The organism is Chryseobacterium ginsengisoli (genome assembly GCF_039542325.1).
GTDB lineage: Bacteria > Bacteroidota > Bacteroidia > Flavobacteriales > Weeksellaceae > Chryseobacterium > Chryseobacterium ginsengisoli.
On record NZ_BAABHX010000001.1, the window covers coordinates 403,701 to 461,371 of the forward strand.

Below are 57,671 nucleotides of genomic sequence, written 5' to 3' on the forward strand. Positions count from 1 at the left end.
CGAATGCCCCAAAAGGGTTCTTAGCTCCTCGTGTTGCGCTTACAGCCACTACAGACAATACTACGATCAGCAATCCGAAAGAAGGACTTCTGGTATACAATCTGACTTCTAATGCATCGCTTGTTCCTGGCTACTATTATTGGGACATCACCGCTTCTTTATGGAAGCCTTTTTATAACAGTTCCAGTTCCACAGTGAATACGGACACGCCTAAAATGTATGCTTCGGTCTTGGGATACAATCCTTATGGTCTGGCAACGCAGTCACCTGCTTCTTTCAGCTATAACGGCGTGAATGCAACTAAACAGGGATGCTATTCTTTCACGGATACTTATTCCGGGGCTCCCAAACACACGTATTGCTCCTACAATTTAAGTGCTTCGGTAGACTGGAGTTCTGCATTTAATATGGGAAAATTCTTAAACGGATATATGACGGTAATTACTTCCCAAAATGAATGGAACTTCATAAAATCCAGTATTTTAACGGGTGCAGGTAATTCCAACAGCAATGTATGGATAGGCTATAACACCATACAATATCCCGGAAACAGTACTGAATATACGTGGATAACAGGAGAAAAATCGGACATCAACTGGTCCAATTCATCCACTCTGCAAACCAACTATCCGACCGGTGTACCTAACGGAACATCAGGCTGTGTAAGGATCTCCCCTTCTTCCAATGCAACGAGAGGATGGTATAATGATCCCTGCAATTCAACAACCCTGAGCGGAAGCTCTCTGAATTTCCTAATTGTAGAATTTAATAACTAAAAGAATGAAAAAGATATTTATTGGTCTTTGTCTAGCCGGAGGTATGCTGTTTTCACAAGCTTATGCACAGATATTTTTAAACGTCCCCGATGCAGAACACGAAAATTCCGCCTACTTTCAGGTAGGAAAAATGAATGCAAATAAAGGAGTGGCAATGCCTATTGTTTCCCTTACCTCGCTTACAGATTACAGCCCCATCGTTCAGACTCCGAAACCGGGATTGCTGGTTTATAACAATACAATCAGCGAGACACTGGAACAGGGCTACTATTATTGGTCTACCATCAATACACCGCACTGGGAAAAGATAGGCGGAGTAGAAAATAAATTCACGATCATCCAGAATGTAGATCCCAATATTTTAGGCTACTCTCCTACCGGTATCGGAAGCAATGCTCCGGCTACATTTTCCGTCGGTTCTTCTACTGCCTCGAAAACCACATGCTCCAAATGGGAGCTTAATGCGGGCGGAAACGGACATGTATACTGCGGATATAAAGTCTCTGATGCAAGCGGCAAAGATTTCGGAACAGTTTTCAATGCTCTGAAAAACCTCAACGGATATATCGTAACCATTACCTCTGCTCCCGAATGGGATTTCATTAAAACCAATATCCTGAATTATTCGGGAAACACCCTTACTACAGCCGCATGGATCGGATATACCTCCGTAAAAACTCCGGGAAACAGCGAGAGATACAGATGGATAACCAATGAAACCTGGAGAAGCAACTGGGGAAACAGTGCTTCCGTACAGTCTTTCTTTGCTGCCAATAATCCGGGAAATGCAGCCAACGGACAATGCAATATGATTTCTGGAGCTGCCAATAATGCCAACAGAGAATGGTATAGCTCCGCCTGTAGCAGCACGGCACTTTCCGGAGCCAATATCAGCAGTATCATTGTAGAATTTAATCAATAAAAAAATGAAAATATTCAGCCTTATTATATTATTTTTCAGCTTTTCTTCACTGCACTCGCAGGTGGGAATAGGTACAGCTAATCCTAATCCGTCTGCAGCACTGGACATTGTTTCTCAGAACAGGGGTTTTTTGGGACCCAGAATTGCTCTCACGGCGAGAACAGACAATACGATGATCGCCAATCCTGCCAACGGACTTCTGGTTTATAACACCGCCACTTTAGCAGGTACAGATACTACCGGTCTGGCTCCGGGATATTATTTCTGGAATTCAGGAAGATGGTACCCTTCAAAAAAAGGAGAAATCATCAATATTACCACAAATGGTGTTCTGAAATCCTATTTAGGGTATGATGCCACAGGAATCCACGCCGCAGGGAATTTTTCTAACGGGGGCATAAATTTTACAGGATTAGGATGCAAGCAATGGACTTCCGCATCCGGAGGCAACAACCACTGGTACTGTGCTTATACAGGAGACAAAAGCACTCCGGCATGGGAAGAGATCTTTAATGCTGCCAAAAGCAAAGGAGGTTATCTGCCTACTTTTACCACTCTGGCAGAATGGACATGGTTCGAAAACAATATCCTTAAATCCGGCACCGGCTTTAATGTAACAAGCTCTGTCTGGATCGGATATAACAAGGTGAACTTCTCGGGAAATCCTACTGAATTTACATGGATTACAGGTGAAACCTCAAAAATACTGTGGACCAACAATTCCAGCACTGAAGATTATTTCAGAGCCGGTGAACCCAACAATACAGGAGGCAACGAAGGCTGTGTACACATCATCAATTCCACAGACGGAACTGCCGAAAATAAAAGAGGATGGAATGACATCACCTGTGCTAATCCCGGATGGTCCGGTCCATACAACCAGATCGTCATAGAATACGAACAGTAACCAACAAGATAAAATATAACCCTGAACATAAATGCAAATATAAAAACGAGGTCCGTCATTCCTCAATGACCGAAAGCAGGAATAGAAATATAGCTATTCCCTGAAAAGGAAATCATGACAACAGGGTAAAAATCCGTCTTTGCCAAAGGACGGATTTTTTGCTATATCAACAATCAATACCTCAGTAATATTTTTTTCTTCCGGAAATAAACAATCCAAGATTTTACATAGCCAGACCTATCTGTTTATCTTAACAAAGTATTTTTTTCTTTCCAAAAACATTTTCTGCCCTTACTGTTATTGCAAATACAAAGAAATACAAGAAGTTATAAAGTACATTAGTTTCAGATTTAACCACAAAAGTCACAAAAGATAATCATAAAGCTTTACCAGAATATTTAAAGTTCTCAAAAGAATAAAAATCAGAGATTTTTAAAAACTATTGTGGTCTTTTTTTGTCTTAGTTAACTTTAAATAAAATCCGTTTAATCTTTTGTGACTTTTGTGGTTAGATAAAAGTTTAAACAAACTTGGTCAAAAAAAATCAGTTACAAAAATTAAAATCATCTCAAAGTTTTTTCGAAAATCCTTCGGGTGTCCTTCGACAATCCTTCGGAAAAAACCCCATTTTCCCGAAGCCGACCCGAAGAAGACCCGAACATGATCCGAAGAAATGGGTTTTAATACCGGTCAAAACCGGTCAAAAGACGTCAAAACCGGTCATAGTTTTCACGGGTGATTGAAAATGAAAAATTCCGTTATACCTTCGTTTCTGTTAACCAAAAAATGACACAAAAATGGCAAGAATAGTAAAAGGAATCCTTGGAGGATTTTCAGGAAAAGTAGGGACGGTTGTAGGCGCTAACTGGCGCGGACAGGACGTTATCCGAAGCATACCAAAGCCAAGCTCAAGACCGCCAAGCGATAAGCAGCTTATGCAGCAGGTAAAATTTAAACTGGTGATCGGTTTTCTGCAGCCCGTTAAAAATATTCAGAACAAATATTTCGGATCAGGAAGCGGATCAAAATCCAGGGTGAATATGGCAGTTTCCTATACGATTAATGAAGCAATACAAATGGTGGGTGATGTTCCCGAACTGATGTACAATAAAGTACTGATCACCAAAGGGGATTTAGCGGGTTTCCAAAATGTTACCGCTGTTTCACAAATCGGAAATATTGTAAAGCTTACATGGGAAGATAATTCTGTTCAGGGAAATGCAAATGCTGCGGACAAAGCCAATGCGGTCTGTTATTGTGAGGAGTTGGGGACGTTTGAGATCTTTCAATCGGTTGCTGAAAGAAGTGAGCTGACTGCAGAGGTGACCTTGCCGGGTTATTATGCAGGGAAAGAGATTCAGGTTTGGGTGTTTTTTAATAATGTGAAGGAGACGCTGGCTTGTAATAGTGCGTATCTGGGAGCTTATACTTTGATTTAATTGTAATCTCCATCCTTCGATGGAGATTTTGTAGTTATCATTAATGACAATATAAATACATAGTTAACAATAAGATTATTAAATAAAATCATACTTTTTTGTAAAAAATAAAAATAGGTATCAATTGTTAAATAAATTATTTAAATTTATTTAATACCATTTCTTAAAAATAAACAATTGAATAATAAATCATCAAATATATTTCAAACTGAATTCAATTTTGATATTGTAAAGTGGCCAGATCAATTATTATTTCCCATCAATATTAAGCATGAAAGGGCAGTAAAAACTATAGTATATAAGGATATAGAAAGCAGCTCCGAATATATTATTGTTACGGGATTTACCTCCTTGTCAAATTTAATAGATCTTTTTGGCAGTAAAGATTTCACAAACCTTCAAAAAGTTAAAGTAATAATTGGCTTTGAACCTAATATTAGAGGAAGAAAAAAATATATCAGATATAACCTCGACAAAGAAATTAAAGATTATTGGTTAAAAAAGGGACTATCAATTACGCAAGGAGGAGCTGTTATTCATCTTATTGATAAAATAGATAAAGGTTTTATCGATTTTAAATTTAAAGATAAACTTCATGCAAAAATTTATGTTGGTGACGACAATGCTATTTTAGGTTCATCTAATTTTAGCTATAACGGATTAAATTCTCAAGAGGAAGCGAATATTAGAATTACAAAAACTGTCGGTCAAACGGAGAATGATCTATATAATGGAATTCGACAAATCGCAGAAAACTTCTATGAAGAGGCCAGCTCCTACAACGAAAAAATGAAGGATCTGCTAAGTAAACTTATAAAAGATGTTGATTGGCAAGAAGCTCTAGCGAGAGCAATAGCTGAAATCCTTGAGGGAAATTGGCTTAATGATTATAAAGCGATCCTATTAAAATTAGAACAGACTAAACTTTGGCCAACACAATGGAAAGGAATTACACAAGCAGTATCTATACTTCAATCACAATCTAATGTCTTAATAGCCGATCCTACCGGTGCAGGAAAAACAAAACTTTGTACTTCTTTAATTCTATCTCTAAAACATTGGCTTTTTGAAATAGGAAAAAATTACAAAACCAATTCTTTAATTATTTGCCCACCATTAGTGGTTTCAAAATGGGAGGATGAATTTCGTGCTTTTAAAAAAGTAGATTATTCACAAACCTCAATGGGACTATTAAGCAACTCAAGTCCCAAGAAGAAAAAACAGATCTTAGAAGACCTACATAATGTAAATATTCTAACTATTGATGAGGCTCATAACTACTTATCTCCAGACTCTAACCGTACAAACCTTCTAAAATCAAATAGAGCCGATTACAAAATACTTGTAACTGCGACTCCTATAAGCAAAAAGGTTGAAGATCTTTTAAAACTTATTGAACTTTTAGATATTGACAATCTATCTGACAATGACTTCGAAACCTATAAAACGCTAGTCAATACACACTATTTAAAAGTACAAGATAAGGATATTCAACAGCTAAGAAATTTTATCAGCAAATTTACAGTACGTCGAACAAAAAAGAGCCTTAACAAAGAAATTGATAAAGCTCCTGAAAACTATACTAATAAACTTAATAAAACCTGTCGATTTCCTAAACAAAACGAACTTACATATGATACTAAGGAAACGCAGGAAGATAAAATAATTGTAAATAAGATTAATAAACTTGCTAAAAATCTAAAAGGCATCACATACCTTCCTCATTTTAAAAAACCAAAATTTGAAATTTCTAAACAAGAAAGTTTAAAAGGATATGTAGAAAAAAGGATGGCAGCTGCTAAAGCATTATCAATCTATATGATCAGATCAAGACTCAGATCATCTCATGTTGCTTTGGTTGAGCATATAGAAGGGTCTGAAGAAGCAATGAACTATTTTAAATTTAAAGGAAGGAGACATCAAAGCGGAAATAAAATTGAAGCAATCCAAAAGATTAAAAATGCTGAAAAATTACCTTATCGATACAAAATGTTTACTGATGAATTATTTCCAAACTGGCTTATAAACGAAGAACAATATTTTAAAGCCTGTGACGAAGAATTATATATTTATACACAAATTAGCTCATTAACAAAACAATTATCTGGTAAACGAGAGCTAGGCAAGGTAGAACAGTTAATAAAAATATTCCAAAATCATCAAAATATTCTAGCCTTTGATAGTGCTGTTATAACTTTGCATTATCTCGAACATATTTTTGCTACAAAATATCCTAAAAATAAAGTATTAGTAGCTACTGGAGAGGATAAAGATCAAAATACTACTAAAATATTAGACCAGTTCAATTTACAGTCAACATCAGACGAAAAATGTATTGCCTTATGTTCTGATAAAATGTCTGAAAGTGTTGATTTACAAAAAGCATCATCATTAATTTTATTAGATCTTCCCAGTGTATTAAGATTAGTAGAGCAACGAATTGGAAGAGTGGATAGAATGGATAGTCTTCACAAAGAAATAGATATCTTTTGGCCGAATGACTCAGAAGAATATTCATTAAAAACCGATGGAAAACTTATCCATACTAATGATATGGTTAATGAAATATTTGGATCAAACTTTGAAATACCTTTAACAATAAAGCAAAAGCATTTTTCACAAACTAGCTCTACTGATGCTATGATTAAAGAGTACAACGATTTTATTAACAAAGACGAGTCCTGGTCCGGAATACAAGATAGTTTCCAAGCTGTCACAGAGCTAAAAGAAGGAAAAAAATCTTTAATTTCTGAGGAAATCTACGATCAATTCCGAAATGTATCTTCAGAAGTTAAAACAAAAGTTAGTTTTATAGGAAGCCGGGAAAACTGGTGTTTTTTAGCTTTGAAAGGTGATAAAAATAAAAGTCCAAAATGGTATTTTATCGACCACAATAATAATGTACATACTGATTTTTCAGATATATGCTCTTTGTTAAGACAAAATGTTACTGAAAGTTCAGAAAAGCTTAAATGGGATAATAAATCATTACAAAAGTATATTAATCTATTCAAACAAAAAGAAAGAGATCTTCTTCCTCCTAAAAAGAAAAGAGCGCTAGAAGTTGCAGAACACATTCTTTTAAAAAAGACAGATAAAAGAAACAATCTTGATATAGCATTAAAATCATCGCTAAGAGAAATGCTTGCGGTAATAAAGCCTAATTCTAAAATCTCTGTAGACTATGAAAGACTTGCAGAAGAATGGATTGAAATATTACAACCTTATTTAGACGAAAAAAGGAATATAATGAAAGGAAAAAAATCAATTATAAATATATCATCTTTAAAGAATGATTATAAAGTGATAAATATTGAAACAGAACAGCTTGATAAAATGATAGAAAACTGTTCTTCAGATGAAGAAATAGATAAAAATATTGCTTCCTGTATTATCGGAATATCTTCTAATTAAACCCCTGCCGAAACTCCAACGGCGACTGATTTGTCTTACTCTTAAACAATTTACTAAAAGATTGCGAATGCTCAAAACCCAACTGATAGGCAATTTCGCTTACTGACAGATGAGTTGTGGAGAGTTGCTCTTTTGCTTTTTCGATGAGTTTATTATGAATATGCTGTTGAGTGCTTTGTCCTGTAAGAACTTTCAGCAAACCGCTTAGGTATTTTGGAGAAACGCCAAGTTCTTCTGCTACATATTTTACAGAAAGTAATCCTTTGGAGATAAGATTATCATTGCTAAAGTAGTTGGAAAGTAATTTTCCCAGCTGTCCCAGAATCTCGTGATTCGCTTTTTCCCTTGTAATAAACTGACGGTTATAGAAGCGCTCGGAATAATTCAGCAAGGTTTCAATCTGTGAAATGATGATCTGCTTGCTGAATTTATCTATATTGGAATGGTATTCCTGTTGGATATTCCGGATGATGATATTTAGTGTTTCTTCTTCTTTTTCCGATAGAAACAGCGCTTCGTTCACCGAATAATCAAAATATTGATACTGGCTGATTGTCTTTGCCAAAGAAGTATTCCATAAAAAATCGGGATGGATCAACAGCATCCAGCCCAAACGTTCTTTTGTAGCATTAACCTCAACTTCAATCTTAAAAACCTGATTGGGAGCCATAAAAAACATTACACCTTCATTAAAATCATATTCCTGCTGACCGTATTTGAATTTAGCCATCATTCCTCTTTTCAGGCAGATCTGATAAAAATCGAATACCCAGCTTACTTCTCCAATATCCTTAGAATGTACTATTTTAGAATAATCTACAATACTGATCAGCGGATGTTCAGGTTTCGGAAATCCTCTCAATGTATGAAATTCACTGATTGTTTTTACTCTTTGGATAGATCGCTGTTCCATATTGTAATGCAGGATTAATTTTTTAAGATATAAATTTTTATTGCTGATAAAAGATTAACAATTGATTGAGATAAGGTTTTTATTCCGTTTATTATCCGCCGAAATAATGTTGATCCATATCTTCCAGTAAACCGGGATGTGTTGGTTTCCAGTTTAGTTTTTCCTGTGTTTTATTTCCTGTTGCGGCGCCTTCAAAGGTAATGAAACGACCCATCCAGTCGAAATGCTTTACGATATCATCTCCTGACAGAGACTGAACGGGTAAGTTCAGCTTTTCACCGATGACTGTTGCTATTTTTTTAGTTTCAATAGCATTATCACCCACTACGTTGTAAACAGCACCCTTCTCCCCTCTTTCTAATGCTAATCTGAAAGCCTTTGCAGCATCAAGGCGGTGTACTGCAGACCAATGGTTCTTCCCTTCTTCGGGATATGCTGAAACTCCGTTTTTACGAGCCATCGCAATAATAAACGGAATAAATCCTTTATCCCCTCTATCATGAACAGATGGAGGCAAACGAACCACAGAAATAGTAACGCCTTTTTCTGCCAATGCCAATGCTGTAGCTTCTGAAGTTCTCGGAGAGTTTTCTGCCGAACTTTCTTCAGTAATAAATCCGTCGATCGGAGGAAGTCCTAACATTCCTGATGTCACAATGATTGCTTTATCTGTTCCCAAAACAGCTTCTCCCATTGTATTGATCGCCGTTCTATCAACTTCTCCCGCCTTTTGATATTGAGTAAAATCATGGATAAAAGCAGTATGGATAATTCCGTCTGCCTGTGAAGCTCCCTGTTTTAAAGCATCAAGATCTTCTAGGCTTCCCAATAAAACTTCTGCACCCGCATCACTCACCGCTTTAGCAGATTCTTCCGAACGAGCCAAGCCGAGAACCTGATGTCCTGCAGCAATTAATTCTTTAATAATGGCTGAACCTATGAAGCCTGAAGCTCCTGTTACAAATACTTTCATTTTAATTGTTTTTTGATGATGTAAAGTTCAGGGATTTTCAGTACAAAAATGTAGCCGATTTTCGCAATGTTGTAGCCAAAAAATCAGATTACAGAATACCTGAGAACTTCAGCAAAGAAATTCCAAGGTTTGCGTCTTTCTGATATTATTTGGAAGAAGGAATGATAAAGTTTTTTCCGGACTGTACGAAATGGCTGTCTCCACGGTATTGGATTGTTTTAGGATATTTTGGAGAAACAGCAACATGTGCTTTTACAATTTCAAAAATAAAAAAGTTATACTTATCAACCAATTTATCATCATACAGTTTACATTCGAAATTAGCAAAACAGTCAACTAGTAAGGGAGCTTTTACAACATTTCCATTTTCCGTCAGCATTTTAAATTTATCGAATTTATCAACCTCAGAACCGCTGCAGTTTCCTATAGAAACGACTGTTGCTGCAAGTTTCACGGCTGGAAGATTGATCACACATTCTTTGCTTTTTTTAATAAGCTCAAAACTGTGATTCGCTGAAGAAATCATACAACCAACGAGTGAAGGAACAAATTCCATAATAGTATACCAACCCATTGTCATGATGTTTCTTTCATCCTGATAAGATGATGTTACCAAAACTGTGGGTGTAGGCTCCAGAAAATGACGGGCATTTTCAACAGGGTAATCTTTTTTAGTCTTTTTTCTCATATTTAGATTAAGAACCATTTTGATACCAATCTCAATAAATCTTAAGTTGTTTCAGGGTAAGAAATGTTTAAAATATTCTGTGTTAAATTAGTTTTAATTAAAACTAATTTTTACTATATTTGAATAGTCATTAAATCGGCTCATCCGACATTATAAGTGACTCATTTTTTTGTATTCAACTTTTTAAACTGAAACAATGTCTGCAAAACAAGATAAAATTTCGGAACTGGCATTAGAATTAGGTCTTGCAATGGGCGAAATGAAAAGCCGCCTGCGGCAGAAAATCCAGTCCAGAATCAATGAATATGATCCTGATCTTTCTTTTGAGCTTATCGAAATTCTCGGACTTTTATCCCGTAATGACGGTATCAATCAACAGGAAATCGGCTGCAAAGTGAGTAAAGACAAATCGAGCATCACCTATCTTATCAATGCTCTTGTAAAACGCGAACTGGTAGAACGTACAGAAAATAAAAACGACAGGAGAAATAAACAGATCTTTCTGACCACAAAAGGAAAAGAAACTGTAGATACGATCTATCCATGGGCTTTGGAGCTGTATGGTAAAGCCGCTGATAACATTAGTGAAACCGACATCAGCAACGCTCTTCTTTTAGTAAAAAAAATGACTTCAAATCTGGAATAATTAAGCTTTAAATGAATTGCTATGAAAACAATACTTGTACCTGTAGACTTTACATCAACCACAGAAAATGCAGTAAAAGCAGCTGCAGAATGGGCAAAACAATATGAATATACTCACATTATTCTTTTAAAAACTTCCGAAGAAACTGAGTTTGACTACCTTCATATTGCGGAAGGACATTCATTTGCCAACGAAGAAAGCATCAATAATTTATTGGAAAAAACGAAGTCTCTTTTAAAAAACCTCAATTATATTATTCTTGAAAAAAATCCTGATGTACAAGTTTCACAGGAATTCAGCAGTTGGCCGATCGCAAGAAGTATCAATGAAATATTGAAAGAAAATCCATCCGTAGAACTGATTATTTTAGGCAGTGATGATCAGGCAAATTCAAGTGACAGTTTTGTTTCAGACAATATTATCACTATTGCAAGAACAAGCTCTGTAAAGACTTTGGTCATTCCAAACGGTTATCATTACAGCCCTGTAAAAGATATTCTTATTCCCTGCGACATCAACAGTATTGCGAAGCTGGACAGGTTATTTCATCATAAATCGCTTATTCAGAGACAGGATGTTCAGTTGAGTCTTTTAAACATTCATACCAAAGAAAATAACGATATCAGCTCCGAAAAAAGAAAAGAATTAGAAGAATATATTCATCAGAATTTAACAGAAATACCCAACAAAATCTATTATTCTTACGATAAAAACATTATCAATGGTATCCTGAATTTTGCAGCGTCCAACAAAACAGACCTTATCATTGCCTTACCAGGAAAACACAGTTTTTTATATTATCTTACAAGCAGAAGTATATCCGAAGGGATTTATCAAAATGTAAATCAACCTGTTATGATATTAAAATAAGATAATAATATACTAGTTAATACCAAATAATTAAACAACATCTTAAAACTTAGACAGCATCAATCTTTGATGCTGTTTTTTGTATCTGAAATCACTAAACAACAATTTGTAATTAATTGACAATCAAACTAAAAACAAGATAAAAATCATAAAAATTTGTTCATCAGCATTGTTCAGCCTCGATCTTTTTTATTAATTTTATATATAACTAATAAATATGAGATATCAAGGCATAATAAAAATTTTTAATCTTGGAATTTCTTCAGATAATTCTTCTATAACCAATATGATGGAATCATTGAATACAGAACAAAAATGCAGAGAATATCTTGAAGAATTGCTTTGGAATGGTGACCCAATATGTACTAATTGTGACAGTGAACGAGAAGATCATTACAAATTAAAAAAGGACGGTGAATTCAATGGTATTTATAAATGTAAAGATTGTAGAAGGAATTTCAATGTGAAAATTGGAACTATGTTTGAAAACTCTGCAATCTCACTTAGAAAATGGTTTTACGCAATCTATATTTTTACATCACACAAAAAAGGTATTAGTAGTCATCAACTTGCAAGAGATATTGGTGTAACTCAAAAAACTGCATGGTTCATGCTTTCAAGAATAAGACATTCTTTAAGTTCTGAAAAAATAAATAAATTTGATGGAGTTACACAGGTGGATGAAACATTCGTAGGAGGAAAAAATCATAAAAAATCATGGCAAAAAAGAGTAGAAAATACTCAGGGAAGAAGTACTAAAACAAAAGCTGTTGTATTTGGCTTACTTAGTAATGGAAAAGTATCCACAGAAATCATTCCTAATACAAAAGGAAAAACTCTTACAACGATTATTAAAAACATGGTCAAAAGAGGTTCTATTGTGGTTAGTGATGGTTGGAAAGGTTATTCACAAGTACACAAACATTACGAACATAAAAGTATACCTCATACTAAAGGTCAATATGTCAAAGATAATTATCATACTAATAGTATTGAAGGATTTTGGAGTTTACTAAAACGAGGAATTCTCGGTATTTATCATTCAGTAAGTCCAAAACATTTACAACTTTACTGTGATGAATTTTCCTTTAGATATAATACTAAAGATTTTGATGAAGGTAACCGATTTAATTTTGCGTTATATTGTGCATTTGAGGGACGACTTACTTATGAGGAGCTTACTTCTTAGAATTAAAATGTGGGATGACATTTTGTTATTGACATCCCACGTTATTCTCAATCTCGTGACTTATTTTTTTCAAAAAAATAAGCTCTACCTATAGTATCATTTAAAGGCAGGTTATATTCAGTTTTATCAACTACACCTTTTGCTATAAGTTTTTCATATCTTTCCGAAGAACGTTTAAGTTGATCCCTATTAATGTTTTCATTTTTTAAAACATTTTTTACTTTTTCTTCTAATTTTGCCATAATTATTTTATTTTAAAAATAAACTCTAGAGTGTAAAAACGCTGTTGCACCTATTCTTATTATGTGCTCACATATTAAATCATTGTATTCTCTTATTTTATTACGTAAATCAGGATTTGATGAAAAGTCTTCAATTTTTAATTTTAGCATATCTTTGAGTGTGCTAATTCCAATCGATCTACCATGTGAATGCCAAATACTATTATTACTTAATTTACTTGCTATATCTTTTGCTCTATCTTGCTTTTCTGTTAATGTTACAGCAAGACCAGTAGAAGAATGATTATTCCAATCTTTGAATTTATAATTTACTAACCAATCTTTCAATAAAGCGATTGTTAAATCTCTAGCCATTTCGTAACTTCTTAATTCTGCTAGATCAACACTTCGTAAAAAAACATATTCAGCATCAGACAAGTTACCCGTTAAAGATTTAGTCAATAAACTTTCAACTTTATCTAAATATCCCAATGCTGGAACCCAATTTTTCCCATTATATACTTGCGGATCAATTGGTCCTAAAGAGGATGAATAATCCATATAAATTTTATCTCCAGACATACATAATATTGTTCCAGCCGACATAGCCGCATCAGGTACTATAAAATAAATTTCTTGATAATTGTGTCTCATTATAGTTGCCAACTTTTCTGCTATTTCGGCACTACCTCCAGGAGTATTTAAAATCATTACAAGTCTATTTCTATCATATGTAGTATCATTTTTAAGTTCTTCGATAAAATCTCGAAAAACTTTTTCAAGACCAGGATGTATTTCACCGTAAAAGAATGCCACATCGGCATTGAATTCATTTTCTAATATTCTAATTTTCTCATTAAGTATATTCTTAATGGTTTGATCAAAGATTCGTATCATCGGTTATAGTTTTTAGTTTGTTAAATATAAAAAAATAATTAATATTTAATCATATTTATTAACCTTTGGTATTGTATAACAAATTTAGTGCTATTTATACTTTTATATCCCTAAAACTCCAGTAGAAGCACTTAAATAGTCAATAAATTCTGATGAAGATTTGTGGTAATTTTCTGTTGCATTCTGCAATTCTAATAATCCCCATAATTTATCTGTTAAATCAACTTCTTTTTTATTTAAAAGATTAGCAGATTTTGTTAGAGCTGTCCATGATGAAATGTCCGTCTTAGACATTCTATTTCGTTGCAGTCTATATAATCTTACATAGTGATCAAATTTTGGAATGGTTGCAATGATTTGTTTTCTTATAGCTTCTCGTTGTTCAAAACAACCATCAATTTTTTTCAAGTATTCTTTGTCTTTTTGTAAAACATCAACTGTTGATAGGTTACATAAAATTCGATAATATTTAGTTTTTACATATATGGCTCCATCTATTTGAGAGGTTTTATATCCCATTGATTGCATAAATCCATCTATCATTTTCAGTTCAGCGTTATCTTTTTGAAGTTTTTCTTTTGCTTCATTCATACTTTTAAGAAAATCTGCATACATCATGTAAAGTTTCTTAGTATTTTCGTTTTCTACCAATAATACATTGGTTTTGTCAAGTTCATAATATTTTATAACTTCTTCACATAATTCATTTTTAAGAAAATGTCCTGGAACGTCTTTATCATTAATACCCATTTTGTCTGAAATGACAATAAATGAACCTTTTAATTCATCTGAGGAAATAGGGATTTGATTATCATCAGAAATCATATAAGCATTTCTTGTTACAGAACCATCAGTTATTTGCTTATACTCAACTGGAAATAATTTCTGATAATAAAACTTTTTTAGTGTTTGGTCATCAAAAGAAAATTTAGTTTGCCCTGATAAAGAGAGATTTGTTAACATCAATATAGAACATGATGCTACTGTTTTGAATGTAGATAATTCAAATTTCATTGTGTGGTAGTTTTGGTTAATAAATGCTTAAAAAATAAAGCGTGGACATTGTACCACGTTAACCAAGGGCTACCACACCCTTAAAAGCAATGATACAAGCCACGCCAAAATGGCGTACCTTATATACATTATTTGCTTTTAAAGATGAAGTTCGAAAACTTCGTTGTGGTAGTTTAGGTTAGCAATAATGCAATTAGCACGATTTATTTTACATTCCTTTTTTAGGAATGGTTTTTATTTTTAATAATACAAATATAATAAAAATTATCTAAGCTAAAAAACGTAAAACCCTCTAAAATAGAGGGTTTTGGAAATATGTTTTAAATTATTTCTTTCTAAAATTCATACATTAAATGAGAATTATAAGCACCAGTCGCACCAGCATATGACATTTTATATGAACTAACTATTAATTTAGATTTTAGTTTACTATAACTATGTGTTATCATTGCAATTGCGAAAATTAATAATATAATTGGAATAACAATTGGAACAATTATATAAATCCATCCACCAGAATTAACTAGCAGAGATTTAACAGCTGCTCTAGTTATATCTTTATCAATTTTTCTCAATTCATCAAATTTAGAATTTTTTATTAATTCTGTATGTTTTGATATTTCACTTGATAATTTTTCATCACGTTTTACTTTAGATGCATAATATAGATTTGAAAAATTATATAATGGTAACATATTAATTGTTTTGGAAGCATATTCATCAAGTAAATCAAATGTCTCATTATCACATGCATCTATATTCTCTAATTTAAAATTTCTTAATTTATCTCTAGTTTCAAAAAGTTTATATCTAATTTCCATTCTAAACATTGGGGATAGAATAGATTCGTATATAAAATGAAACATTGCGAAAATAAATAGGATTATAAATAAATTTGCCATAATTATCTTCTTTTATTGTTATTATTGTTATTATTGTTTTTATTATTACTAGAACTAAGCCTTTTATTATTCAGTTTAGACTGTTGTAAATTTTTCTTTTCCTCCGAAATTCTATTAATTTCTTTTGTATGTAATGTTCTTAATCGTTTGGTTCCAAAAAACCATCCTGCAGTTGAAAAAATACCCAACATCCATCCTGCATAATGCCAATTACCTGCTGCTGCTAATAAACTGTCTAAGAAAATTTTTGTATCTGCTTGACTTAATTTAAAAATCATTATTATAAAACAAATACCAATAAGTCCTAATAAAAATTGCCCTTTGTTTAAAGATGCAATTAATACATTCTGAATCATCCCCCAAAGATTGGGTCTATTAAAAGTTCTCTTAGAATTAATTTGTGCCATTTAATTAGTTTTCTCAAATATAAAATTTTGTTATTTATAAATGGAACAAATAATATAACAAATATATACAAATTTTGTTCCCAAACAACAAAAACAAAATTTGTAATGAATTGATTATGTTTTTACTATTTAATATTCTGCTAAAATAAAAATAAAAAAAATATATTCATTACGGTTTTCCGTAATTACATCAATTAATTAAATTTGTCAAAACTATAATATGTTGACGTCAAATCTCGACGTATTATAATTGTTCAATAAGTTTTTTTTTAGTACAATATTTGTAATGTTGTGTCATAAAAAAATAGAAAACTAAACAATCTATAATTTCATTTGCTTATTTCGATTGGCAAAGGTAAGAGTAAAAACGATAAAACTTGACATGTATTCCCTTTTTAATCAGTCTTTTCATCATTTGGCTGACCTTTTAGAATATTTTCATTATTCTCATTAGTATTGTTGACATCAACCTTGTCTTTTGTATCTTGGGAATTTTGCCCATTTTCTTGAACTTCTATTGAAAGTTGTTCATTAATAAAGTCTTTTAAAGATTGCATTGTATGAATTTTAATTTATATATTTATTAAACAACTTGATGAGTAGGCAAATCTAATGTTGTAAAATGTAACAACAATAAAAAAACAGCACCAAGATGATACTGTCTTTTCAAGATATATTTTTATTTTTTACAACTAAGGATATAGTTATATAAAAAATCAATAAGGAACAAATTCGTTATTTTGAAATAATAAGTTGTTCCTCAGTGAAATTACCTTCTTTCAATTCATAATTAGAGTCAAACCACGAACATTTCCATGAACCATCTTGCATTTTATACTTTACGGTCATATTAGGACTTCCACTCTTAAGTGTTACCACATCTCCTCTTTTTAATATATTTTCCATGATAAATTTGTTTGAACAAATATAAAAACATTATTGAAACTTCTAAAAAATTAGAGAATTTATTTTTCTAGAATTATTTTATACTCTAAACTTTCTGGAAATAACAATTTAATTTATTCAAGATTCAACAGTTTTAAAATTTCAATAAAAGAATTAACTTTGATAACAAATTATACATTATGAGAATAAAAATACAAAATTCGACATCCAAGCATATTTTATCATTTGATGATGAAAACGACTTTAAAAATTTCCAAATGATGATCACAACAGCATTATTAGATAAAGAAAATATTCAGACTGTTGTTTTTAGCAAAGATGAAAATATTACAATTTTTCCTAGCTTATTATTAAAAAATAGTATCATTGAATTTATAGGAGTGGAGGATAATAACGATCTGCCAGAAGCTGAATGGAATTAGTAATTAAAATTTAGATCAATAAGAAACAAAAAAACAGCATTAAAAGGATGCTGTTTTTTTGTTTCTTATTGATGTTTAATTATTTGGTATTAACTAGTATATTATTATCTAAAATAATTATTTTTTCATATACACATCAAACTTTTAAAGTGATTCTGAGGTGAACTTAATGCTTCTTTCAGGTTTTCTTCTGACAAAAAATATTAATCAGCCGTTTATCTTGAACTTGTTCGTTATTTTTGTATAGAATTAAATGACTTGCTAATTTCTCAATTCTATGAACACTATTTTTTCTGACAACAATCAAATTGAAGTGGTTTCTACTTTTTCCGAACTTGTAAACACCAGATTTCAAGGAGTCGTGAATGCCATATGCTGGGAAAGAAATTTAAATGGAGATTTTGAAGAAATTGTATCTAAACTACAATTAAAAGAGAATATTACAGAGATTCATCCTGAAGATCTTTTATCCCTTCAACTCTCGGAAAAAGGGAATATGGCAAGGGAAATTATTTTAAATGATTTACAATTACTCACTGATTTCGGAGCGTCACCTTCCCTCAATTTACTTAAAAATTATGATCGGGATGAGGAATTCGACTTTATTTCTACCGATGTGTATTCTTATCATGTTGACCGCTCTCCTATCGGAACCGATACATTTTTATGCACCTATTATGGCGCAGCGAGTGATATCTTACCCAACGATCAGGCTATACAGAAAATATTGATCCCCGAAACCCAGGAAAAATTAAAAGAACTGCACAACGGTAAAGATGAGGATTTTGAAGATTTTTTGAAGGAATATTTTTTTGATCTTCATTATCAATCCAAACCTCATGCTCAACCCACAAATCTAGGCTTAGGTCATCTTTGGAGATTAGCTGTAGACCATCCTGAACAAAAAGTTTTGCCATGTATTCATCGTGCTCCCCGAGAGAATGATGGTGAATATAGGTTGCTTTTAATTTGTTGAAGAATTTTCCTAGCCTAAATTTGAAAGATATATATGAAAATGTGTTTAGTTGTATCTTTCTTTGCAAAGTACGTACCGTAATTTCTGTATATTCGTGGGGAACCAAAATTAATAACTTATAGAATATAAAATTTTAACTCATTGGGCAATGGGAAATCTTGTTATGGAAGTTAACGACCATCTATTGCAAGGCTGGAAGCTACAAGACGGCATTTCTGTTAGTGGTAATATATTTTATCAAGCTATTATAAAGGAAAATTAACAAAACCCTCTCATTTAGTAAAGTGGGAATATTTATTTAGAAAAGAACAAATTTGCTTCCTCTTTCCTCCTTTTTATCAATCCATTCAAAACCTTGCCACCTGCGGTAATATACCTTGAAGTAAACCAATCTTTAATGGTTTCAACATCTGCTTTTCTATTGATTAAAGAAAATAAAGTGTCGGATCCGCCTGTATTGTATGTATGTGATACAAGCGCATCAAATTGATTTTGAGTAAGCGTTATTTTAATTTTACTGTTAACTATTTTTTCATAGGTTGGTAAAACGTATGAAAATAGCTTCACCCCTCTTTCCTGACTGATTGGCGAATCACTCATTGTGATTTTCTTGCCATTCTCATAATATGTATTTCCATAACCAATTGTAGGAATTCCTGCAGAATCCAGATAAGGTTTGGCACTAAAACCTTCAAATGACAAGATTAGATTGATCCCTTTTTGTGATGTTTTCATTTTTTAAAATATTTGTATGCGAAAAGGATTACGATAAAAATGCCTGAAACAATGGTAATTGTAATCCATGCTCCGGCTTCAAATCCATTCGCTTTTATTTTTTTTGTTTCTTCTGATATTTTTGCAGTAATTTCTTTGGTTGCTTCCTTTGAAACTGCATTTTGAGCTATGTTCTGAATACTATTTGCAGATTCTTCTTTTATAACCTCCGATTTTTTATTATCAACTTTTGTATAATAGTTACTAATCGAATATTCTGCGGTTCCCACAATGGAAATGCGTTGAATAGTATCGCGTCCCACAATATTGTTAAAAATAAAAGGATTGTCTAGATCAGATTTTCCCTTGATCAATATTTCCCCGGATACCTCATCTTTCTTTTCTTCTTGTAATATATCGGCAGACGTATTTTGAATTGATTTTGAGCCCTGAAAGCCTAAAGAATCAACTTTTACTTTTTCCGTTTCTTTTCTATCTTCTTTGTAGTCGACTGTAATTTTATTTTTACTTCGACAGCACAGTATGAAACCACTGAATACTATCAGTAGCATAATTTTCGCTTTCATTAGCTTTATTTTTGAAATTAAATGAATTTAAATCTCCGGTCTTTTTGAGTTTTTCAATTCTTTAAGTAGATTTTTAAGAAGAAATCTACCTCTGATTATAGTTTCCTGATTTCTAAAGCTTCCGACCGGATAAGAAAAAATTATAAGCTTTAAAGGAACTTTCACCTACATGCTTATTAATAAGCATCTAAAGATATTGGAATCAAAACTTTAGAAATGAAATAAAAAACAGTATCATAGATTTTACACAAAAACTATAGATCATTTCTTAAATAATATGCTTCCAAACACGAACATCAAATTAACAAAATAACAACCCGCCCAATTTTCCTCATCTTAATGAGGATCTATTATACATTTGAAATCGTTTTTGTAATACATGTTCGTGAAAGGAAGCACAACCAGAACTTATTTACACAAATATTTTATCTTCTTTTACATACTCTTTTTTAATACTTTCCAGTAGCATGTCTAGACTTACTTTGTAATCAGGGCTTTTCGATGCGATTGTTTTTAAGCTTACATCCTGTATGATGTTCATAATATTAGAACCTGTAAGCTCGTATCTTTTAGCGATGTTGCTTATATTAATATCTTCCAGCTGTAATTGTTGCGGCAAATTTTGCTCCCAGATACGCAAACGTTCTTCATGCTTTGGATTACCGAATTTTATGCAGCTATGAAAACGTCTCGTAAAGGCTTTATCCATATTATTTTTAAAGTTAGATGCCAAAATGATAAGCCCTGAAAAAGTTTCTATTCGCTGTAACAAATAAGAAACTTCCTGATTGGCATATTTATCATGAGCATCTCGTACATTGGTTCTCTTTCCGAAAATAGCATCTGCTTCATCAAAAAATAAAATCCAGTTCTTATTTTCCGCTTTGTCGAATAATTTTGACAATTGCTTTTCCGTTTCCCCAATATATTTTGAGACCAGCATAGAAACATCAACTCTGAAAACAGGGCGTTTCGTATACTTTCCTAAAAGGCTGGCTGCAAGAGTTTTCCCCGTTCCCGGTTCTCCATAAAACAACACTCTGAAGCCTGGTTTAAGTTTTTTCTGCATGTCCCAGTCTTCCATAAGAATTCGGCTGCTATTGTACCATGCTTCAATACTCTGAAGTTCATCCAATGTGATCTTAGGCAGGATCAAATCGCTCCATGATCGACGAGTATGTAGTTGTTCTGCGGGAAAATCATTGCTCATTTTCGGCAGTAATTCTGATCCGAAAACTACAGCATTAAAAGCTTCCTGGTGAACACTTACCTGACTGCTCATTGGTGTATGATCGTGAGCCGAACTTGAAAAAACAATAAGCTCTTCTTTGATTAAAATTGAATCTGAACTGAAATAATCCAGTGCCTTTAATCTTTCAGAAATGCTGTCCCCACCTAAAATATATTGAACAGTCTGAATTGTAGGATAAAAGAGTCTTCCGTTATCACTGCCTGAACAAAAATCAAACAGCTCACTATTCGGAAACTCTAAATAAATTCGTTTCAGTAATGATGGATCCAATCTTGGTAATAAAGCCATTAAAAGAATAACAACCTCCTGATGAGCAAACTCTTTCCTTGAAATATAATCTCCTAGTGGAAAGTTTTTATAATCATCAGTTTTAAATTCAGGCATTCCTGTGTTAAAATCTTCTGAAGGATTTTTTATACGCCATATAATAACATCTTCTAAATGAGTAAATAATTTTTGTAGTTGTTTTAGTTCCATTGTTTTTTATTCTTTTTATTTTAGAATTCAAAAATTCTTTCTTCTTTATCTTTTATAATAAATTTTTGCCTGCTACTTTCTCCAGTGATATAATTAATTTTTTATCATCTTTCAACTTCAAAAAAACATATGGTGATTTTTACTTTATATTATCTTGAAGTCCTTCAACCATTCTCATGGTAACAATAGAACCGTATCATCTATAAAAATTTTATAATGTTTGATTGCGCTTTTTAAGCCCTAAAAATGGCAACTCTTAGCGCCAAAGTATTAAGATAAAGTTGAGAAACCGTATTACTGATTTTTTATCAGAAGTTTTTATTTTGATATTGAATGTCAAAATAAATTTAAAATATTTATTTTGAGCAATATACACTTATAATAACATTGAAGAATGTATGCTTGGCTGTTTTCGGCACTGCTATTCATAATCTTTTGTTTAACCAAATTGCAAATGATATAATATTTACCACCCGTGAAGAGCTTGGCTATTCTTATGTTCTAGATTTTCCGTTTACTTTTCTTGTAGTCTTCTTACAACAAACTTTTTTATATTATTTGATAATCGCATTCGATTCTAATATTTCTGATTGCCATAGCTGAACTACCACTAAAAACATTTTGATTGTCTTGTCCAGCGTTTAAATAGCTTGTCATTAAAAGAGTATCATTATCGGCATCATAGACCTTACATTCTATATTTTGATTGATTTCTCGAAGGTCTGCACGATAATAAAATGTCAAATAATCCCATATATCATAATGATCGGTAATAATGTCTTTATTTGTATATATATGACTCCAGTTACCCCCTACGATTCTATATTGAATAGGTATTTCAGTTTTATTATTGAATTTAATGTTTGTATTTACAATATTTATTTTTTGCCCTAAATCTATTTTATTTATTTGTAAGTAAAAACTTTTAACCTCTAACGTTCCAAATTCAAACCCATCAAGAATCATAGGCAAACTATTTCCGAACAGTCTATTTATCGCATAGTCCGGATGTATTTGGTAATACAAGTTATAGTATTCGGTTCCTTTTAATGCTTCTGCAGAAAATTCTTTTGCTGTAATATTGTAAGGTGCATTACCAAAGAAATATGTTCTTTTCCACTCGCCTTTTGTGTTGTCTATTTCGATTATCTGGTCTTCTGCATCCTGTTGGCTTACTACGATGGAGAAGTGCAGCTCCCCACTATCATTCATTATATTATACTGAATGGCTCCGTTGGTCATAGCTGCCAAACTATTGGCAATAATTACCACTTCTTTATTTGTCAATACATCTCCTTTATGTTTAAAAGAATCTATTAAATTCGAAAATTGACTTTGCGTAGGATATTTACCTGTTTTGAAATAGGTTTTCAACTCCTCTCTTGAGATTAATTCATTTTTTTCCATAATACTTTAATATTGTTTACTACTTATATTTTTAGCAATAATTGCTTTTTGTATTTAATTTATACTTTAAAATTCATTTTTTTCATTCTTATAGAAGTTCTCTGGTTTCTCTATTCTTTAGTCACTGTAATTTTTTCCAAAATGAAATGGTTTAATTACATACTGTTTCGATAGCTTGCCAAAACATGATATTTTTCTGGCTGTAATTAATTTAATTTATTGAATTATAAATACTTAAATTGATTTCTATGACCTATAATTTAACCGATCTCTTGACAACAATTAATTCTAATTATTGTAGTATTAATAATTTCACTCTATTTTTATTTTAAGGCTGTATGTAGTACATTCCAAAATCAGATGTACATGAATTATTGGGATAATCCCAGCTTTTTTTAACTAGATTTAATAATGGTTTAAATGAATTTATACCCGTAACATCTATATTTAAAGATTTATAGTTATTACCACTTCTTACTGTAGTATTTAGTATATTACCGACTTTTGTAAATATTAAAGTATTATTATTTACTTTAGCAAAACCATTTTCAACTGGAGTAGTATCATCAGTGCTCTCTATAAAGTTCAAGCAATTATACTGATCCCAACCAGCTGATAAAGAAGATAAAAAGCTCTGTAGCATTCCTACATTTGTTGTAGCGCTACTAGCGGCTATTCCTACTACTCCCATGTGAGAAATATGGAGAGCTCCTACGGTACATCCTATAGTGAATACCCAGTTTTTATTGTTGGGTAATACTAAGTTGGGATAAGCACAAGCCATTACCTGTCTATTAGTAAAAGGACCTGGATTTAAACATTTCAATACTATCCCTGAATTTCTATCTATATAAGAAGAATCATTATTTGTTGCGTTTACTACATTCCAATCATCTGCAGCTAATGAAGTAAATTCTAAGTTACTTATATTCATAATAAAATCATTTAAAGCCACTACATTAGTATCTAATGCAGTTGGACTGTTTGTATATGTGTGAACTATATTTAAAGTCTGTGCAGTTGGGGTAGAAGGATTAGGCAAATTATCAGGTATCGTTACTACAAAAGCATCACCTTCTACTACTTGTTTAGTTGTTGGGTCTATTCTTAATACTTTTGAGTATTCATTATGATCAGAACCAATATCCGCCAATCCTTTCAAATAATAAGGATTACCCAAAGTATTCCAAGTAAAATTTGCATTTTGAGTAAAAGTTCTTGCCTGAGTATTTGATAAATCTGCTGTTGCAATATTTTCACCTAAAGTTTGCCAAGAAGTCCCATTCCATAAATAATACCCAAAACTTCCATTAGTTTGATATACAACCGCTCCAGCTTGTGTAATATCAAGTGTAATGATAAGTCTCTGAGCTTGGGTCATTCTTGGAGCTATAAGCGCTGCCTGAGTTACAGAATCTACTGCCCATATAATATTATTATAATTACTATTTCCTACTCCTGCACTACTGCCATTATCCTGCAATACTCCTTCAACAAAATTTGCAGACGCTGTACTCCATCTTCCAACATAGTTATTTGTTAGTTCAGGAACAGTTAATTTAGTATTAAGTGCTTCCTGTAATCCTCCAATATTGGATACCGTAAAAATAATATTTGACAGTATTGCTCCCTTGCTGTCTTTTAATTGTAAATTGTTAGAATTCAATACTAATTGTGTAGCTACATTCTGTACAAAATCAGCAATGGGAATACTGTACAGCAATTCATTATCTTTATTATACACTTCCAATGATAATGTAGCAGAATTATACCTTAAATCTATACTTACATTATCTATAGTTTGCAAAGAAATCTCTGAAATCAAATTTCCTTTAGAATCCACTAATGAAAGTTTTTTAGTCGCAGGAGACCATTGCAATTGATAGTCTAATGGTAGAGCATCTAAACCTTCTATTTTTTCTTTCGGTATATTTTCTTCTTTATGCCAATAAGAATCTATAAAATCTGAAAATTGATTTTCTGTGGGATATCTCCCTGTTTTAAAATAATTTTTTAAAACATCTTTTGTTGTTATTTCATTTATTTCCATATTATTCTTTTCTACTTATGTTTTTAAGATAATTGACTTTTTGAACCAATGACCATTTATATTTAAGAGTTCAAAATTCAGCTTTTTTTCAGTCTTATAAAAGTTTTCCGACCTGTGCATTCTGTAGTTGCAGTAACTCCTATTTACTTAAAATCAAATAACTTACTCCATCTACAAAACTTTTCACATTTATTTTCTCTGATGGAGTAACTACGAAATATTATCATCCAATTCTTTATAAGAGGATGAAAAGAATCTGTTTTTTGTTTATTTTCAATATTTAAAACTCATATATAATCAGCCAGTTATCATCATGTCTTTTAGATACTAAATATCTTTTTCCAGATTTTAGTCTATAAGTGGTATCTTGTTGTAGAGTTTCATATCCTGTTTTAGTATCAATTGAAATTACCCTTCCTGCTTCAGCTTTTATCTTTATTACTCCATAATCAGATGATGCGGATTCCATCATTATCCAATATGGTTTTTCGTTGCTTGGATTATTTTTAATCGTAATAGTTCTTTCCTGATTCCAAAGTTGAATGATATCAGCAATCGTTCCATCAATTTCACTCCCCGAATGACCATATAAAAAAGAAAGTCTTGAGGCTTCTCCACCACTGCTCTTATTTTCCCAACCGAATGTTCCATCAGATTTAGCAACAATGTTTTTTGTAAAAGTAGAATCCGCCTGTGGAAGTCGATGGACTTTTAATGAAGAATCAAAGTCTAAGGTTCTTTCTACAAAATCTCCACCTATAAGGGGAAGTGTCGTATTATGATTTAGTACTGCTTCTGATGAATGTATGACTAATTTATTATTCGTATTACCTCCTATCGGAGCATTTGATCCAATTGTAACATTATTATTCCCTTTTAAATTATTCGGCAAATCAGACGTATAACCTGATCTAAATCCTAAAAAAGTATTATAATTATATTCTTGAGTATGTTTGGTTCCACCATCAACATATCCTGAATGACTACCCAAAGCAGTATTACCGTAACCTCCTATGAAATTATTCATCGCCACTCTACCTACAGCGGTATTATTGTGTCCTGTAGCAAAATAATACAGAGTAGCCTGCCCTACTACAACATTCCAGTAGCCTTCTTTTAAGGCAATCATCGAACTCGATCCTACTACTGTATTTCTAATGCCTGTTGTCAGCTTCCATAGCGCATGATTTCCTAGTGCTACATTTCCGTCTCCGGAGGTAACATCCTGTAATGCACCATACCCAAATGAGTGATTGTAAACTCCAGTATGATCGGGATTCATATTTCCAATCCATGGAGACCAGGTTTTGTGATTGACTCTTAACTCAATTTTAGTAGAAGGCGATGTCGCACTGTGTACTAATTTAATTCCTTGCTCCGGAACTACATTATTTCTATTAATAACAGTTGCTAATGTTTCCTCTGGTAGTGTATCTTCTTTTTTATGCCAATAAGAATCTATAAAATCTGAAAATTGACTTTGTGTAGGGTATTTACCTGTTTTAAAATAACTTTTCAATTCCTCTCTCGTGGGTAATTTATTTTCGTCCATAATACTTTAATATTTTTAGTGATATGCTTTTTTAAACTAATTATTTTTGTCTCTCTTATTTTTTACATTTTAAAGTCCAAAATTCCTTATTTTTTCATTCTTATTAAAGTTTTTTACCCTGCCTATTCTGTAGTTACAGTAACTTGCAGTATCTCTTTCAAAAACATGGATAAATGTATTTATCGATTTAAACAATTCATTTAGTTGTAAGATAAAATCATTAAGTAAAAAGAGATTTCAGATATCATTAAATAATAAAGGTTCGGATTGTAACAATCCGAACCTTTATTTAACTGTATTTTGCGAAATATTTTATTTTTCGCGAAGCTGAGTACAATCTATTTTAAAGAGAAAAAAAGTGAGCTTTGTCCATTCTTTTTTAATTTCTGATGTTGTATTTAACAAACTGTCTGCGACAGTCAATAACATCTTAAATCAACATAATCTAAATATCATGTTTTAATTTCCCAGATATGTTTGTTGGAACAGATAATTTGAATATTAACTATTTTTTATAAAATCTGTCATTTTACCGGATCTGCAAATTTCTCCGCGTCATCATTTTTGCCAGATTTATATTTTATGTCCAACATTATTTATTTTTTATATAATTATTTTTATAATCCATCAAAATTATTTTCTAATATTAATTTGACAGCCTAATTTCAGATAAAAAAGCCCTGTAAAAACAAGGCTCTTATTATATTCTTATTATATTATAGAAACAAATCATTTGACATAGGAAATATTCTTGGTACAAAATGATCCGCCTCAAATTTGATGGTAACATTCTTTGGAACATCTTTAATCTCTTTGATATAATTCCCTGTAAAACATAAGGAAATAAAACATTCGGAAACTAAATTAGATAAAAAAGACGTATCAAACTCTTTAATTTTATTGATCTCGAAAGTTAAAAACTCCAGATTAATAAGATGATCTAAATTCTCAACTTTGGCGATCTTATTTTCACTTAAATTTAATTTTTTTAAATTTTTCAGATTATCCAATCCTTTTATTTTTGAAATCTCATTATGGCTTAAGTCTAATACTTCTAAATTTTTCAAGCTTTCCAAACCTTCAATTTCTTCTACATGAGTACACGAAATAAGAAGTTGTTTAAGATTGTGTAAGGTATCCAAACCCTCAATTTTGTCTACCCGACTTCCATTTACTCTCAATTCTTCCAAATAGGGAAAGCGCTCCAAATCGGTTATTTTTTCAATTTTAGTTTCTCCAATATTTAAAGAACGGATATTTTCATTAACATTTATCTTTTTTATATGATCAATTTTAGTCAGAGTGACATCTAACCGCTGTAGGAACTTTAAATGTTCCAAACCCTTTACTTCGAGATACGGATTGCAACTAATATATAATATTTCCAAATTAATTAAATCGCCCAACAAAGAAGTATCTTTAAGTTCAGTTGCTCCCAAATCCAGATTTTTCAGACTTTTTAAATCTCCTAAATACCTAAAGGATTTTTCCGGTAATTTATTGCCTGTTAAATCTAATGTTTCTAACCGTGAAAAAGCATTTAATGGACGTAATATTTCCACATTACAATATGGAATGGCTAATTTAACAAGACTGTCTGCTATTGGTAATAATACATCGATATCCTTTAAATCAACCTTATTTAAATATAATGTTTTAATATTCCCATCTTCATCTACATCATAATAATTTTCCCAGATGTGTTCTTTGGAATGATTAATTTGAATATCAAACTCTTTTTCAAGTTTTTTTATAAAATCTGTCATGGTTATTTTGAAATTTCTCAGTTTAAGAGCTTAAAGATAATCCTTTAATAAAAAAGCGAAACTTCTATTGGAAGTTTCGCTTTAAAAGCTTTTTAATTTATTTTTTGAAGATTATTTAAACAAAGATTATTCAAAAATCTCTCTGGGAATTCGATACAATGATGTAGGCCATCGATAATCGTCATCATAATTGATTTTAACATTTTCGGGTGTAACCTTTTGAATTCTTTCTATTTCCATCATGTCTCGCATGTATATATAACATTCTGAAACTAAATTGTGAAAAAATGCAGTATCAAAATAAGTAATTGGCTCATTGGCTTCCAATAATAAAAGTTCAAGGTTTATCAGATTATCCAAATTCTCAACTTTTGTTATTTTATTATTATTAAGACTCAACCATTTTAAATTGGTTAAGTTATCCAATCCTTCTATTTTTGAGATTTCGTTCAAATGTAGATCTAAAACCTCTAACTTGGTCAAGTTTTCCAAGCCTTCAATGTACTTTAACCGCCATGTAGAAATGAAAAGCTCTTTAAGATTTTTCGAAGCTTCTAATCCTTCTATTTTTTCTACTAAAGTACCATCCAGATTAAGGCTTTCCAAATTAGGAAATTTCTCCAAATGCGTAATCTTTTCCAAATGAGTGCCTTTTAGATTTAGTACACGAATATTTTCATTTGCACAGATATTCTCAATACTATTAATACAGCTGTTAGACACATCTAAATGATATAATGATTTTAAACCTTCCAGCCCTTTTACCTCATCAATCTCATCATTTCCGCCAATAAATAACATCTCCAAATTATTAAGAATACCGAGTGGTGAAGTATCCTTAATATTTGTTCCTCTTAAATCTAGTTTTTTCAGCTTTTTCAAATAACTTAAATCTTCAAATGCATAACCATATAATTCATTTTGCCTTAAGCTTAAAATTTCCAATCGAGTAAACAATTCTAATGTCCCTAAACTTCTGATATTACAATCTACGACTGCCAAGTTAACCAAACTGTGTGCAACAGGCGATAAAACATCAAGATCTTTTAAATCAACCTCATCTAAATAGAGTGTTGTAATATTTCCATCGTTATCTATATCATAATAATTTTCCCAGATATGTTCTTTGGAATAGATAATTTGAGTTTCAAACTTTTTTTCCATTTTTTTTATGAAATCTGTCATGTGTTATCTTCTTTTTTTTGTATTTCTATATCGGTTTTCTAATTCTTTTTCCTCTTGTTCTAATAGTAAATCTGAAAATCTTGCCTCATTATCTTCTCCTTCAGGTTCACGTTTCATATCTCCATGTAATTCATCCCTTAAAATAAACATTGCAAATGAAAAACAATCCACATGTCCTAGTGCATATTCCTTTTTTCTCCATTTCGCCTCATATGTATCTATTTTTGAACTATTAATTTTTGCAACCAAATTTTCATTTACATTTATTATAATATATTGCTTTTCTAAATAAGTTTCAGTATCAAGGCCTCTTTTTCTAGCTCCATCAGGATTTAGTTTAGGAGTTTGTACATTAACTACTTTTAATTTAGAATTCCTATTTATACTTATTTTCTTACCTATTCCTTCAAGATCCAGCATTATTCCCGTTGGTAGAATAGCTCTAAAATGTTGTATTTTACCATCATTATATTTTAGTTTTTCTCTAATTATAGCTGCCTGATTGGGTCTTAGCGGAATTTCTTCTCCATCTACCATTCTTAATACCACAACGTGTCCTTTCAAATCCGGATTAACTTTACCAAATATATAAGCCCAAGTCCCAGCTGAATCTACTTTTTCCGTAACAACCTTTAACTCTTTTAGTTCATAAGTTTGTTTTATATTTTCTAAACGTTTTTCTCTCTCTTCTAGAGTTAAGCTCTCATCTTTTAATAGAAGTGTCCCTTCTTTTACCCCTTCCTCTAAATCCCTTTTCTTTTCTTCAGTAGTACGAAGATCTTCTCCTTTTTTCTCCTTCTTCTCTTTCTTGTCACCAAAACCAATCTTCCCAAGCAGTCCCTTAGCCTTCCCTTTAATAAAGTTCCAGAATTTGACGATCGCATTCTTAATACGCAGACGTATCTTTTGGATCACACCAATCACTTTATCTGCCAAACCGCCAAGATTTGCCAATGAAGCTAAAAAGCCAATCAATACAGGAATTGATCTTCCCAAGGCATTTTCTACAGCTTTTGCTACAGCACTCACATTTCCGCTTGCAATAGCTTTGATACCTTCCGTAAAGGCTCTTACCAACTCCATGATCTGTGCCGCCTTCTGAACGAAGAATTTCACCAAATCAATAATCATCATTGCCGCTTTTATAAATGCTCCAGCCGGAGTAAGCAAGCTCATAATAATTTTGATTCCCGCCTGTATCGCCTGCGTTTTAATGATATCAATAATGGTATCCATTACCGTAGCTTTAATATCCGCAAACTGGTCTTTCACATGTTCCCAAAGTCCGGCAAAGCCTTCTTTCTGAACAATCTGTACCATTTTGAAACTTCCTTCAAGACCCTTCATCGCAGGTTCTCCCAGTATGTCTGCTCCTATACCTCTGATGTCGGTCCATGTTAAACCAAGTATCTGAGAACTGATTGAGAAAATACCTTTTAATGAGAATATATCTTCCGGCAAAGTGAAAGAAATATTTTTCATTGCTCCGGTCAGCCATCCGAAGAAACCTGTCTTAAGGTGTGTCCAGATGTTCGTTCCGAAGTTAGTAAATCCTTGTGAAACTCCAGCAATAAGGTTGGATAAAAATCCTATCGGGTCTGCAACAATTGCCATTACCGCACTTACCGCTCCAGAAAGTAATTCGGTAAGCGTTTTTCGTATTTCCATGATCGTTTTCGCTACGCCTATTGTTGCATCTTCTACAGATGCCAGGAATCCGCGATTACGCTTTTTAATATCAACAATCAGTTCATCAACTTCCTTCAGCGCACTGTTGTACTTGGTTGTCAGTGTATCGATTAATGAAGATTCTTTATCACTGATAGAACTTTCAAGTTCTTTAAACTGTCCCTGAATAGAGTCAATATCTCCTTTAATGGCTTTTCTTACATCTGCAGGAAGATTTTTAATAAAGGAAACCACTTTCTGACGTCCGGAAGTAATGGAAGCTTTAGCAGCATTTAATCGTGTGGTTACCAATTCTGCAATTTTAGTAATAACCCCATCCATCGCAGTTATAAAATTATCCCGTCCCTGTTTATAAAACACATTTACTTCATCCGGCAATTTTCTATTCCAAGCATCTGTCAAGCGTTTGCCATAATTTTCATAATCGTTCCAATCTCCATAACGTTTGGCTTTATACGCCTCTAATTTTTGGGTTACTTCCTTCTCAAAAGCATCTTTGGCCTTTTTAGCACCATCGTCAAATAACTGCCCTACTTTAGTTTCCAGATCGTTCAACTGTCCGTCTACAGATTTTTTGGTCTCTGCATAAATAGTATTTAACTTTTCAACAACATCCTGATGTTTAGCTGTATTTTTCTCACCGGCTTTATGCTGTTTATTGGTTACACTATCCAGCAATCCTTTTCTGCTTTGGTGCATCCCTTCCATCGTGCTGTTGGTTTTGCCCTGCGCTGCCTGCTTAGAAGCTTCCAGCTTTTTATTTTCAGCATTTTTAAATTCTTTAGGAGCATTTTCGGCGTTCTCTTTGGCGGCTTTTTTAGCATTGAGAGCATTAATAAAATCCGGCTCATTAGAATTTGCCAACTGCTCATCGGTGATATGATTTTTAGTAAACTGCTGTTCAACCGCCTGATAACTTTTAGCAATAGGCTCACTTAGTTCGGAATCACCTCGTTTAGGCGGCATAGCATCTGTAGCTTTTATATTGACTTTTGAGCCTATTTTCGGATCAGGCAATGCCGTTGCTTTACGCTGTGCAATTTTAGCCTCATTAGGTTCTTGCTTAGCAACAGATTCTATACTTCCTGTTACGCTATTTTTGGATGCCATTACATCTCCTTTAATCAATCCGTTGACAGCATTGATATTATTACGTTTTTCAAAATTATCAGCATCCTTCTCGCTTACAGGTAAATTCACTTTATAAATCTTTTCCTTCAATTTCGCCTTGAAACTGGTCGCACTGAAAGCCCCTGTCTTCTGCTGATCCAACTGTTCTACTTTCTGACCTTTTGCTTTCGATTTTCTTTCTCCGACAGGTACAGCTGCAGCAGTATTGGCGTGAGTTTCGGCTTTTTCTTTCGTATTGTGAACCCGTTTTGCCTTTGCCGTATTTTTAACTAAACCTACAGTCTGGTTGAATTGCGGATCGCTATTCGGACTGGTAGGTGTAGTTCTCACTTCAGCTTCCTGCTCGCCAGGTAAAGTAAATTCTGCGCTCATATCTGATGCAGCAACAGAATCCTGAACAGCCTGTGCTTCAACTGAATCTGCAGATTCTGGCTTCCCTGGAACGGCTGTTTCAGAATCACCTTGATAACTCTGAGCCATAGCTGCCTGTTCCTGTAAAGTCTTTGGAAGATAAGTTCCCGATTTAAGATTGTGATAATCTTGTATCTGATTGACATTTAAGGTTGCCATATAACCTTTTTCTACCTTCTTAGTATCGGGATGATTGATATCGCCAGTTTCTACAAGACTTTCCTGCAGTTTGCCGTACATAATCTGTGCTCCCTGATCGTAGATGGTCTGCGAACCATGAACAGCGGCAATAGTACCATTGAGATCGAGTTTATTGTTATTATTATTTGCCGATCCTATATTAGAGACCGAGCTTTCAGACATTTGTGTTTGTGTACCTACATCCTTTACTTCAGGTAGAGGTACAACCACCTGTTCTTTCGGCTTTTGTTTATTGTTACCGTGACGGGATTTATTGTCTATTTCTACAGGTTTTGCTGCTTTCATTGACTTGGTGTTTTTAATTACATATTATTTTTAAATGCATACAAAGCACAACTAATGTGTTGTACTTTATATAATATCTGTCGGATCTAAAAATGAGACCGTGTATAATGGATTTTTTAAGAATTTAAATAACCAGAAATGGTGTTTCAGCTTTGTAAGGAGAAATCGGAAATGCTGAAACACTTCTGGTATTATTCTCTTATTTTTTATGAGTTTTCAGGTTCAAAATTCACCCTTTTTCAGAAGAAATAACTAGTTTTTGAGTGATGGATTCTGTAGCTGCATCAAGTTTTTCAAACATGTTCAGCAACAGTTTTTTTTCATGGTTCTTTATTATTTAATTCTTATCAGACTAAATCACATCATCTTTTTTTTCTTCCTGTTCGTCAGCTTGTTTATTATTCTTAAAACCTTGCTGGTTTCCAATATAAAGATTCACTGTTGTATCAATCCAATTAGGCAGATTGGTAGTAATCATTTTCAGGAATTTGTCGTAGCCATAGCCAAGAACAAACAGTATTCCCGTGGAATACCATTTGTCGTGCAGATCGGCACTTTTCATTAAATAACTCATTGTGAAACCGACTATCACAACGATTATTAATGTGACAAAGTGTTCCCAAAGTCGTTTTTTTTCTTTATTCTGTATTGAGATCAATACTCTTAACAACCCTCCGGAAAACGCAATCGCGGTTCCTATTAAAAGAGCTTTTATACTATCTAAATTCATTCTTTCTTCATATATTATTTATTAAAAAATTTGATTTGTTTCACAACTTTCAGTTGCTAATCTTCCTGGTCCAGAATGTACATATCATCTAAAAATTTTTTGCTTTTTCGGATATTTTCATTTTCGTTTAGATAGGCTAATTCATCAATAAGATCGCTGATTTCCTGATCTGGATCCTGTAATTTTTCTATATTTTCGTTTTCTTTATTGTATTCGTTATTTTCCATGACTATTAAAATTTGTTATACGATACTATTTTATACTTTAATTTCTTTTTAAACAATCAAAATCAATAGTTTAGATGTTTATTCCTATACACAAACAGATTAAAAGTAAAATGCATTTTTTATCTTACTATTATTTTTAATTTAGTTGGGGACAAAATGAGAAAGACAATCTTTTATTAACCTGATCTGTATAGATATTTTAGTGATTCGAACAGTGTGAGATCTTTTCAGCTTGAGGATATAACAATTTCGGATCTAACTTGAGGATATATCATTTATAAAAAATTGTCTTATTTAATTTTAATGTATTATTGTACTGCAAAAGCACAAGTTTGCTTTAGTACTACAAATTAATCCTGAAGCATAATGTTATATATTGTTCTTTCCGATAAAAACAACATTTCTGTCAGCTCTGTTACAATTACTTTCATCTGTTTATCTTGATTACGCTTTACATAATCGTTGACGAAATCTTTTCTTTTCTCTATTAATTCTTTGCTACGTTTCATTTTTTCAAGGTTAGATTTGGTGTTCATGAATTAGACAAGTTTTCGTATTTCTTAATTTTTATTCCTTAAGCAAAGTCCGTAAGAGACCACAAAAGCATATTTTAAGCCTTTGGAAAAATGTCTGATATTATTTAATTTTTGATTTTTCAGAAGTCGATACAGATATCTTTTAAGAGAATGATGTATTAACTTCTTTCTTTTAAATTTTACTTTTTATAAAAAATCTTACTATCAGTTATAATTAATCGATATTTTTATATACTGAACAGCAGTATCAATTTACATTTCCTGGTTTGTTTTTATAAATAAGAAATAGCTTAATGACTGGATTTTGTGTTTAATGATTAATCAAAATGAAATACATTATTTTCATCAGATTAATTATTTAAAATATGCACAAAAAACTTTCTATCAAATTAAAAAAACCGCATTTTTTACATTTTTTAATTTATAAAAATTCTTTTTTGCTTAATTAGCGCTGATAAAACAAAAAAGAAAAACCAAGCTACAAAATATACTTAACATTGAAATTATTATTCAAAAAACCGATTAAAAGTGATTTTATTTTAACTAATCAAAATTTTTCAAATATTAATTCAACATTAAATTATAAATATAATTTTGTATATTTGTCGTATTATATTTTAATTCTGAAACAAATATACGAACAATGTTCGTATATTTAAAATAAAAAAGCAACTATTTTACGTGTTTTTTTTATAATAACGATAAACATATCAAAATGACCAATTTAGAATTCAAAGAGATAAGAAAGAAGCTAAAAATGAAGCAGGCTGATATAGCAGAATCTATAGGAGTTGGTGTAAGAGCCGTTCAATATTGGGAAAAAGGCGAACGAAAAATACCTGAGACCACTGCTTATTTTGTAAAAAATCTGCTGGAGGAACAACAAAAGAAATCTAAAAACAGTGCATCCCCTGTTGTATTTTCAGATTTAAAAGTCATGTATGTTCCACTTGCCAATCAATACGCACAAGCCGGTTATCTACATAACTTCGCAGATGAAGAATATATAGAAAGCTTACCGACAATTCCTTTTACCGACGATATAGAACACCGAGGTGAGTACATGTGTTTTGAAGTGAAAGGAGACAGCATGGACAATGGATCATATGAAAGCTACCTAGAAGGCGACATTATTTTATGCCGAAACATAAGACAAGATTATTGGATGAGTAAGCTGCATTATGACAAATGGGATTTTGTGATCGTCCATAAAGAGAAAGGAATTCTAGTAAAACGAATTATCAGCCATGATGTTGAAAGAGGTATTATCACTCTTCATTCTCTAAACGAATATTATGATGATTTCGAAATCCATCTGGAAGATGTTGCGAAACTTTTTAATATCATAAGCACGAGACGTAAAAATAACAGAAGATAACTGCAACCTTATATTGAATAAAAATCCTCAAAAATTTGAGGATTTTTATTTTTTAAATTAATGCTTTTTTAGAATTTTAGAGATTTTCAAGCTAAAATTACTTGTTTACATAATAAAATCTTTATTTTAAACATAAATTATTTTAGTATTCTTTAATAATATATCATCCAGTGATGCACTTTCTATTTTTACTAATGCATTCTGTGTAAACTCTGTTTTTGGACCACTATCGCAAGAACCAATAACCATTTCTCTGTTATATTTTACAGATTGACTGGCTTCAAGAACTATATCAACATTAATTTCTCCGTTAACACTTACATTAATTGGAATTGCTGTAACTTCAGGATCTCCATCTGCGATCTGTTCTACATAAGTTAGACTTGTACCATCTGATTGTTTTACGATTTTCCCATCTCCATTTACCAAAATACTTGCAATTGCTCCTGAAGGAGTACCAGTCAAGCTGAATATCATCGGGACATCAGATTTATTTCCTGTTAATGTAAAAGATAATTTACTTTGGTTACATTTATCCAAACTTTCATCTCTTGCGTTTTCAGTATATATAAATTCCGGTTCACTACAATCAGCACCCTGGTATATAGAAAAATTATGCTCAGCTGAAATACCATTACATACTTCACCTTTATTCAAAAATAAAAGCTGTGAATCTATATGTAAATGTGCCGGGCTTCCTTCTGGAGATGCAAAAGATTTATATTCACTAATTCTAACTTTGATTTGACCAGCTTGTATCGGTGTATAAGTGAATGGTACAGATTTATGTCCTGTAAAGCCACTTTGTAAATTATTTGGTACTTCAAAACGCTGTAATACTTCATTATTAGTTCCTAAAACTTCAACGGTATTAGCAAAAATATCATAACATCTTCTATAATATATTTCATGAGATAAATCCATTGGTTTACCAACTGCAGATGCAGTAACATCTACTGTTGCAGTTACCCAACCACCTGGCGTAACAGGTAGATTCGTAATATCTAATCTCGCATTTTTAACATTAGACAAATATTCACAAACTGAAACCTCTGCTTTTTCTTTAGTATAAGTAATTGGAAGTGAAGCTACCGTATTATTACTTTTGTCAATAACAACTGCCTGATATTGTTGCTTACCTTCTGTATTAATATAATCTGTAAATGTAGTCGTGGTAAGCTTTGGAATAAATACATTCCAGGCACCATTATCAATACTTTTCAAAATCTGAATATTTGCAATATCATCATCAAGATCAGTTGCATTAACTTTAATTATATAATTACAAATAGGGTCTGTACAAGTTTTTTCTGATACTGAATCATCTCCCCATGTTATTGATACTGTCGGACGGTTATTTCCTTGTTGAGTAAAAACTATTTTCATCTCATCAGAAGCAGTCTGTCCTGAAGAATTATTAGCAGATAACTTCAATACATAAGTTCCAAAAGTATCTGCTTTAAAAGTCGTAGCCAAATTTGCCGTATTTCCAAAACTGAAAACAGATCCCGCCGGACTTGATACAACTTCCCATAAAGTAGTACCTAATGAACTACCTGTACTTACTGCACTTCCATTTAAATTCACAATATATGAGGCAAAAGCTGTTTGAACTGTATTTGGAGCTACCCATTCATCAGGTATTCTTATTTCTCCTTCTGTCGCATTATTAAGTTCTGAATAAGGTACACTTAATATATTGCTGAAAATTTCCGTTGTAGTGCCCAAAATATAAACACCCAGTCTGAAATCAAGTATTTCGCTTTGATTTGTAATATTTGTAAAAAGTAAATCTGTAGCAGAGCCATTATAAACTGAAGCCCCATCAGAATACCATGCGCTGCTTGACTGCTTTTTGTAATACAGCCTACATGCGTTTATATCAGTACCTAATCCGTTTTCTATTCCTGGTTGTATTAAAAATTTATCTCCTGCATTCGCACCATAGCCTGGAGGCGAACCTGCATTTTTAATTTTTCTTAAAACAGGTGTACCATATTTCATAGCTACTTTAGTAAAAGTCTGATCCTGACCGGCATCAACCGAAAGATTGCTTGGAACATCATACCAATCGCTTATTGCAATATCCTCAGAACATCCGCCGCCGCTTACACTTACTTTTATGGTTGGAATTTTTCTAGGCGAAAGATTATAGAAAGCGTAACTAACATTACCCTCTGAATCCGGATTTAAGATAATTGGATTTCCGTTATCCAAGAAATCCCAGCTGTACTGATAATCTGTAAAATTATCTCCGGAGACTTTAAATTTCACAATAGTCGTTACTGAATCACTCTCAGGATATGAAACTTTTTCAACAACAATTTTTACATTCGGTTCTGTAATGACTTTAATACTGCAATCGGTAGGTTGTCCGTTGACACTGAAGCTGATTGGCTGGTTATGCAATTCCGGGCTTACTGATGCCGGATCAAAGAAGTATAATCCTTTGATTAATTTTACACCTCCATCTAAAGGAGATTCAACATTAGCAGTTACGACGCCATTGAAAGGTAGTACTGTGAAAGGAATAAGACCTGCCTTAGCACAAATAGTGTTTTTTGGTAAGCTCAAATTAATTTTAACTTTTGGTGTACAGCAGATATAAGAAAGTGAAAAGTCTGCAACCACCGTTTTATCATTTTCATCGTCTCCGTAAATCATCACAAAAGTACCGCCTTTTACGACTCCATGTCTATGCTCCAGTCCTGAATATTTTTCTATATATTCATTGAAATATGCTTTTGAAAGGTCTTTATTTCCGATAAGCTCGTCAAAAGAAAGAAGCATAACATCAAATCCTAATTGCTTTTTATCTCTTATCTGCTTAATCTGTTCGAAAGCGTCCTTGTAATCCATACCTTGATGACCTTCAATATTGTAAAAGCCATTTTGATCTATATTAAACTCTAAAGGTTTTTGAATATGTATATCCTGAGAAAGCAAATCAGCATTATATGCTAAATTATTTTTGAATGATCTATGGCTGGTTTTATCGAAATTCCATGCTTTTAAAAAATCTTCCGTAACCTGATAGTAAAAAGGAATTGCCTTATTTCCCAGAGAATTTAATTTCTGTGAAGGAGTAATTTTAATCTGTGCTTCTTCCTCAACATCAACTGTATATTTGAAATTATATACTTGTTGATTAAAACGATTAATTAATGTCTTAACTTTTTGTATTCCTCTTTCATCATCCAAAATCGGTGAATAGTAAAACTGGTGTCTTGAAGAGTCCAGCTGAGTTTCTGACACTAATTTTCCAAGCATAATATGTTTCGGAAAAGAAGTGAAATCCGGAAGCTCTTGAGTAAATGTTTTAGGAAGCAATTTGATAATTTCGGAATACGTATCCATTAAATCTTTTACTACATCATAAGCATACTGAAAACCATATTTTTGATCAAGACAATCCTCCAATACACTTTTAAAAGTTAGATGACTAGCAACCGACAATCCCATCATTTTAGAGATCTCGTAGATTTTTTTGAAAACATTTTCTCCGTATCCGTTTCTTTCTAAAACTTCAGTGTAAAGGTTTTTTAAATCGAAAGAAGAGAACTTTTTCTTACTTCCCTGTTCCAGAATAAGTCTTTCCAAAATAACACGCTCCTGCTTTATCTCTCCTAATATATCCTCTATAAACAAAGGATGTGGCTGGAGATTATCTTTTGCAAAAATATAATTAATACCCTGAGCTGTTGTAACCAATACTTTGAGATTTCGAATCTGCTGAATTCCATGATTATCACAATCGACACCTCTACAAGGTCTGACTTCTTTTTCATAGCTTTCCAGATACAGCAGCAAATATTTATCTTCTAAATTTGATAAGCCATTGATAGGATTAAAATCTGAAGTTGCTTCCTGAGCTGTTGCCAATTCCCAAAGCTGAATCTGATCGTCATTTTCGTCATAAAATGCAGGATAGTTCACTTTGAAATTATCATAAGCTTTAAAGTGTGTGTAAGTTTTACTTTCAATATTGATCGTTTTCAGATCGCTTACATATAATTCCTCACTTATTTTACTTGTATTATTTAAAGTAAGTAAATCTCCATCGGTTGTAACCGCTACTCCCTGAGAGAGCTGTATTCCGCTAAGCTTTTTATTTGAGTAAATAAGATCCGGCTTAAGACCGCATACTACACCTACGCCCTGTAACATTATTCTGGACAGGCGATCTTGGTCTTCAAAAAAATCTAAAAATTCGTTGAATTGAGTAAACTCAATGTATTGTCCTTTGCTAAATTTACGGTATTGGATCGATATATCACTTAATTTAATAAACTCACGGTATTCTTCCGGTATATTATTTAATTGATTATTCATTATTGTTCATTTTTAATGATTTGTTAAGATGATTGTAAATAACACCCTAGACAGATATATGTTCCTAAGGTGTTATTGTGATTATTTTCCCGATTGAATTGTTACAAAAACTATTGGCAACTTGGACATTTACAATGATGAACCTTAACTACTTTTTTTGTTAACGTAGCCAAATATTCTTTATTTTTTTGGATAAAGGTGTCTGCTGTTTCAGTGATAAGGATTCTCTCCTCTTCAGTATCGAAACTTACATACACTACACCATTCAGAATACAAATCTGCTTTATATCTATAACTGCATTGTCTGTTGTCAATAAGCTGTTTATCTCTATAACATTTCCATCTTTCTCGTATGTTTCAATCAATTTCATAATATTATGGTTTTACTTCTCCTGTACAAGGATTAATGGTTAAGAAATTATTTCTTGGACATCCGTCATAAATTACAACTCCACCCAATTTCAATGTAGTCCATGCAACCCCATCGTGGCAACTTGCATCCGCGCATACTAAAGAGAATGATATAAATCCTGTTCCATTCGGATCTGATGCAGCGATATTCTGTGCATTTGTTGGACTTATGTGTATTGTATTAATTCTGTTTGGACCTTTAAGTTCGCCATTTGGACGTAATTGACCAGTCTGAAGAGAATCACTAGTATTATTCAAGTTTACCTCACCAATTTTATGCACCCCATTGGCCATTAAATTAAATTTTGCACTATCACATCTGTGCCCTCCAGGGCATGGACCTAAAGTTTCATTATATTGAACGGTAATCTCCAAGCTTGATAAACACTGAATCAGTGATTGACCTTTCAGTTTTATCGGCGCTATTGCATATTGTTTGCTACATCCGTTATCATTACTTACAGTCAGTATCGGACTAAAGGTATCTTCTTGTCCTGCTACCAGATTATATATATGAGACTGGGTTACAGTTCCGTTTGATTCCGGAGTAGGTTTATTTATTGTAACTGATTGACCATCACCGAAATTCCATGAATAATTAAGATTTCCTAAATTGCTTCCGGAAAGACTGAATGTTACCGTTGCAGATGGATTTGTCGGGTTTTCACCATTTACCGGAGTACCTGTTGTTACCACAAGATTTGGTTCTTCATATACAACCATTTGAGCATCTACAGGATCATCATTAACGGTGAACGTAATTGTTTGTCCAAAATAAGCTGCACCAACCAAACCAGGATCAAAGAAACTCTGTCCTCCGGTTTGTTTAATTGCAGGTATTTGTGTACCATTTACAAATGCTTTTACCTGACCATCCAATGGAACAATTGTCATAAGAACAGGTCTCTCGCTTTGGCAAAGTTTACCTGACGGTAATGATAAAAATACAGGATCTTTTTTAGAACAACATAAGTAAGGTAAAGAGAAATCCGCAAGAACCTGATTTTTTGTCTTTGATTCTGCAATTAAAACAAAAGTTGCACCGGGTTCTACTCCCGAAACATGCTCCAAGCCTGATTTTCTCTCTAAGAATTCGCTTAAAAGCTCAGTAGTAATTTCTTCTTTTTTAGGATCTTCTTTTACAACAGTCACGTCTTCTGATGATCCTGAAGTTGTTTCAAATTTAGCTTTATTTAATAATCTTAATTGACTGTCCAATTTGGATAAGTTTAGTAAAGTATCTTTTGAATCGCCAGTTTTTTTGCTGATATCATTAGAAATTGATAATAATTGATTTCTAAGTTCTTCAATGGACACTTTTTTAGGCTCTGTAACAACCACATCATCTCGTTTTTCACCATCATTTAAAAGCAATACTATAACATCAAAAGCCAACCCATATTTCACTTTAAGATCATTGATATTTTGTACCGCAGTCTCAAAAGGCAATCCTAAATGACCTTCAATTCTGTAGAAGTCATTGTTATCGATATTATAATTCAACGGATTTTGGACAAAATCTTCCACCGCTAAATTGGCTGTATGATAACTTAAATTATAAGTTTCCCTATCGGTTTTTGTTCTTTCGAAGTTCCATTTATCCAATAATGGTTTATCAACATTATAATAATATGGAATTGCTTTGTTACCCAATCTTACGTAAAGATTAGAAGGGGTAATTTTTACAGGTCCGATGTACGATTGAAATCCGTTTATTTTCTGAACAAAACGATTAGCAAGCATTACGATTCTTTCGTAGTTCTCATCATCATTCGTAGTTACAGGTGAATTATAAAAACCGTGACGGAAAAGAGTATTTTCTCCTAATTCCAGCCCTGCTCCTGCAGGACCTAACATAAGATGTTTCGGAAATGAAGCTATATTCGGGCAACATTCAGCATTCAGATGTAATATCAATCCTTTTATTTCATTGTATGTATCGATTAAGTCCTTTAATAAATCATATCGGTATTGATAATCATCCAATCTTGGTGATGTTGTAGACAGTAAATCCAGCAGTTTTCTATCAAGAGATTGCCCTCCAAGGTTTACACTTACATTAAAGGTACTTGCAATTGAGCTAAAACCCTCACTTAAATCAGAAAAAGTACTGGTAGCATTCTGAAACCTTTCTTTCAATAATGACGCTGTATTAATAGTCGAATCTAAAATAACTCTTTTAGCCTCAATATTCGGCAGATCGTCAAAAAGCTCCTGATAGACATTGTGAAGCTTATAAATGCTGTCTTTTGCATTACCATTAGCCATAAGTTCTCTAACAGATTCTGAATCTGCCAAAAGCACTTTAAGATTAGAAACCTGCTCTGCTCCAGTATTATCACAATCTGCATCTTCGCATGGTGTCTCATCATTGGAATAGCTTTCTAAAAAAAGAAATATAATTTTATTTTTTAAATTATCTATGTCTTTTACCTGCTTAACATTCCTGACATCAATTAATTCATTATACTCTTCCTGTGTGATCAATTCTACAAGAGGAATCTGAGAATTTCCGATACGAAAATATTCGTATTCTTTTTCATCAAAATATTCTCTATAATATCTATAAATTTTGGCATCGAAATCGATAGTAGCTTCTGATGAACTGCTTCCTTTTTTGCGCAGTGTTATTAAATCTCCGTCTGTAGTAACCCCTGCTCCTTGTGTAATAACAATAGTATTGCTATAATCTTCGGCTACTTGGTCGTCTTTAGGAGCACTTTTCCCTAAAACAGTTGCGTTCAATGGATCTATGAACATTGATTTAAAACCGCATACTACACCTACACCGCTCAGACGAGTTCTTGATAGCCTGTCCTGATCTTCAAAATAGTCTATAAATTCGTTCAATTGTCCTTCGGTTAACACTTGATTTTCGTTGAACTTTCTATATTGGATTGTTAAATTATCTAATTTAGCATTCATTGTTTTTGATTTTTATATGTTTGATTGTCCTAATATTATTTTTCCGTCTAAGCTGTCATCATCTTCTTTTGCACAGTCTAAAAGTCTTCCTGGTCGATAAATATTATTTAAATTAGAAAGAGCGGTCAGTAAATTATGAATGCTGTTTCCTAAATTTGATAGTTTGTTGTTTGCTTTATCTGAAAGATACTTTTTAAAAGCAATTTCAAATTCAGACAGGTCGTTTTGAGCGGTTTGTTTTTCGCTCATTCGGTCTCCGACCCAGCAAATTTTCGCTAAAATATGCGCTGGAATTTCCTGTCTGATCACCGTTTCTGCATAACGTCTGAAATCGGGATCCTGAAAACGATAAGCAAATCCTGGAAGAACGACACTCACTCGATAAGAATAAGGATCAAAAACATCTGTTTCGCAATCTTCATCACAAGAAGACATGAGAGCATCAGAATATTCTATAGGGTTGGTTACAGAACCTTCATTTTCGGGCACTTTAAAAGTATCTCCCAAAATCATGTAACCAATACCTTCCATATCTTTAAATATTTTAAAAGTATCTTCTATAGACATACAACCAATACCACCAATAAGTTTATAATCTTTAAATGTTGGCTTCAGTAATAAATGCTCTACAAGAAAAATTCCTTCTTCAGTAAAATCATATTTAAAATATCTTACAATCTCTCTAATTCCATCTTTCAGTCCTTTCAACGTGGAATAAGGATTGGTCATTTTATGAGTGGCAATCACATTTCGATCCTCGGTATCGTCCAAGATTTCAAAATAATAGTTATCTCCTGATGAAACACGGATTTTAATATTTCCAATTACGCAGTAATTATTCAGACATGTTTTTAATTTATCTAAAGTATCTTCAACATCATCCTCATTTAATACTTTTAATGCATTCTCAAGATCTTCCTCATCTATCTGAATGGTCTGATAAACCGCTTCATGCAAGTTTTTCGTTGCCGCATATTCAATTTCGAAAGTTTTTACAGATGATAAAGTAATATTATTACCACTGGCATCTTTCATTTTCCATGTATAGCTTGCTTTACCATTACCAATTTCCGTCTTAATAATAGAGATCGGTGTTTGAGACAAATTTCTTTGAGTATAATTTTTAATCCCCAACAAACGGGCAATCCTTTTTTGTACCCCGGAAATATTATTTGTATTCCAGATATCAGAATCCGAATCCAATGTGAAATTGTAGCCTAATCCTCTGTCTTTGCTTAATGATTTATATTCTTTCAAGAAGCTTTCTTTATTACTCAGGACAATTTCATCGGCAGATTTTCCATACAATGATTTCATTAAGAAGGTATAATCACTGAATGTTTCGGCAAAACGAGAGATCAAATGATCTAAAACTTCATTTCTGCGTTCTACACTGTTATCCAGCTCTTCATATAATGAATCTGTAAGCTGATCATCATTATTGGTATCATAATTAAAGACCAATTCGTCAAAACCTTTAATATTTTTAAGCGCTTGTGTAAAATAGGTTCTTTTTAAAGTGCTGTTAATACTCAATACTTCTTTTACTTTTTCAAGATGCTTGAAATAGCTGGCAAGTATCTGATCAAAGAACAATAAATAACCTTTAAACTGTTTTGCCAAAGCTTCTCTCTCCTGAGTCGGATTTCCTATAATTCCTGAAATACCTACTCCGTAAGTATCCGGAAATTCGTTTAAAATAGTAGCATAGTTTTCGATATCATACGATGTTCCCTGTGGCAGAGGCAATTCTTTATCTTTTCTTGCATCGTTTCTCAGTATTTCTTCTTCTCTTTGAAGAGTTTCTATGTAATCCTGAACTTTTTTATCATTAATATTTAACGGAAGAGCACCTTTGCTGTAACTAAACGAACTTAATTCGCATAGTTCCGGTTTTCTGCCTTTTTCGATGCATATCAACCAGTCGTTTGTTTGCTTAACGGCATTATCACAGCCTGCAATAGAAATTTCATGAATTTCTTTAACACCATCAATTTTCATGATTTCACTGATGATATCAGAAAGACGAACTTCAGTTTTCAATTGACTCTTTATCAACTCTTCAGTATCAATAAAACCATTATCCAAAAGCGGTCCTTCAAAAATCTGATCTGTAGTTAAGCCTTTGTCGAGAAGCTGTTTTAATGAATAAAAATGAACTTCAGGAGATAAGTAGTTATTAATTGCCCTTGTTACTTTAGCATGTACCAACTCTTCATCAGCTTTATTTACCAATCCGATGCGTGCACATACAGCAACTTTTTGAGTTTCAACTTCTTTAATATCAACCAGATCTTCACAAAGTCCTCTATTGTCGTGATAACGTTCCAATATTTTAACTTTAGTAGCCGATTTATCACATTCAACATGCTCAAGATCAATATTTTCAGCATAATCTACGTAAAGATCATACAATCCTTTTACATTAAAGTTTTGTGTTTTATCTCCAATAGGTTCAAAATCTAATTGGCCTGTTTTGCAGTCAACATATAATGTTTCGGTTTTAGGAACCAGCCAGCAGTTGCGGATCGGTCTCTGAAGACCCGATTTGAAGCTGATATCTATAAATAATTTTCTATAGTCCAGCTCTGTTAAAGATCTTGAAGGCAAAACTTCTGTAGCCTTTAGGAACTGAGTATGAATATCTTTTTCTTTATCTTTAGAAGCTAAAATATCTTCCATATTCAGATTCATTCTCATACCAAGATCCGTGATGGCATAACTTAAAACTTCCAAAGTGGTAATACCAGGATCATGAGAATTATAATCGGTCCAGAGTTTTCCTCCTAATCCTTCTATATATTCAATACCTGTTTTGCGTAGAAAATGAAAATCTGTTTGGTCTTCGGTTTCTATTTTTTTTGGTATGCTAATGTGCTTATTTTCTGACATAATTATGTTTTCTCTTATTTATTATTAAATACATACTTGATCTGCAATAGTAACATTGTGCTGTTTGGCAGAAACCAAAATTGATTTTGGATCCACTTCGATTAAAGACTGTGTCTGTAAAACATTGTTTACAAATATTTTTATTTCATCAATGTAATCTACATAATACAATTGCTCTAAGTAGTTAATAATCTGATTAACATTTAGTTTTACATTAAAATCAATATCTTTAGTTTCTGTAAATGCCCAAGGTGATATATATTTTTTAATATCTTCGTCTAATTGTTTGGTATAAAATGTTTCATCGTACTGTTCAAAGAATTTCACCTTTGTTGCTATTCTTGCTTCTTTATAATTTGGATTAACTACCTGAGCATTTACATGCATCGTATTTAATTCATTTACATAATTTTGAATTTTATTCAGGCTGGCTCTGCTTACTCTTGGCTGATAGATATCAAAAGCGTTTTTATTTTTAATATTCGGCACTACCATCAAGGTTACGTGGCCCGGAGCCATATACGAAGTTTCAGAAGTATGATTTAGACATTTTACCTTAAAGACTTCCGAAAATTCCTGTAATACCAAGTTTTCGTAGTCCCATTGAGTAATTGCTCTGTTTTTATGTCTTAATCTTTCGCTCACACGTCTGTAAAACTCTACGTCTGTTTCCTTGTATTTACCATCAAACGAATTGTAAGGCTGGCTAACCGATTTTACCTGAGGAACTCTGGTGATAAGTTTAGTAATAGTATCTGCTTTTAATCCGTCATTTAAATGAGACAGATCATTATCCTGATTTTGGAATGTTGCCAAAACAGCTTGGGTGTAAATTCCCTGAACTTTACAAACAGCGTCATAACTTCTTCTTGATTTCGCTCGAACCCAAACCAATCCGTCGGTAAATCTTGTATGGCTTCTGTTGATATCTTTAGGAATTTTAAACTTCACGATTCCCGATTCTAAAAATTTTCTGGTATCATTCTGCAACATAGAATCCGATAAGTTGATCCATGTATTATTTGAAAGTACATGCCATTCTATATATTCTTTTTCATCGAAAGTTTCAACCAAAGCGTTTTCGCTGCCTTCCAGCATCTGGATTAATAATGAAACTGTCGTTTGTGGCATTGCATCCAGACCGATGTATAATTCGCCTCCATCCTGGTGTACAGGAACAATACTTTTTGTTTCAATTTCTTTTTCGTATTGACCGAATGCATCTTCATGATACAATTGGATTCCTTCACTTTTTGAAGCTAAGCCATCAACATCTTTTCTTAAATATGAGTAAGCACTTTCTTTCGCGCTATAATTCAGCTCTATATCTTCAGCAAAAGGAATATAAGGCTCATTAGGAATAAGTTTTCCACTTTGTGCACCGCTTGATAATGCCAATGTATACAGTTTAGGATATACATCCTGCAACGCTGATTGACTGAATGTCAATCGGATAGACTCACTTGTACCCGATTCATTGCTTGCATTATTGATAGAAAACTGAGTCTGATAGCCTCCTTCTGTTTTTTTAAATAAATCAATATCGTTTGCTTTAGGATACCAAACTTCTTTATCCAGCAATGCGGTATTGGCTTTAAAATAAGAATCAGAACCTACAATTGAGGTTTTTAATTCCTGAAAATCTGTTAAGCTGACATTTTGATTAGGTTTAATAACATATCCACTGTACAGATCTTTGATAGAATCCGGAGTATTTTTCCAATTGATAGTAATATCTGCATTTTGCCATTTTTTGGAAAATAATTCGGGACATTTAATATAGAAATTAGATCCTTTAACAGGTTGTGCAGTGAATGGATAATAAGGTTTTTCCGAATTCAAAGCTCCGTTGTCATTCTCTATTTCAATTGATTTTATTCCTTTTACATCAACTGATACCTGTATGTTTTTTATTAGTTTTTCTGAAAGTGCTTCGTAAATATCGTAGTATTTGTCTCCTTCGATCATGAATCTTACTATAGGGAAACCTGTCTGGAATGTTTCAAACAATATTTCCTTATTATATTGTACTATCGCAGGAAAATCTTTAGATAATGTAAAAGAAAGTTCCAGCTGCTGTTCTTCGTTTTTATTACATTTTAAAACAATACCCGACAACCATTCTTTTTCACCGCTACAAAGCACTTTGATATTATTTTCAATATCAGTTTTTGAAAGATTCTGTAATTTTTGAGTCGAATTTTTATTAAAATCTATTGTAAGAGTGACTGTTCTTTCACCTTCTTTTAAATCAAATAATGATGACGCTACTGAGAAGCCTAATTTAGCTTTTGAAAGCTCTTTGTAAATAGATTTATCTGAAATTGTTTCATCAGAATTATATCCGAATGGCCACCAATAGTTGCTTTCTTCCGGTATTTTTTCACCTAAGCCATCAGCTGAGTTTGCTACCGGAGCCATTCTCAGTTCTCTTTTTTCAACATCATTTAAAAGGCTTTTAATCTCAACTACTTTTGCCTGATTTGCAATGAGTTCATCATCTGTTTTGTAAACACGTTTTTTTCCGTTGACATCTTTATCTCCATCCAATAATGTCCCTTCCGGAACTCTTTCCTGAATTGCTTTTTTTGCCAATTCAAAAATCACATATACTTTATCTGCTTTGGCATCATTTTTCTCAATCTGAAGGATTTCGTTATAATAAAAATCCAAATGTCTTTTCGTTAAATTATTAAAGGCTTTTTTTGAAAAATCCAATAATTTTAAAAAGCAGACAAATAGAGTGAGCTGAGGAGTCAAGTTGCTGTCTTGTTCAAACTGGGAAATAAGATCTGTAACCTGTTTTTTCATACTTTTATACTCAACGCTTTCTCTTCTTGGAATAGCATCACCAGTATCACCACCTAAAAAGAAGTTTCCCCAGTTTCCTTGTGGTGTTGTATTATCATCTTTGTCAAAATAGTTTACACGCTGGGCAAAATTGTTTGCGAATAATAGCCAATCAAACAAATCGAAATCGTGTAATTCAAGATTGCCAGGATCTAATTCTGCTAAAAAGCGCTGCATTTGTGATTTTCCTTCACGATAATGTGAAAATGTATCTGTTTTTTTCATTTGTTTATATTTATCTTTCTATGGTCAGATGCAATACTTAATGTTTGGTAGTATTCAAAATGGCTACAGACATCCCGTAATTAATTATATTTCAGTAGCTTCTCCCTTATAAAAAGGAAAAACCATATTGCTTCTTGTATTCGTATTTCTTACTTCGTAGTCAATTTCTATCAAAACTTCTCCCTGAAGTTCTTCTTGAGTATTGATATCAATACTTAAAATATTTATTCTAGGTTCATGATATAAAATAGCACGCTCAATGATTCCTTTCATTTGAGTGACAAGCGTTAAGTCTAGAGGTTTAAAGAGCATCTCCTGCAGATCGCATCCGTAATCGGGAAACATTACACGCTCACCCGGACGCGTTGACAATAAAATAATAAGACTATTGTTGATATCTTCCACATCTGTCGTCATTGCCAGTTTTCCTTCGATCTCATTAAACTCAGGCGGGAAGCTCCAGCCTATTCCTAAAAAATCTGTATTTATTTTCATACGTTATTTTGTATATATTTGGTTGTAACATCTCGCATCTGTAACATAGAAGTTTTAATTTTTCTAACTGTTTTGTTATGGATGTTTTACATTTTTACTTTAGTCAGATAATATTTAGATATTATCCGCCTATTAAAACAGTAGTTTCACCTGCGGTTATTATACCTCCATGAGCTGTAGAATCTCCCATTCTCGCAGCGGGTTTTCCGCCTATCATAACACTGGAAGATCCTGCCGCAATGGTATCCAGCGGACCCGTACATACTGCTTTGTCCCCTACTCTCGCCGCAGGCTTTCCTCCGATCAATACAGTGGGTTCTCCTGCCGGAATGATGGGACCCCCTACGTGTGGAACATTTCCTGTTACCATAGGACAGGTATGCATGTCTGTAATTCTTGCTGCCGGTTTCATGATTATTAATTAATTTTTACTTGAGATCCTTTTACTACTGTTACTGCTCCTGATTTAAGTTCTGAACCCGAACTGCCTTCTGCTTTGAATTGTGCAGATGCTTTTAAATTGATATTTGTACCTTCAATTTTCACGTCGCCTTTTGCCTTGATCTTGATGTCTTTCCCGCTTTCCATACTAATACCATCTTTATTAAGAGTAAAAATATTGGAATGTTCATCTTCTATTTTAATGATGTCTGCGTCTTCATCCAAAATCACTTTTTTGCCTTTTGGTGTCTCAAGCGTATATGAAATTTTTTCATCATTAAAAATCATCTTCATTTTGCTTCGCGTTACGAATCCTTTTTCATTATTATCATCAGAAGCTGTAATCGGAGCAGGCTTTGTACTGCTGTTTAACATTCCCAGTACAACTGCATCATTAGGATCATCGTTAATAAATCCCATGATAACTTCATCTCCGATCTCCGGTCTGAAAAATGATCCTCTGTTTTCACCTGCATCAAGCGTGGCTACTCTTGCCCAAATTCCTTCTTCTTCATTATTAATGATTGGAATTTGTACTAAAATTCTGTCTTCGCCATCCGGATCTGATTCTAGTTGTGATACGACACCGACATGAAGTCCGCTTATTGATGGAATAATTCCTGAACCCGGCATTTCGCTTACATCATAAGTTTCTGAAAACCATGTTGGAGAAAGCCCAAACTGAGCGTCAACCAGCCAGTTTCCATCAGCTATTTCGTGACGAACACCTGTTACATATATTTTTCCATTAAATCGGTTTCCTACTCCTTGCAGTGTTAGCGAAACACCTGGTTTCACAGATGGAATTCCCTGGAATTTCACCCTACCTCTTGTTTTTGCCAATTGCTGGAAAGTTGCTTTAGCATCGCCCCAATCCTGTAATTCACTTTGGGTAAGATTCCCGCCGTGTTTAAGCTGAATATCCTCAATTCCAAAAACTTTTGCCAAATCACCGGAAGAAAGGTTTCCATTAAGGTTAATTGCCGGATCCTTAGCTTCAACTTCTGTCAATTCCTGATCGGTATAGCTCCATGTCTTGGCAGTGATTTTTTTGAATTGATCTCTGGCGTCAATTTCTCCGTCAAATTCATGTACAGACGATCCGTAAACAACGGTTTCCACTTCTTTTCCACTAAAGTCAGGCTTAGCTACTTTGATAGTTCCGTTTTCAACAAAACAAAGTTTACCGTTTGCCTGTGCTCTGGTCAACATAAAATCCCAATCCGAAGCCTGATACTGAACCAATTCTTTATGTGAATTTGAAGTTGCTTCAACATCGGCAGTTGCACCGCTATTGCCTATTAATTCTTCAATAATATCGCTGTCTTTACTGTCGTAGAAATACTTGCTTTTTCTTCCTAAAGTCATTTTTACTGCCTTATCTCTACATTCTATGATGAGGTAAGAAGAACCGCTTCTAACTTTAATATTGTGTTTTACAACGACTCCTTTAAAAATAGTTTCTTCTTCGGAATGATATCCTGCTGTAATTTCAATTTCTTTTCCTGGAATCAACAGCTCTTCATTACTTAACTTGAAGTCTTGCTCCGGTGCACTTCCGTCTAAAATAACAATGCGGGCATAAGGAATTCTGTTGACTTCTTTTTCCACCACAATGCTTTTTACTCCGTATTTTCCCGGCAGCTCTGTACCTCCGGACATAACTTTAAAAGTTATTAAATCTGGGGTTTTTGCTGTTTGTATATATCCGCTATTATTCATATTATGATGTTTTTTCTATAGGTGGAAAATACAGTTCAGTTCCTGGCTTTAATTGTCTAAAACTGATAAGGTTGTTTACTTTAGCTACTTCCAGATAATATTTAGAATCTCCATAAATTCTTTCGGTCATTATTGGCAATGTGTCTCCATCTTGTACTGTTCTTTTGTGTGTAAGATCCGGGGAATTTGTATTATTTATAGTTTTCATCAGCTCAGGGCTAATAGATTCACTAAATGTTGCTTTAGCTACCACTCTTAAAGGTTTCCCTTCACTATCAAATAACTTATATTCCATCGTCAAATCAGTAAGTATACCTTTAAATTCGTAGGCAGAATTAGAGCTCGCACCTGAAGCTAAACTTGAACCCCACCGAAGTATTACATTTCCAGGTTTATGTATAGTACCTATAAATTTTCCTGTTGCCCCATAAAAATCTGTAATTTGCTTTGTTACAGCGTTTTCTTCTGTGGTACTACTTACTTTTTTTAGCTTTTTTAGCTTATTTATAAGTGTATTACCAGGATTACTCTCGGTCACGCCTGTATCATCAAATAAAAATTCTATTTGCAAACTGGGAGCAAGTGACTTTTCATATTTTGCATTCGTATTCGATGTACCTGTAGCTTGATCTGTATTTTGAAATGTTTTATATGCTATTGAAAAACTTGTAGGATTAATAGTTGCTACAAAAGCATTAGACCTAATCAAAGCAGTAGGTGAAAAACTATTATCTTTATACGTATCTATCATTAATTTTGCCATTATCTTTCTTTTTTACGTTTTTCAATATTTGCCATTTGCTCTACACTATCGTTAATTGCCCGCATGATTTTTCCTTCATCAACTGATGAAGCATTCGCAATTGATGCTTTTTCGTCCACATTTATTTTAATGTGAAGCTCTTTTATTTCTATTGGCATTTCGTTTGTTTTTAATTATTATTCATACGTAAAAAACTTAAAACCAATTATTTAACGTATTCATTTTAAAAAATCTAAGCACATAAAGAGTGTGTTCAATCTTGTTATAGACCAATCTTTTATTTTTTTATTTGAAAAATTTTGCTGAATGTTATCCGAAAACTAACACACTTTCAAGTGCTCAGATTTGATTTAGAAATTACAAGCCTAAGCTTGCTAACGATGAGGGTATTGTGAAATATCTGTATTTCAGTTCTATTGTTTCAATAGCAAGTTTGCTTTCTTCTGCGTTGAATTCTGAAACTTCCCATTTTACAGGGTATGCCCCAACTACATTCCAGACCATTAAAGGTGCCGTAGATTGTAACCCTCCTGAAAGAGTAACGATCAGGTCTCTGGGTTCGAACTCGAAGTTTTCCATTGCATTTCTGCACCAGCTTATCAATCCTGAACTTACGATTAATCCACGTTTAAGAACTAAATTAGGATACTTTGGCCTCAAAGGAAGTTGATGAGTAAATCTGTTTTCACCTCCTTCGGCATATTCTTCAGTTGCAATTTCTGTTGATAAACCAGATATAGACTGAAATCTGGAGTCAATACCCTCTGTTGTTGAAATCCCATTAACAATAAAAGAGAAACTGGTTGGAGGATATAAAAGTGCCATGATTAGTTATTTTCAATAGTTAATCCCTCGTGTGCAAGTTCTAAAGTTTCAATAGCAACCTCATTACCTTCAGCTTTCAGATCTGTTGACTGCATCTTAAGTGGAAATGCATTTTTCACTTTCCATGTTACTGCAGGCTCTCCGTTCTCGTCCAAAAGAGAAATTGTAATCGATCTTCTTTCAACCGTATTCAATTGAATCGACTGGAACCATTCGAAAAACTCGTTATCAGCTTTGAAAGTTCCTCTCTTTAAAGTGATGTTATTGAAAACTCTTAATCCCGGCATCTTGATTTTGCTGAAATCCGGACTTGCTCCATGTCTATATTCAATTAAACCAGCTTCAATGTTTAAACCCGATACTTCCTGGAAACCTACCTTTGTTCCGCCCCAATCTACTTCAAAGGCAAACTTTACTAATGGATATGTACTCATAATTATTTTATATTTTTTGTTATTTTAGTTTAATTTATATTATGCTTCCTGTAATTTGTGTGAAAAACGCAATACAATAAATTCAGCAGGACGCACTGCAGCCATACCAATCTCGATGATCATTCTTCCTTCAAGAATATCCTGAGCAGACATTGTTTTATTCAAACCAACACTTACATAGTAAGCTTCTTCAGGCTTGCTTCCGGCTAATGCACCGTCTTGCCATTGTTGGTTAAGGAAATTTTCGATCATAGTCTGTACACGAATCCATGTATTGGCTGTATTGGCTTCAAATACGAAACGTTCCGTAGCTTTTTTCACTGATTCTTCCACCATGTTGAAGAAACGACGTACAGAGATATATCTCCATTCATTGCTGTTTCCGTCCAATGTTCTTGCTCCCCAAACCAATGTACCTTTTCCTGTAAAACTTCTGATCGCGTTGATGGATCTACCTGTTGCATTTACATTATATTCCATTTGCTCTTCATGAGAGATTTTTACCGTAGGAGCAACAACATAACTAAGTCCAACGTTAGCCGGTGCTTTAAATACTCCGGAAGTACTGTCTACTTTAGCATAAACTCCCGCCATTGCTGATGATGGAGCTAAAACTACAGGTGTAGATTCAATTGCTTTTTTAACTTTGTTGTACAATTCTGAATTTGAAATTTTCAAAGCAGCTAAATCAACACCATGCACTGTTGAAGCATCGTAATTGTAACTTAACACTGTTTCTAATCTTGGATAGTAAACTGCGCCATACTTTAAACGCTCACCGCTTGGTCCTACAGAAGGACCTGTTGTGTCTTTAAATTCATCAACATTTCCAACAACATCCATGATGACAAATCTATCTTTCATTAGTTCCGCCTGATCTAATGCTTTTTCGTATAATCTGTAAGCTCCGTTACCTAAAGCCTCAGCATCAGGAAAAACAATAAGAGTTGGCTCATCTTCTCTTTCCAAAGTATTTAGACCATCTTCTAAATCATCCGGATCAACAGAGGATGGATAACCTTTTACCAAATCTCCTACAGAAACAATATAACATGGTCCTCCTCCGTTAGCAAAATACATTTGCATAGCATAATACATTTTGAAATTATTTGGAGCAACCACAGCGCTAGCAGAATAACCTGTATCGGAATCTCCTGATACGCTAACTGTAAAAGATTCAGCTTTTGCTTTTCCAAAAATTGCTTCATATTCCAACATAGAAGAGATTCTTGTTGGTTCATTTTTTGGCCCATCCGCTGTATATCCGATAAAAGCAGGAATAGCCGTTTCTACTTGTGCTACTGATGGTGGAAATTTTGCAATTTCTTCTACGTAGACTCCTGGTGTTTTGTAACTCATTTGTTAAATTTTTTTAGTTAATAATTAGTTATTTTCAATAGTTAATCCCTCGTGTGCAAGTTCTAAAGTTTCAATAGCAACCTCATTACCTTCAGCTTTCAGATCTGTTGACTGCATCTTAAGTGGAAATGCATTTTTCACTTTCCATGTTACTGCAGGCTCTCCGTTCTCGTCCAAAAGAGAAATTGTAATCGATCTTCTTTCAACCGTATTCAATTGAATCGACTGGAACCATTCGAAAAACTCGTTATCAGCTTTGAAAGTTCCTCTCTTTAAAGTGATGTTATTGAAAACTCTTAATCCCGGCATCTTGATTTTGCTGAAATCCGGACTTGCTCCATGTCTATATTCAATTAAACCAGCTTCAATGTTTAAACCCGATACTTCCTGGAAACCTACCTTTGTTCCGCCCCAATCTACTTCAAAGGCAAACTTTACTAATGGATATGTACTCATAATTATTTTATATTTTTTGTTATTTTAGTTTAATTTATATTATGCTTCCTGTAATTTGTGTGAAAAACGCAATACAATAAATTCAGCAGGACGCACTGCAGCCATACCAATCTCGATGATCATTCTTCCTTCAAGAATATCCTGAGCAGACATTGTTTTATTCAAACCAACACTTACATAGTAAGCTTCTTCAGGCTTGCTTCCGGCTAATGCACCGTCTTGCCATTGTTGGTTAAGGAAATTTTCGATCATAGTCTGTACACGAATCCATGTATTGGCTGTATTGGCTTCAAATACGAAACGTTCCGTAGCTTTTTTCACTGATTCTTCCACCATGTTGAAGAAACGACGTACAGAGATATATCTCCATTCATTGCTGTTTCCGTCCAATGTTCTTGCTCCCCAAACCAATGTACCTTTTCCTGTAAAACTTCTGATCGCGTTGATGGATTTTCCTGTTTCAGGGTTTACATTAAGTGCATCCTGCTCTTTATTGGAAATTTTTATCGTAGGAGCAACAACATAGCTAAGTCCAACGTTAGCTGGTGCTTTAAATACTCCGGAAGTGCTGTCTACTTTAGCGTAAACTCCTGCCATTGCTGATGATGGAGCCAAAACTACAGGTGTAGATTCAATTGCTTTTTTAGCCTGATTGTATAGTTCTGAATTTTTTAATTTCAGCCCTGCTAAATTTGTTACACCAGAAACGCCCGTAACAGAAACTCCAGCATCATTAAAACTATAACTCAAAACTGTTTTTAGGTTTGGATAATAAGCTGCACCATATTTTAATCCTGTAGCTGTTATATTATCCCTAAAAGTAGCAGTACCTCCCAAAACATCCATAACAACAAACCTGTCTTTCATAAGTTCTGCTTGATCTAAAGCCTGATCATACAAAGAGTAGGTATTCTTAATAGCAGCAACAACCAAAGGATCATTAGAAGAAGCATCAATATCTTTAGCATCTTCAAGTGCAACATCAGCAGTTCCAGTAATATTTACAGCCGTAGTAAGATCATTATTAAAATCTTGAGCAACAGAGTGAGCTGCTGTCTTAACACCAGTAAGAACAACACCAGCAAGTTTACTAGCAACTACAGCATCTGCAACAGCTTTAGCGGCAGCTCTCGCAGCAACTTCAGCGGCAGCTTCAATTTCCTCATTAAAAGTAACTTCAGCATCTCCAGCAGCATCCTCCGCGGCAGCAAGAGCGTCTGTAACAGCTTCTGTAACAGTAGCTGCAGCCTGAGCAACAGTTTGGGCAGCATTAACATCTGCAGCCCCATTAACAGCATCTGCAACAACCTGAGCCGCAACTTTAGATGCTGTAGCTAAAATTTCATTATTTTTTGCAGTAGCTAAAATAGCTTTAGCGGTAGCAACATCAGCGGCACTAGCAACTAAACCTTGAAGATCCGGGAAAACGATAAGAGTAGGTTCGTCTTCTTTTTTTAATAATTCAAGACCTTTTAATAAAG

Annotated in this window: 48 protein-coding genes (2 of these 48 cut by a window edge); 11 read left to right on the forward strand and 37 right to left on the reverse strand. The window is 33.2% G+C overall.

The window, feature by feature from the left end:
- The 5 genes from ABD940_RS01920 to ABD940_RS01940 all read left to right on the forward strand — a co-directional run.
- On the forward strand, positions 1–776 hold the 3' portion of the coding sequence (locus ABD940_RS01920) for a C-type lectin domain-containing protein (protein ID WP_345199958.1). The gene continues 109 nt to the left of window position 1, outside the view; only the last 776 of its 885 coding nucleotides appear in the window; its start codon lies beyond the left edge, outside the window; the stop codon is at positions 774–776.
- A gap of 4 nt (positions 777–780) precedes the next feature.
- Complete coding sequence (locus ABD940_RS01925; protein ID WP_345199960.1) at positions 781–1,698, forward strand: lectin-like protein; 918 nt, start codon at positions 781–783, stop codon at positions 1,696–1,698.
- A 4-nt stretch (positions 1,699–1,702) separates the two neighbouring features.
- Positions 1,703–2,605 (forward strand): C-type lectin domain-containing protein, encoded by a 903-nt coding sequence (locus tag ABD940_RS01930; RefSeq protein WP_345199961.1) that lies wholly within the window; start codon positions 1,703–1,705, stop codon positions 2,603–2,605.
- 797 nt (positions 2,606–3,402) lie between these two features.
- On the forward strand, positions 3,403–4,044 hold the full coding sequence (locus ABD940_RS01935; RefSeq protein ID WP_345199963.1) for a DUF6266 family protein: 642 nt from the start codon (positions 3,403–3,405) through the stop codon (positions 4,042–4,044).
- Between the two features lie 177 nt (positions 4,045–4,221).
- Entirely contained in the window at positions 4,222–7,458 is a 3,237-nt protein-coding gene (locus ABD940_RS01940; protein ID WP_345199964.1) for an SNF2-related protein, read from the forward strand.
- On the opposite strand, the gene ABD940_RS01945 is transcribed toward ABD940_RS01940, so the two are convergent.
- From ABD940_RS01945 to ABD940_RS01955, 3 genes are all read right to left on the reverse strand, one after another.
- A complete protein-coding gene (locus tag ABD940_RS01945; RefSeq protein WP_345199966.1) occupies positions 7,451–8,371 on the reverse strand; it encodes a helix-turn-helix domain-containing protein in 921 nt (306 codons plus the stop codon). The two genes, ABD940_RS01940 and ABD940_RS01945, sit on opposite strands and share 8 nt — an antisense overlap.
- Before the next feature lie 91 nt (positions 8,372–8,462).
- Complete coding sequence (locus ABD940_RS01950) at positions 8,463–9,344, reverse strand: SDR family oxidoreductase (RefSeq protein WP_345199967.1); 882 nt, start codon at positions 9,342–9,344, stop codon at positions 8,463–8,465.
- Between the two features lie 145 nt (positions 9,345–9,489).
- A complete protein-coding gene (locus ABD940_RS01955; RefSeq protein ID WP_345199968.1) occupies positions 9,490–10,032 on the reverse strand; it encodes a flavin reductase family protein in 543 nt (180 codons plus the stop codon).
- Positions 10,033–10,228: 196 nt separating this feature from the next.
- On the opposite strand from ABD940_RS01955, the gene ABD940_RS01960 reads away from it, so the two are divergent.
- From ABD940_RS01960 to ABD940_RS01970, 3 genes are all read left to right on the forward strand, one after another.
- Positions 10,229–10,678 carry a MarR family winged helix-turn-helix transcriptional regulator gene (locus tag ABD940_RS01960; protein WP_345199969.1) on the forward strand — a complete coding sequence of 150 codons (450 nt, stop codon included), beginning with the start codon at positions 10,229–10,231 and terminating at the stop codon, positions 10,676–10,678.
- Between the two features lie 21 nt (positions 10,679–10,699).
- Positions 10,700–11,548, forward strand: a complete 849-nt coding sequence (locus ABD940_RS01965) for a universal stress protein (RefSeq protein ID WP_345199971.1) — start codon at positions 10,700–10,702, stop codon at positions 11,546–11,548.
- Between the two features lie 217 nt (positions 11,549–11,765).
- Entirely contained in the window at positions 11,766–12,737 is a 972-nt protein-coding gene (locus ABD940_RS01970; RefSeq protein WP_425550345.1) for an IS1595 family transposase, read from the forward strand.
- Positions 12,738–12,784: 47 nt separating this feature from the next.
- On the opposite strand, the gene ABD940_RS01975 is transcribed toward ABD940_RS01970, so the two are convergent.
- The 7 genes from ABD940_RS01975 to ABD940_RS02005 form a co-directional block, all read right to left on the reverse strand.
- Positions 12,785–12,979, reverse strand: a complete 195-nt coding sequence (locus tag ABD940_RS01975) for a hypothetical protein (protein ID WP_345199972.1) — start codon at positions 12,977–12,979, stop codon at positions 12,785–12,787.
- Between the two features lie 12 nt (positions 12,980–12,991).
- Positions 12,992–13,855, reverse strand: coding sequence for an SDH family Clp fold serine proteinase (locus tag ABD940_RS01980; RefSeq protein ID WP_345199974.1), 864 nt, complete (start codon positions 13,853–13,855; stop codon positions 12,992–12,994).
- Positions 13,856–13,957: 102 nt separating this feature from the next.
- On the reverse strand, positions 13,958–14,869 hold the full coding sequence (locus tag ABD940_RS01985) for a hypothetical protein (RefSeq protein ID WP_345199975.1): 912 nt from the start codon (positions 14,867–14,869) through the stop codon (positions 13,958–13,960).
- A 335-nt stretch (positions 14,870–15,204) separates the two neighbouring features.
- Entirely contained in the window at positions 15,205–15,690 is a 486-nt protein-coding gene (locus ABD940_RS01990) for a hypothetical protein (protein WP_345199977.1), read from the reverse strand.
- Between the two features lie 83 nt (positions 15,691–15,773).
- Positions 15,774–16,178 (reverse strand): hypothetical protein, encoded by a 405-nt coding sequence (locus ABD940_RS01995; RefSeq protein WP_345199978.1) that lies wholly within the window; start codon positions 16,176–16,178, stop codon positions 15,774–15,776.
- Between the two features lie 395 nt (positions 16,179–16,573).
- Positions 16,574–16,735, reverse strand: coding sequence for a hypothetical protein (locus ABD940_RS02000; RefSeq protein WP_345199980.1), 162 nt, complete (start codon positions 16,733–16,735; stop codon positions 16,574–16,576).
- Positions 16,736–16,913: 178 nt separating this feature from the next.
- Positions 16,914–17,084, reverse strand: coding sequence for a YodC family protein (locus ABD940_RS02005; protein ID WP_345199981.1), 171 nt, complete (start codon positions 17,082–17,084; stop codon positions 16,914–16,916).
- Positions 17,085–17,263: 179 nt separating this feature from the next.
- Here ABD940_RS02005 and ABD940_RS02010 point away from each other — a divergent pair, with 179 nt between their 5' ends.
- Together ABD940_RS02010 and ABD940_RS02015 are read left to right on the forward strand one after the other, a co-directional pair.
- Entirely contained in the window at positions 17,264–17,506 is a 243-nt protein-coding gene (locus ABD940_RS02010) for a hypothetical protein (RefSeq protein WP_345199982.1), read from the forward strand.
- A gap of 277 nt (positions 17,507–17,783) precedes the next feature.
- Positions 17,784–18,482 (forward strand): DUF1826 domain-containing protein, encoded by a 699-nt coding sequence (locus tag ABD940_RS02015; RefSeq protein ID WP_345199984.1) that lies wholly within the window; start codon positions 17,784–17,786, stop codon positions 18,480–18,482.
- A 294-nt stretch (positions 18,483–18,776) separates the two neighbouring features.
- Here ABD940_RS02015 and ABD940_RS02020 read toward each other — a convergent pair whose 3' ends face one another.
- From ABD940_RS02020 to ABD940_RS02075, 12 genes are all read right to left on the reverse strand, one after another.
- On the reverse strand, positions 18,777–19,217 hold the full coding sequence (locus tag ABD940_RS02020; protein WP_345199985.1) for a lysozyme: 441 nt from the start codon (positions 19,215–19,217) through the stop codon (positions 18,777–18,779).
- The gene (locus ABD940_RS02025) at positions 19,214–19,783 is read right to left on the reverse strand and encodes a hypothetical protein (RefSeq protein WP_345199986.1); all 570 of its coding nucleotides are present in this window, start codon (positions 19,781–19,783) and stop codon (positions 19,214–19,216) included. Before ABD940_RS02025 ends, ABD940_RS02020 begins: the two co-directional genes overlap by 4 nt.
- A gap of 412 nt (positions 19,784–20,195) precedes the next feature.
- The gene (locus ABD940_RS02030) at positions 20,196–21,512 is read right to left on the reverse strand and encodes an ATP-binding protein (RefSeq protein ID WP_345199988.1); all 1,317 of its coding nucleotides are present in this window, start codon (positions 21,510–21,512) and stop codon (positions 20,196–20,198) included.
- Between the two features lie 549 nt (positions 21,513–22,061).
- The gene (locus ABD940_RS02035; RefSeq protein ID WP_345199989.1) at positions 22,062–22,919 is read right to left on the reverse strand and encodes a hypothetical protein; all 858 of its coding nucleotides are present in this window, start codon (positions 22,917–22,919) and stop codon (positions 22,062–22,064) included.
- Between the two features lie 328 nt (positions 22,920–23,247).
- Positions 23,248–24,969: a hypothetical protein gene (locus ABD940_RS02040; RefSeq protein WP_345199991.1), complete on the reverse strand. Its 1,722-nt coding sequence runs from the start codon at positions 24,967–24,969 to the stop codon at positions 23,248–23,250.
- Between the two features lie 280 nt (positions 24,970–25,249).
- Positions 25,250–26,521 (reverse strand): hypothetical protein, encoded by a 1,272-nt coding sequence (locus ABD940_RS02045; RefSeq protein WP_345199992.1) that lies wholly within the window; start codon positions 26,519–26,521, stop codon positions 25,250–25,252.
- 716 nt (positions 26,522–27,237) lie between these two features.
- Entirely contained in the window at positions 27,238–28,287 is a 1,050-nt protein-coding gene (locus tag ABD940_RS02050; protein WP_345199993.1) for a leucine-rich repeat domain-containing protein, read from the reverse strand.
- Positions 28,288–28,413: 126 nt separating this feature from the next.
- Entirely contained in the window at positions 28,414–29,451 is a 1,038-nt protein-coding gene (locus ABD940_RS02055; RefSeq protein ID WP_345199995.1) for a leucine-rich repeat domain-containing protein, read from the reverse strand.
- A 24-nt stretch (positions 29,452–29,475) separates the two neighbouring features.
- The gene (locus tag ABD940_RS02060) at positions 29,476–33,189 is read right to left on the reverse strand and encodes a phage tail protein (RefSeq protein WP_345199996.1); all 3,714 of its coding nucleotides are present in this window, start codon (positions 33,187–33,189) and stop codon (positions 29,476–29,478) included.
- 352 nt (positions 33,190–33,541) lie between these two features.
- Positions 33,542–33,919, reverse strand: a complete 378-nt coding sequence (locus ABD940_RS02065) for a hypothetical protein (protein WP_345199997.1) — start codon at positions 33,917–33,919, stop codon at positions 33,542–33,544.
- A gap of 56 nt (positions 33,920–33,975) precedes the next feature.
- Positions 33,976–34,146, reverse strand: coding sequence for a hypothetical protein (locus tag ABD940_RS02070; protein WP_345199998.1), 171 nt, complete (start codon positions 34,144–34,146; stop codon positions 33,976–33,978).
- Between the two features lie 350 nt (positions 34,147–34,496).
- Positions 34,497–34,682, reverse strand: a complete 186-nt coding sequence (locus tag ABD940_RS02075) for a hypothetical protein (protein ID WP_345199999.1) — start codon at positions 34,680–34,682, stop codon at positions 34,497–34,499.
- 715 nt (positions 34,683–35,397) lie between these two features.
- On the opposite strand from ABD940_RS02075, the gene ABD940_RS02080 reads away from it, so the two are divergent.
- On the forward strand, positions 35,398–36,060 hold the full coding sequence (locus ABD940_RS02080) for a S24 family peptidase (RefSeq protein ID WP_345200000.1): 663 nt from the start codon (positions 35,398–35,400) through the stop codon (positions 36,058–36,060).
- A 126-nt stretch (positions 36,061–36,186) separates the two neighbouring features.
- Here ABD940_RS02080 and ABD940_RS02085 read toward each other — a convergent pair whose 3' ends face one another.
- The 15 genes from ABD940_RS02085 to ABD940_RS02155 all read right to left on the reverse strand — a co-directional run.
- Positions 36,187–40,392, reverse strand: coding sequence for a hypothetical protein (locus ABD940_RS02085; protein ID WP_345200001.1), 4,206 nt, complete (start codon positions 40,390–40,392; stop codon positions 36,187–36,189).
- 110 nt (positions 40,393–40,502) lie between these two features.
- Complete coding sequence (locus tag ABD940_RS02090; RefSeq protein ID WP_345200003.1) at positions 40,503–40,763, reverse strand: hypothetical protein; 261 nt, start codon at positions 40,761–40,763, stop codon at positions 40,503–40,505.
- A 4-nt stretch (positions 40,764–40,767) separates the two neighbouring features.
- Positions 40,768–43,728 (reverse strand): PKD domain-containing protein, encoded by a 2,961-nt coding sequence (locus ABD940_RS02095; RefSeq protein WP_345200004.1) that lies wholly within the window; start codon positions 43,726–43,728, stop codon positions 40,768–40,770.
- A 12-nt stretch (positions 43,729–43,740) separates the two neighbouring features.
- A complete protein-coding gene (locus ABD940_RS02100; protein WP_345200005.1) occupies positions 43,741–46,620 on the reverse strand; it encodes a hypothetical protein in 2,880 nt (959 codons plus the stop codon).
- A gap of 24 nt (positions 46,621–46,644) precedes the next feature.
- On the reverse strand, positions 46,645–49,695 hold the full coding sequence (locus ABD940_RS02105) for a baseplate J/gp47 family protein (RefSeq protein WP_345200006.1): 3,051 nt from the start codon (positions 49,693–49,695) through the stop codon (positions 46,645–46,647).
- 84 nt (positions 49,696–49,779) lie between these two features.
- On the reverse strand, positions 49,780–50,190 hold the full coding sequence (locus tag ABD940_RS02110) for a GPW/gp25 family protein (protein WP_345200007.1): 411 nt from the start codon (positions 50,188–50,190) through the stop codon (positions 49,780–49,782).
- Between the two features lie 121 nt (positions 50,191–50,311).
- Positions 50,312–50,602 carry a PAAR domain-containing protein gene (locus tag ABD940_RS02115; RefSeq protein ID WP_345200009.1) on the reverse strand — a complete coding sequence of 97 codons (291 nt, stop codon included), beginning with the start codon at positions 50,600–50,602 and terminating at the stop codon, positions 50,312–50,314.
- Between the two features lie 5 nt (positions 50,603–50,607).
- The gene (gene vgrG, locus ABD940_RS02120; RefSeq protein ID WP_345200010.1) at positions 50,608–52,353 is read right to left on the reverse strand and encodes a type VI secretion system tip protein VgrG; all 1,746 of its coding nucleotides are present in this window, start codon (positions 52,351–52,353) and stop codon (positions 50,608–50,610) included.
- A gap of 1 nt (position 52,354) precedes the next feature.
- On the reverse strand, positions 52,355–53,116 hold the full coding sequence (locus ABD940_RS02125) for a CIS tube protein (RefSeq protein ID WP_345200011.1): 762 nt from the start codon (positions 53,114–53,116) through the stop codon (positions 52,355–52,357).
- Positions 53,116–53,274, reverse strand: a complete 159-nt coding sequence (locus ABD940_RS02130; protein ID WP_345200013.1) for a DUF5908 family protein — start codon at positions 53,272–53,274, stop codon at positions 53,116–53,118. The genes ABD940_RS02125 and ABD940_RS02130 overlap by 1 nt, the downstream gene beginning before the upstream one ends.
- Positions 53,275–53,473: 199 nt before the next feature.
- Positions 53,474–53,941 (reverse strand): phage tail protein, encoded by a 468-nt coding sequence (locus ABD940_RS02135; protein ID WP_345200014.1) that lies wholly within the window; start codon positions 53,939–53,941, stop codon positions 53,474–53,476.
- 2 nt (positions 53,942–53,943) lie between these two features.
- On the reverse strand, positions 53,944–54,375 hold the full coding sequence (locus ABD940_RS02140; RefSeq protein ID WP_345200016.1) for a phage tail protein: 432 nt from the start codon (positions 54,373–54,375) through the stop codon (positions 53,944–53,946).
- 39 nt (positions 54,376–54,414) lie between these two features.
- Positions 54,415–55,734 (reverse strand): phage tail sheath family protein, encoded by a 1,320-nt coding sequence (locus ABD940_RS02145; protein ID WP_345200017.1) that lies wholly within the window; start codon positions 55,732–55,734, stop codon positions 54,415–54,417.
- A gap of 24 nt (positions 55,735–55,758) precedes the next feature.
- On the reverse strand, positions 55,759–56,190 hold the full coding sequence (locus ABD940_RS02150) for a phage tail protein (protein ID WP_345200016.1): 432 nt from the start codon (positions 56,188–56,190) through the stop codon (positions 55,759–55,761).
- A gap of 39 nt (positions 56,191–56,229) precedes the next feature.
- Positions 56,230–57,671, reverse strand: the 3' portion of a protein-coding gene (locus ABD940_RS02155; RefSeq protein WP_345200018.1) for a phage tail sheath family protein. 361 nt of this gene lie beyond the right edge of the window; 1,442 of the gene's 1,803 nt are visible here — the last part of the coding sequence; its start codon lies beyond the right edge, outside the window; its stop codon occupies positions 56,230–56,232.

Excerpts from the sequence above, each read along its gene's own strand:
- ABD940_RS02090 (WP_345200003.1), bottom strand. The coding sequence starts at position 40,763 with ATGAAATTGATTGAAACATACGAGAAAGATGGAAATGTTATAGAGATA.
- vgrG (WP_345200010.1), bottom strand. The coding sequence starts at position 52,353 with ATGAATAATAGCGGATATATACAAACAGCAAAAACCCCAGATTTAATA.
- ABD940_RS02080 (WP_345200000.1), top strand. The coding sequence starts at position 35,398 with ATGACCAATTTAGAATTCAAAGAGATAAGAAAGAAGCTAAAAATGAAG.
- ABD940_RS02010 (WP_345199982.1), top strand. The coding sequence starts at position 17,264 with ATGAGAATAAAAATACAAAATTCGACATCCAAGCATATTTTATCATTT.
- ABD940_RS02060 (WP_345199996.1), bottom strand. The coding sequence starts at position 33,189 with ATGAAAGCAGCAAAACCTGTAGAAATAGACAATAAATCCCGTCACGGT.
- ABD940_RS02035 (WP_345199989.1), bottom strand. The coding sequence starts at position 22,919 with ATGGAAAAAAATGAATTAATCTCAAGAGAGGAGTTGAAAACCTATTTC.
- ABD940_RS02070 (WP_345199998.1), bottom strand. The coding sequence starts at position 34,146 with ATGGAAAATAACGAATACAATAAAGAAAACGAAAATATAGAAAAATTA.
- ABD940_RS01975 (WP_345199972.1), bottom strand. The coding sequence starts at position 12,979 with ATGGCAAAATTAGAAGAAAAAGTAAAAAATGTTTTAAAAAATGAAAAC.
- ABD940_RS01995 (WP_345199978.1), bottom strand. The coding sequence starts at position 16,178 with ATGGCACAAATTAATTCTAAGAGAACTTTTAATAGACCCAATCTTTGG.
- ABD940_RS02100 (WP_345200005.1), bottom strand. The coding sequence starts at position 46,620 with ATGTCAGAAAATAAGCACATTAGCATACCAAAAAAAATAGAAACCGAA.
- ABD940_RS02025 (WP_345199986.1), bottom strand. The coding sequence starts at position 19,783 with ATGAAAGCGAAAATTATGCTACTGATAGTATTCAGTGGTTTCATACTG.
- ABD940_RS02075 (WP_345199999.1), bottom strand. The coding sequence starts at position 34,682 with ATGAACACCAAATCTAACCTTGAAAAAATGAAACGTAGCAAAGAATTA.
- ABD940_RS01955 (WP_345199968.1), bottom strand. The coding sequence starts at position 10,032 with ATGAGAAAAAAGACTAAAAAAGATTACCCTGTTGAAAATGCCCGTCAT.
- ABD940_RS01980 (WP_345199974.1), bottom strand. The coding sequence starts at position 13,855 with ATGATACGAATCTTTGATCAAACCATTAAGAATATACTTAATGAGAAA.
- ABD940_RS02135 (WP_345200014.1), bottom strand. The coding sequence starts at position 53,941 with ATGGCACTTTTATATCCTCCAACCAGTTTCTCTTTTATTGTTAATGGG.
- ABD940_RS02050 (WP_345199993.1), bottom strand. The coding sequence starts at position 28,287 with ATGACAGATTTTATAAAAAAACTTGAAAAAGAGTTTGATATTCAAATT.
- ABD940_RS02015 (WP_345199984.1), top strand. The coding sequence starts at position 17,784 with ATGAACACTATTTTTTCTGACAACAATCAAATTGAAGTGGTTTCTACT.
- ABD940_RS02055 (WP_345199995.1), bottom strand. The coding sequence starts at position 29,451 with ATGGAAAAAAAGTTTGAAACTCAAATTATCTATTCCAAAGAACATATC.
- ABD940_RS02005 (WP_345199981.1), bottom strand. The coding sequence starts at position 17,084 with ATGGAAAATATATTAAAAAGAGGAGATGTGGTAACACTTAAGAGTGGA.
- ABD940_RS02095 (WP_345200004.1), bottom strand. The coding sequence starts at position 43,728 with ATGAATGCTAAATTAGATAATTTAACAATCCAATATAGAAAGTTCAAC.
- ABD940_RS01945 (WP_345199966.1), bottom strand. The coding sequence starts at position 8,371 with ATGGAACAGCGATCTATCCAAAGAGTAAAAACAATCAGTGAATTTCAT.
- ABD940_RS01925 (WP_345199960.1), top strand. The coding sequence starts at position 781 with ATGAAAAAGATATTTATTGGTCTTTGTCTAGCCGGAGGTATGCTGTTT.
- ABD940_RS02105 (WP_345200006.1), bottom strand. The coding sequence starts at position 49,695 with ATGAAAAAAACAGATACATTTTCACATTATCGTGAAGGAAAATCACAA.
- ABD940_RS02040 (WP_345199991.1), bottom strand. The coding sequence starts at position 24,969 with ATGGAAATAAATGAAATAACAACAAAAGATGTTTTAAAAAATTATTTT.
- ABD940_RS02140 (WP_345200016.1), bottom strand. The coding sequence starts at position 54,375 with ATGAGTACATATCCATTAGTAAAGTTTGCCTTTGAAGTAGATTGGGGC.
- ABD940_RS02000 (WP_345199980.1), bottom strand. The coding sequence starts at position 16,735 with ATGCAATCTTTAAAAGACTTTATTAATGAACAACTTTCAATAGAAGTT.
- ABD940_RS02020 (WP_345199985.1), bottom strand. The coding sequence starts at position 19,217 with ATGAAAACATCACAAAAAGGGATCAATCTAATCTTGTCATTTGAAGGT.
- ABD940_RS02110 (WP_345200007.1), bottom strand. The coding sequence starts at position 50,190 with ATGAAAATAAATACAGATTTTTTAGGAATAGGCTGGAGCTTCCCGCCT.
- ABD940_RS01965 (WP_345199971.1), top strand. The coding sequence starts at position 10,700 with ATGAAAACAATACTTGTACCTGTAGACTTTACATCAACCACAGAAAAT.
- ABD940_RS02130 (WP_345200013.1), bottom strand. The coding sequence starts at position 53,274 with ATGCCAATAGAAATAAAAGAGCTTCACATTAAAATAAATGTGGACGAA.
- ABD940_RS01985 (WP_345199975.1), bottom strand. The coding sequence starts at position 14,869 with ATGAAATTTGAATTATCTACATTCAAAACAGTAGCATCATGTTCTATA.
- ABD940_RS02065 (WP_345199997.1), bottom strand. The coding sequence starts at position 33,919 with ATGAATTTAGATAGTATAAAAGCTCTTTTAATAGGAACCGCGATTGCG.
- ABD940_RS02125 (WP_345200011.1), bottom strand. The coding sequence starts at position 53,116 with ATGGCAAAATTAATGATAGATACGTATAAAGATAATAGTTTTTCACCT.
- ABD940_RS02030 (WP_345199988.1), bottom strand. The coding sequence starts at position 21,512 with ATGGAACTAAAACAACTACAAAAATTATTTACTCATTTAGAAGATGTT.
- ABD940_RS01970 (WP_425550345.1), top strand. The coding sequence starts at position 11,766 with ATGAGATATCAAGGCATAATAAAAATTTTTAATCTTGGAATTTCTTCA.
- ABD940_RS01935 (WP_345199963.1), top strand. The coding sequence starts at position 3,403 with ATGGCAAGAATAGTAAAAGGAATCCTTGGAGGATTTTCAGGAAAAGTA.
- ABD940_RS02045 (WP_345199992.1), bottom strand. The coding sequence starts at position 26,521 with ATGGACGAAAATAAATTACCCACGAGAGAGGAATTGAAAAGTTATTTT.
- ABD940_RS01950 (WP_345199967.1), bottom strand. The coding sequence starts at position 9,344 with ATGAAAGTATTTGTAACAGGAGCTTCAGGCTTCATAGGTTCAGCCATT.
- ABD940_RS02085 (WP_345200001.1), bottom strand. The coding sequence starts at position 40,392 with ATGAATAATCAATTAAATAATATACCGGAAGAATACCGTGAGTTTATT.
- ABD940_RS01990 (WP_345199977.1), bottom strand. The coding sequence starts at position 15,690 with ATGGAAATTAGATATAAACTTTTTGAAACTAGAGATAAATTAAGAAAT.
- ABD940_RS02145 (WP_345200017.1), bottom strand. The coding sequence starts at position 55,734 with ATGAGTTACAAAACACCAGGAGTCTACGTAGAAGAAATTGCAAAATTT.
- ABD940_RS02150 (WP_345200016.1), bottom strand. The coding sequence starts at position 56,190 with ATGAGTACATATCCATTAGTAAAGTTTGCCTTTGAAGTAGATTGGGGC.
- ABD940_RS01930 (WP_345199961.1), top strand. The coding sequence starts at position 1,703 with ATGAAAATATTCAGCCTTATTATATTATTTTTCAGCTTTTCTTCACTG.
- ABD940_RS02115 (WP_345200009.1), bottom strand. The coding sequence starts at position 50,602 with ATGAAACCGGCAGCAAGAATTACAGACATGCATACCTGTCCTATGGTA.
- ABD940_RS01960 (WP_345199969.1), top strand. The coding sequence starts at position 10,229 with ATGTCTGCAAAACAAGATAAAATTTCGGAACTGGCATTAGAATTAGGT.